Source organism: Pseudoalteromonas sp. S2721, assembly GCF_005887425.1.
Classification (GTDB): domain Bacteria; phylum Pseudomonadota; class Gammaproteobacteria; order Enterobacterales; family Alteromonadaceae; genus Pseudoalteromonas; species Pseudoalteromonas simplex.
Map to the genome: position 1 here is coordinate 1 of NZ_PNCZ01000074.1, position 53,421 is coordinate 53,421.

The 53,421-nt window shown below is 42.7% G+C and carries 44 protein-coding genes, 1 tRNA gene and 1 riboswitch; of the genes, 14 read left to right on the forward strand and 31 right to left on the reverse strand.

Translation table 11 applies throughout. The annotated features are described in order from the left end of the window. Nucleotides 1–115: 115 nt before the first annotated feature. Together CWC02_RS19300 and orn are read right to left on the reverse strand one after the other, a co-directional pair. A tRNA-Gly gene (locus tag CWC02_RS19300) sits at nt 116–191 on the reverse strand. Between the two features lie 177 nt (nt 192–368). Then, the gene (orn, locus tag CWC02_RS19305) at nt 369–914 is read right to left on the reverse strand and encodes an oligoribonuclease (protein ID WP_054554138.1); all 546 of its coding nucleotides are present in this window, start codon (nt 912–914) and stop codon (nt 369–371) included. 122 nt (nt 915–1,036) lie between these two features. Here orn and rsgA point away from each other — a divergent pair, with 122 nt between their 5' ends. Together rsgA and asd are read left to right on the forward strand one after the other, a co-directional pair. Further along, nucleotides 1,037–2,095, forward strand: a complete 1,059-nt coding sequence (gene rsgA / locus CWC02_RS19310) for a small ribosomal subunit biogenesis GTPase RsgA (RefSeq protein WP_054554137.1) — start codon at nt 1,037–1,039, stop codon at nt 2,093–2,095. Nucleotides 2,096–2,113: 18 nt separating this feature from the next. Continuing rightward, complete coding sequence (gene asd, locus CWC02_RS19315; protein ID WP_171043875.1) at nt 2,114–2,980, forward strand: archaetidylserine decarboxylase; 867 nt, start codon at nt 2,114–2,116, stop codon at nt 2,978–2,980. A 51-nt stretch (nt 2,981–3,031) separates the two neighbouring features. On the opposite strand, the gene CWC02_RS19320 is transcribed toward asd, so the two are convergent. The 8 genes from CWC02_RS19320 to CWC02_RS19355 form a co-directional block, all read right to left on the reverse strand. Beyond that, nucleotides 3,032–3,799 (reverse strand): HesA/MoeB/ThiF family protein, encoded by a 768-nt coding sequence (locus CWC02_RS19320; protein ID WP_138619826.1) that lies wholly within the window; start codon nt 3,797–3,799, stop codon nt 3,032–3,034. A gap of 1 nt (nt 3,800) precedes the next feature. Further along, a complete protein-coding gene (gene thiE / locus CWC02_RS19325) occupies nt 3,801–5,324 on the reverse strand; it encodes a thiamine phosphate synthase (RefSeq protein ID WP_138619827.1) in 1,524 nt (507 codons plus the stop codon). A 15-nt stretch (nt 5,325–5,339) separates the two neighbouring features. Continuing rightward, nucleotides 5,340–6,122, reverse strand: coding sequence for a thiazole synthase (locus CWC02_RS19330; protein ID WP_138619828.1), 783 nt, complete (start codon nt 6,120–6,122; stop codon nt 5,340–5,342). A 1-nt stretch (nt 6,123) separates the two neighbouring features. Further along, on the reverse strand, nt 6,124–6,321 hold the full coding sequence (gene thiS, locus CWC02_RS19335; RefSeq protein WP_054554133.1) for a sulfur carrier protein ThiS: 198 nt from the start codon (nt 6,319–6,321) through the stop codon (nt 6,124–6,126). Nucleotides 6,322–6,329: 8 nt separating this feature from the next. Continuing rightward, a complete protein-coding gene (locus CWC02_RS19340; RefSeq protein ID WP_138619829.1) occupies nt 6,330–7,334 on the reverse strand; it encodes an FAD-dependent oxidoreductase in 1,005 nt (334 codons plus the stop codon). 73 nt (nt 7,335–7,407) lie between these two features. After that, nucleotides 7,408–9,360 (reverse strand): phosphomethylpyrimidine synthase ThiC, encoded by a 1,953-nt coding sequence (thiC, locus tag CWC02_RS19345; protein ID WP_138619830.1) that lies wholly within the window; start codon nt 9,358–9,360, stop codon nt 7,408–7,410. A gap of 145 nt (nt 9,361–9,505) precedes the next feature. Then, nucleotides 9,506–9,607, reverse strand: a riboswitch (TPP riboswitch). A gap of 63 nt (nt 9,608–9,670) precedes the next feature. Next, nucleotides 9,671–10,072, reverse strand: coding sequence for an META domain-containing protein (locus tag CWC02_RS19350; RefSeq protein ID WP_054554130.1), 402 nt, complete (start codon nt 10,070–10,072; stop codon nt 9,671–9,673). A 124-nt stretch (nt 10,073–10,196) separates the two neighbouring features. Next, nucleotides 10,197–10,586, reverse strand: coding sequence for an acyl-CoA thioesterase (locus CWC02_RS19355; protein WP_138619831.1), 390 nt, complete (start codon nt 10,584–10,586; stop codon nt 10,197–10,199). Between the two features lie 123 nt (nt 10,587–10,709). On the opposite strand from CWC02_RS19355, the gene CWC02_RS19360 reads away from it, so the two are divergent. Continuing rightward, nucleotides 10,710–12,809: a TonB-dependent receptor gene (locus CWC02_RS19360; protein ID WP_138619832.1), complete on the forward strand. Its 2,100-nt coding sequence runs from the start codon at nt 10,710–10,712 to the stop codon at nt 12,807–12,809. Between the two features lie 68 nt (nt 12,810–12,877). Here the strand turns inward: CWC02_RS19360 and epmA are convergent, their stop codons facing one another. Both epmA and efp read right to left on the reverse strand, forming a co-directional pair. Beyond that, nucleotides 12,878–13,852 (reverse strand): elongation factor P--(R)-beta-lysine ligase, encoded by a 975-nt coding sequence (gene epmA / locus CWC02_RS19365; RefSeq protein WP_138619833.1) that lies wholly within the window; start codon nt 13,850–13,852, stop codon nt 12,878–12,880. A gap of 67 nt (nt 13,853–13,919) precedes the next feature. Then, nucleotides 13,920–14,486, reverse strand: a complete 567-nt coding sequence (efp, locus tag CWC02_RS19370; protein WP_054554126.1) for an elongation factor P — start codon at nt 14,484–14,486, stop codon at nt 13,920–13,922. A gap of 41 nt (nt 14,487–14,527) precedes the next feature. Between efp and epmB the strand changes: the two genes are divergently transcribed. After that, the gene (gene epmB / locus CWC02_RS19375; RefSeq protein WP_138619834.1) at nt 14,528–15,541 is read left to right on the forward strand and encodes an EF-P beta-lysylation protein EpmB; all 1,014 of its coding nucleotides are present in this window, start codon (nt 14,528–14,530) and stop codon (nt 15,539–15,541) included. Here the strand turns inward: epmB and CWC02_RS19380 are convergent, their stop codons facing one another. Continuing rightward, a complete protein-coding gene (locus tag CWC02_RS19380) occupies nt 15,542–15,754 on the reverse strand; it encodes a hypothetical protein (RefSeq protein WP_054554124.1) in 213 nt (70 codons plus the stop codon). A 72-nt stretch (nt 15,755–15,826) separates the two neighbouring features. Between CWC02_RS19380 and CWC02_RS19385 the strand changes: the two genes are divergently transcribed. From CWC02_RS19385 to CWC02_RS19395, 3 genes are all read left to right on the forward strand, one after another. After that, nucleotides 15,827–16,117 (forward strand): hypothetical protein, encoded by a 291-nt coding sequence (locus CWC02_RS19385; protein ID WP_054554123.1) that lies wholly within the window; start codon nt 15,827–15,829, stop codon nt 16,115–16,117. 177 nt (nt 16,118–16,294) lie between these two features. Then, nucleotides 16,295–17,182, forward strand: coding sequence for an NTP transferase domain-containing protein (locus tag CWC02_RS19390; protein WP_054554122.1), 888 nt, complete (start codon nt 16,295–16,297; stop codon nt 17,180–17,182). 37 nt (nt 17,183–17,219) lie between these two features. After that, nucleotides 17,220–18,296 (forward strand): phosphotransferase enzyme family protein, encoded by a 1,077-nt coding sequence (locus CWC02_RS19395; protein ID WP_054554121.1) that lies wholly within the window; start codon nt 17,220–17,222, stop codon nt 18,294–18,296. Nucleotides 18,297–18,438: 142 nt separating this feature from the next. Here CWC02_RS19395 and polA read toward each other — a convergent pair whose 3' ends face one another. Further along, on the reverse strand, nt 18,439–21,174 hold the full coding sequence (gene polA, locus CWC02_RS19400) for a DNA polymerase I (protein WP_138619835.1): 2,736 nt from the start codon (nt 21,172–21,174) through the stop codon (nt 18,439–18,441). Nucleotides 21,175–21,687: 513 nt separating this feature from the next. Between polA and elbB the strand changes: the two genes are divergently transcribed. The 3 genes from elbB (at nt 21,688) to CWC02_RS19415 (ending at nt 25,678) form a co-directional block, all read left to right on the forward strand. After that, a complete protein-coding gene (gene elbB / locus CWC02_RS19405; protein ID WP_054554119.1) occupies nt 21,688–22,338 on the forward strand; it encodes an isoprenoid biosynthesis glyoxalase ElbB in 651 nt (216 codons plus the stop codon). A gap of 184 nt (nt 22,339–22,522) precedes the next feature. Continuing rightward, nucleotides 22,523–22,915 carry a c-type cytochrome gene (locus CWC02_RS19410; protein WP_054554118.1) on the forward strand — a complete coding sequence of 131 codons (393 nt, stop codon included), beginning with the start codon at nt 22,523–22,525 and terminating at the stop codon, nt 22,913–22,915. 183 nt (nt 22,916–23,098) lie between these two features. Further along, nucleotides 23,099–25,678, forward strand: a complete 2,580-nt coding sequence (locus CWC02_RS19415; protein WP_054554117.1) for a bifunctional diguanylate cyclase/phosphodiesterase — start codon at nt 23,099–23,101, stop codon at nt 25,676–25,678. On the opposite strand, the gene rep is transcribed toward CWC02_RS19415, so the two are convergent. Continuing rightward, nucleotides 25,668–27,680: a DNA helicase Rep gene (gene rep, locus CWC02_RS19420; protein WP_054554116.1), complete on the reverse strand. Its 2,013-nt coding sequence runs from the start codon at nt 27,678–27,680 to the stop codon at nt 25,668–25,670. The genes CWC02_RS19415 and rep overlap by 11 nt on opposite strands. Before the next feature lie 111 nt (nt 27,681–27,791). On the opposite strand from rep, the gene ubiK reads away from it, so the two are divergent. Next, on the forward strand, nt 27,792–28,055 hold the full coding sequence (gene ubiK, locus CWC02_RS19425) for a ubiquinone biosynthesis accessory factor UbiK (RefSeq protein WP_054561163.1): 264 nt from the start codon (nt 27,792–27,794) through the stop codon (nt 28,053–28,055). A 50-nt stretch (nt 28,056–28,105) separates the two neighbouring features. Here ubiK and can read toward each other — a convergent pair whose 3' ends face one another. From can to ilvG, 7 genes are all read right to left on the reverse strand, one after another. Further along, nucleotides 28,106–28,768, reverse strand: coding sequence for a carbonate dehydratase (can, locus tag CWC02_RS19430; protein WP_054554114.1), 663 nt, complete (start codon nt 28,766–28,768; stop codon nt 28,106–28,108). An 18-nt stretch (nt 28,769–28,786) separates the two neighbouring features. Further along, nucleotides 28,787–29,965, reverse strand: a complete 1,179-nt coding sequence (locus CWC02_RS19435; RefSeq protein WP_138619836.1) for a methyltransferase — start codon at nt 29,963–29,965, stop codon at nt 28,787–28,789. Between the two features lie 50 nt (nt 29,966–30,015). Then, the gene (locus CWC02_RS19440) at nt 30,016–31,011 is read right to left on the reverse strand and encodes an ABC transporter substrate-binding protein (RefSeq protein ID WP_228482690.1); all 996 of its coding nucleotides are present in this window, start codon (nt 31,009–31,011) and stop codon (nt 30,016–30,018) included. A 141-nt stretch (nt 31,012–31,152) separates the two neighbouring features. Then, nucleotides 31,153–32,703, reverse strand: a complete 1,551-nt coding sequence (gene ilvA / locus CWC02_RS19445) for a threonine ammonia-lyase, biosynthetic (RefSeq protein WP_138619837.1) — start codon at nt 32,701–32,703, stop codon at nt 31,153–31,155. A gap of 2 nt (nt 32,704–32,705) precedes the next feature. Next, complete coding sequence (gene ilvD / locus CWC02_RS19450; protein ID WP_054554111.1) at nt 32,706–34,562, reverse strand: dihydroxy-acid dehydratase; 1,857 nt, start codon at nt 34,560–34,562, stop codon at nt 32,706–32,708. A 104-nt stretch (nt 34,563–34,666) separates the two neighbouring features. Then, entirely contained in the window at nt 34,667–34,912 is a 246-nt protein-coding gene (gene ilvM / locus CWC02_RS19455) for an acetolactate synthase 2 small subunit (protein ID WP_054554110.1), read from the reverse strand. Beyond that, nucleotides 34,909–36,558 carry an acetolactate synthase 2 catalytic subunit gene (ilvG, locus tag CWC02_RS19460; protein WP_054554109.1) on the reverse strand — a complete coding sequence of 550 codons (1,650 nt, stop codon included), beginning with the start codon at nt 36,556–36,558 and terminating at the stop codon, nt 34,909–34,911. Before ilvG ends, ilvM begins: the two co-directional genes overlap by 4 nt. Nucleotides 36,559–37,095: 537 nt before the next feature. Between ilvG and CWC02_RS19465 the strand changes: the two genes are divergently transcribed. Continuing rightward, on the forward strand, nt 37,096–37,974 hold the full coding sequence (locus CWC02_RS19465; RefSeq protein WP_138619838.1) for a TraB/GumN family protein: 879 nt from the start codon (nt 37,096–37,098) through the stop codon (nt 37,972–37,974). Between the two features lie 26 nt (nt 37,975–38,000). Here CWC02_RS19465 and modF read toward each other — a convergent pair whose 3' ends face one another. Continuing rightward, nucleotides 38,001–39,458: a molybdate ABC transporter ATP-binding protein ModF gene (gene modF, locus CWC02_RS19470; RefSeq protein WP_138619839.1), complete on the reverse strand. Its 1,458-nt coding sequence runs from the start codon at nt 39,456–39,458 to the stop codon at nt 38,001–38,003. A 129-nt stretch (nt 39,459–39,587) separates the two neighbouring features. On the opposite strand from modF, the gene CWC02_RS19475 reads away from it, so the two are divergent. Beyond that, nucleotides 39,588–40,211: a toast rack family protein gene (locus CWC02_RS19475; protein ID WP_138619840.1), complete on the forward strand. Its 624-nt coding sequence runs from the start codon at nt 39,588–39,590 to the stop codon at nt 40,209–40,211. Nucleotides 40,212–40,224: 13 nt separating this feature from the next. Here the strand turns inward: CWC02_RS19475 and CWC02_RS19480 are convergent, their stop codons facing one another. The 5 genes from CWC02_RS19480 to CWC02_RS19500 form a co-directional block, all read right to left on the reverse strand. Next, the gene (locus tag CWC02_RS19480; RefSeq protein ID WP_054554105.1) at nt 40,225–41,976 is read right to left on the reverse strand and encodes a hybrid sensor histidine kinase/response regulator; all 1,752 of its coding nucleotides are present in this window, start codon (nt 41,974–41,976) and stop codon (nt 40,225–40,227) included. A gap of 97 nt (nt 41,977–42,073) precedes the next feature. Continuing rightward, nucleotides 42,074–44,410, reverse strand: coding sequence for a fatty acid cis/trans isomerase (locus tag CWC02_RS19485; RefSeq protein ID WP_138619841.1), 2,337 nt, complete (start codon nt 44,408–44,410; stop codon nt 42,074–42,076). Further along, on the reverse strand, nt 44,407–44,787 hold the full coding sequence (locus CWC02_RS19490) for a hypothetical protein (RefSeq protein ID WP_054554103.1): 381 nt from the start codon (nt 44,785–44,787) through the stop codon (nt 44,407–44,409). Before CWC02_RS19490 ends, CWC02_RS19485 begins: the two co-directional genes overlap by 4 nt. 138 nt (nt 44,788–44,925) lie before the next feature. Then, a complete protein-coding gene (locus CWC02_RS19495; RefSeq protein WP_054554102.1) occupies nt 44,926–45,591 on the reverse strand; it encodes an SDR family oxidoreductase in 666 nt (221 codons plus the stop codon). 113 nt (nt 45,592–45,704) lie between these two features. Beyond that, nucleotides 45,705–46,499: a VOC family protein gene (locus CWC02_RS19500; RefSeq protein WP_138601202.1), complete on the reverse strand. Its 795-nt coding sequence runs from the start codon at nt 46,497–46,499 to the stop codon at nt 45,705–45,707. Between the two features lie 231 nt (nt 46,500–46,730). On the opposite strand from CWC02_RS19500, the gene CWC02_RS19505 reads away from it, so the two are divergent. Beyond that, entirely contained in the window at nt 46,731–48,797 is a 2,067-nt protein-coding gene (locus tag CWC02_RS19505; protein ID WP_138619842.1) for a TonB-dependent receptor, read from the forward strand. Nucleotides 48,798–48,850: 53 nt separating this feature from the next. On the opposite strand, the gene CWC02_RS19510 is transcribed toward CWC02_RS19505, so the two are convergent. From CWC02_RS19510 to CWC02_RS19520, 3 genes are all read right to left on the reverse strand, one after another. After that, entirely contained in the window at nt 48,851–49,567 is a 717-nt protein-coding gene (locus CWC02_RS19510) for a hypothetical protein (protein ID WP_138619843.1), read from the reverse strand. A gap of 72 nt (nt 49,568–49,639) precedes the next feature. Further along, nucleotides 49,640–51,436, reverse strand: coding sequence for an alkaline phosphatase family protein (locus CWC02_RS19515; protein WP_138619844.1), 1,797 nt, complete (start codon nt 51,434–51,436; stop codon nt 49,640–49,642). Between the two features lie 11 nt (nt 51,437–51,447). Next, nucleotides 51,448–53,037, reverse strand: coding sequence for an alkaline phosphatase (locus CWC02_RS19520; RefSeq protein WP_138619845.1), 1,590 nt, complete (start codon nt 53,035–53,037; stop codon nt 51,448–51,450). Nucleotides 53,038–53,421 lie beyond the last annotated feature (384 nt).

The window sequence follows — 53,421 nt, forward strand, 5'->3', positions numbered from 1 at the left end:
CCGCCCCCCCCCCCCCCCCCCCCCGCCCCCGCCCCGCCCGGTGTTGTCTCAACCAGCACCCCGCATACGCCATGGCATCCCGTGACTGGAGGTCAGAACTCTGCTCTTCCGATATTGGAGCGGCACACGAGGCTCGAACTCGTGACCTCAACCTTGGCAAGGTTGCGCTCTACCAACTGAGCTAGTGCCGCATTCAAAAGTAGTCAGTAATTTGTCCGTTGGTGCACAACCTTGAAGGTTGCGGTAAAACGTCCTGGCAACTGAGCTAGTGCCGCATTCAATTACTTAGAGACATGCCAACCCCGCGGGGGTTAACGTCTTAAGCGGGGCAGGATTCTACAATAATCCGATGTGTTTGCAAATGTTTTTTACAAATTAAAGAATTTTTCTTGGTAAACCTTTAATTCCATGATCGAATCTTTGATATCGTCGAGGGCTAGATGTGAACCTTTTTTGTTCACTTGCGCTAATACGTCAGGTTTCCAACGACGTGCAAGTTCTTTAACTGTACTCACATCAAGGTTACGGTAGTGAAAGTAGTCTTCCAATTCAGGCATGTACTTATTCATAAAACGGCGGTCTTGGCCGATAGAATTACCACACATAGGTGAAGCACCCGCAGGTACCCATTGCTTTAGAAATGCCAATGTTTGATCAATAGCATCTTGTTCAGTGAATGTGCTTGCTTTACAACGAGCTGTTAAACCAGATTGACCGTGCTGAGTTGTGCACCACTCGTCCATGCCATCAAGCAGTTCATCGCTTTGATGAATAGCAATAACAGGGCCTTCAGCCAAGATGTTTAAATCACTGTCGGTGACAACAGTGGCAATTTCGAGTATTTTATCTGTTGCTGGTTCGAGGCCTGTCATTTCTAGGTCGAGCCAGATAAGATTTGATTTATGAAAAGACATAGTTACCTTAGCGGTGCTTTCCTTTAGATCCAACGCATTTAGATATATCATATTAGTATCATCAGTCGACCTAAAGCTTTTTTTTCAAAAAGCCCGACATTTACTCAAGTTATAGGCCAAAAGTGGCAAAACAAAAGAAATTAAGTAAAGGCCAATCGCGTCGAATTAAGGCCAATCATCAAAAACGCCTCTCTAATGCAGACAAAAAGCAACAGAAAGGGGCAACTGTGCAATGGCAAAATGACAATTTAGGCCCTGCCGAAAATGCGGTTGTGATCAGTCGATTTGGCCAACATGCCGATATCGAAACCGAGTCAGGCGAAGTATTGCGCTGTAATATACGCAGAACAGTATCGAGCCTTGTTTGTGGTGATGAAGTTATTTTTCGCCGTGCAAAAGTTAGCGAAGGCGACTTAGCTGGCGTTATTGAAGCAACCCATGAGCGTCGCTCACAACTAACGCGCCCTGATTTTTATGACGGGGTGAAAGTCGTCGCTGCCAATATCGACCAAATTTTAATGGTCTCTGCGGTATTGCCTGAGTTTACACCAAACATTATCGACCGCTATTTAGTTGCCTGTGAAGACATGGGGATTGAGCCAATTTTAGTGCTTAATAAAATAGATTTGATTGACGATGAAGGCCTTGCTTTTATTGATGAAATTCTCGATATCTATCGTGAGCTAGGTTATCAAGTACTATTAGTCAGTAATAAAACGGGTCAAGGCATTGATGAGCTTAAACAAAAACTGGTCGATAAAAACAGCATTTTTGTTGGTCAAAGTGGTGTGGGTAAATCAACCTTAGTGAACACTGTACTGCCAGATGCTGACATCTTAACCCAAGAAGTATCTGAGAACAGCGGCCTTGGTCAACACACAACAACCGTATCGCGATTACACCATTTACCAAGTGGTGGTAACCTAATTGACTCACCGGGAATTCGTGAGTTTGGCTTATGGCATTTAGATGTTGAGCGCGTTACGTGGTGCTTTAAAGAGTTCCGTGACTTTATTGGTGGCTGTCGTTTTCGCGATTGTAAACATTTAAACGATCCTGGCTGTATAATTCGCCAAGCTGTTGATGATGGTGAAATTTCAGAACTTCGTTTTGACAGTTACCACCGAATTTTAGAAACTATGGCCGACGGCCGTGCTGGTGCACGCGCTCCTCGCGTATAACTATTTAGGAAATAACAAGTGAGTTTAGATAAATTCAAAATTGCTATGCAATATGCCATGCCAAAACATTTCATTTCGCGCATGGTTGGCAAATTAGCAGCAGCAAAAGCGGGTGGCTTAACAACGGCCTTAATTAAATTGTTTATCAAACAATACAAAATTGATATGAGTGAGGCTAAATACCCAGATCCAGCTCATTACAAAACTTTTAATGAGTTTTTTACTCGCCCATTAAAAGAAGGTATTCGTCCACTTGCTGAAGATAGCGACATTATTGCTCACCCAGTTGATGGTGCAATTAGCCAATTAGGCGATGTAGTCGACGGTCAAATCATCCAAGCAAAAGGCCATGACTACAGCTTACAAGCACTCCTTGGTGGCAAAGAAGAAGACACAGCGCCGTTTTTAGGCGGTAAATTTGCCACTATTTATTTAGCGCCTAAAGATTACCACCGTATTCACATGCCTGTTGATGGAACGCTGAGCAAAATGATTTACGTACCAGGTGATTTATTTTCGGTAAACCCGTTAACAGCACAAAATGTACCTAACCTATTTGCTCGTAACGAGCGTGTTGTGGCTATCTTTGAAACTGAAATTGGCCCGCTAGCCATGGTGCTTGTAGGTGCAACAATTGTTGCTAGCATCGAGACTATTTGGGCAGGCACAGTAACGCCACCAGCAGGTAAAGATGTATTTAGTTGGAATTACCCAACCACAGGTGACAACGCGATTACTCTGAAGAAAGGTGAAGAAATGGGTCGCTTTAAATTAGGCTCTACCGTTATTTTAGCCTGGGGTGCAAATCAGGCTGAGTTCTTATCAGATCAACACCCAGAAACAGTAACCCGCATGGGCACACCATTTGCGAAAATTAACGACTAATAAGTTCAATTAAGCAAACCACTTGAGCAAAAGTGGTTTGCTTAAAATTCACTATAAACCGCGCCTACCCCCACGATTACACTCCGAGCACTCACTGTCTTTTTGAATATTAAAGCGCTGCTGCATTAGTGTTAGCCCATCAAATTGAATAAACTCGCTGCCCGTTTTATGGCCAAGCAATATATTGATAGCCAATAAACTTTGCATGCTCCCCATAACACCCAGCAATGGGCTCAATACCCCTGCATTGTCACAATTAAGCGCTGTTTGCTCCTCCGTTTGCGGGAATATACAGCCATAACAAGGACTCTGTTCATCACGAAAATCAAAACTCATCACCTGCCCCTGCGTTGCAATAGCGGCAGCTGATACAAGTGGGATAGATTTAGCTAGACAATAGCGATTAACCAAATACCGGGTAGCAAAGTTATCACTGCAATCGAGGATGATGTCAGCACCTTCAAGTAGCTCAGCACAGTTACTTTCATCAAGCTTTTGGCATAGAGGTTTAACCGTTATTTGATTATTTAAACTGCTTAACACCTTGGCAGCCGCCTGTGTTTTTGCCTGCCCCATGTGGTTTACTTTATAGAGTATTTGTCGCTGTAGATTTGAAAGCTCAACTTTATCGTCGTCAATCAAAGTGAGCGTACCGATTCCTGCAGCCGCTAAATAAAAAAGTGCTGGGGAGCCAAGTCCACCCGCTCCGACAACCACAATATGAGCAGCCTTTAACTTTTGCTGACCCGCAAGCCCCACCTCTTTTAATAGCAAATGTCGGCTATAACGAATTTGCTCTTTGTCGCTTAGCGCGCTCATATTATGGCTGACCTTCGACCAGCTGTTTTAACGTGGCAATGGCGGCTTGGTAGTCTTCGGCTTCAGTAATCGCACGTACTACGGCAACACTGCCAACACCTGTGCTCGCAACTTGCTCAGCACGCGATAAGTCAATGCCTCCAATCGCAACCGTTGGATAATCGGCCATTAACGGCACAAATTTTTCGAGCTTTTCTAAGCCTTGAATCTGCCCTGTCATGTCTTTGGTGGTGGTTGGATAAATAGCGCCAAACGCCATATAACTTGGTCTGTAATTATGTGCACGTAGCATTTCATAAAAGCCATGAGTCGACACACCTAAGCGTAACCCTGCCTCTTTTATGGCAATTAAATTAGCGGTTTGTAAGTCTTCTTGTCCTAAATGCACACCATAAGCGCCGTGCTTAATCGCCAATTGCCAATAATCATTAATATATACCTGTGCATCGTACTTCTGCCCCAGCAAAACCGCACTTGCAATCGACTCTTCAAGTGCTGCATCGTCTGCATTTTTCATTCTTAATTGAACGGTTTTAACCCCTTCGGCTAAACACTTCTCTAACCAATCAACCGTATCTACAACGGCATATAGACCAAGCTGTTTAGAGTCGCACTCGGCAAAACCTGCTGCCATGGTAAAATCAACCGGGCAATCAAAGTCGAGCTCATCACCCAGCCAACTTCCCGCCTCGATGACTTGTGGGTAATCTGCTAAATTTGTTGGAAAGCAAGTATGTGCAACGGGGCCAATCCCTTCACCATAACGAACGGCTGCTTTTAATCCTTGGTTGATATAGGCTTTCGCTAAAATAAAGGCATCTTTGAGAGGATACTGTTTGGTTAAACACGCAGCAATCACAGAGGCCATACTGCATCCAGTACCGTGACTATGCGGAGTTTGAATTTTTTCGTTACCAAGCCAATATTCCTGCTCACCTTGCACGCAGTAATCAATGCAATAGCCACTTGGGTAATCCCAGTGCCCCCCTTTGATAATCACCGCTTTTGCACCATAGCCTTTTAACTTCTCTGCGGCCTCTTTCACTGCGCTTGGGCCAATCAAATAAACACCGGTTAAGAGCTGCGTTTCGTGGGTATTCGGTGTTACTACATCGACTAATGGTAATAAACACTCTTTAATGGCACTAACGGTATCTTCTTCTGTTAATAAATCACCACTTGAAGCAATGGCAACCGGATCATAAACAACCAAAGGCGGCTCTACCCAGGTTGCTTTGTAATGTTTTAAATGCTCACTAATAAGCTGTATTTGCTGCACATTGGCAAGCATGCCAATTTTAATCACGCTGGCAGGCATATCACTGGCTAAGGCTAATAGTTGCGACTCAATCACTTCTGTTGAAATCGGGTTAAGTGCTTCTACACCTAAACTATTTTGTGCCGTTAAAGCAGTAATAACCGTACAGCCATGTACATTAAAACTTTGCATTGCCTTGATGTCGGCTTGAATTCCTGCACCGCCGCCCGAATCTGAGCCAGCTATGGTCCATACAACCTGATTCATGTTATTCCTCACATTTTATTCTTGATGCCAAAATGGCATTCCAAGCGTCGGCGTTGATGGGCTTGCTACGTCTTTCTCTGGCATCGCTTTAGCCACATAGCTATATCGCCCCGCCTCAACAGCACTTTTAAACGCTTTACTCATCGTTACTGGGCAACCTGCACCTGCAATTGCCGAATTTAATAATACGGCATCATACCCTAATTCAAGCGCTTGGCAGGCATGGGATGGTAAACCTAAACCCGCATCAACAATTAACGTATGGTTTGGCAAGCGCTCACGGATCATTTTTAGGTTGTAAGGATTCAGCAAGCCTTTACCCGTGCCAATCGGTGCCCCCCAAGGCATTAATACTTCGCAGCCTAAATCAGCGAGGCGCTGACACAGCACTAAATCATCTGTGCAATAAGGCAAAACTTTAAAGCCATCGGCCAATAAAATTTTAGTGGCTTCGAGCAGTGCGAATGGATCTGGCTGTAAATTATATTCGTCACCAATCAACTCTAACTTGATCCAATCAGTGGCAAACACTTCGCGGCACATTTGTGCCAAGGTCACTGCTTCTTTCACACTATGGCAACCCGCCGTATTTGGAAGCACCTTTAGCCCAGTGTTTTTTATCAATTGCCAAAAATCATCACCCGCAGCAACGCTTTGCTGACGTCTCAATGAAACGGTGACAATTTCAGCCTGTGAGGCCACTATCGACTCTGTCATAACACGCGGCGAAGGGTACAGTGCTGAGCCAATCAGTAAACGACTCGTAAATTGCTCACCATAAACCGAAAAACTATCCATCTTAGCCTCCTTGAATTGGCGACAATAACTCAATGCTGTCGCCTTCATTGAGGGGTTTAGCATCGCATTGGCTGCGCGGTACAAAGTCACCATTAACGGCAACGGCAAATGGAGGTCTTGCGCCAAACTGGCTCAACGCCTGAGTGAGCGATGTATTGTCATTCACTGTAACTGACTGACCATTAATTAAAATATTCATTTTTATCCTTAAGCAATTAAGCTCACTGCATCATCAACCACTTTAGGCGCAAGTAAATAGCCATGGCGGTACAAGCCATTAATACTGATCACTCGACCTTGCTTAGTGACTTTCGGGCGGTTGTCTGCAAACGCAGGACGAAGCCCCGATTGCAAACTTTCGATACGCCCTTCAGCAAATCCGCTATGCACCGTATAAGCAGCAGACAATAGCTCCAGCGCCGAGCGCACGGTGACTTTACCGCGGTCTTGCGATTCGATTTCAGTCGCACCAATCACAAATTGATGGTTTGGCTTAGGAGCAATATAAATTGGGTAACGCGGATGCATCAGCCGTATTGGTCTGGTTAAGTTCACCTCTGGTGCATATAAACGCGCCACCTCCCCTCTTACTCCACGCAATAAAGGTTCAGCCTGTTTTGCACCTAAGCCGCGACAATCAAATACATAATCAAAGCTTTGGCCATTCACTTTATGGGCGTTCAATTCAACTTTACAGCTAAAGTTAAATTGCACTCCTTGCGAGGTAAGCTTTTTAAAACTAGCACTATAAAATGCCTGATTATCGAGTTGCCCTTCACAAGGTAAATACACACCTTGATGGAAACGCCCAGCTAGTTCTGGCTCAAGATCAGCAATTTGAGTACCAACCAATGCCTGTGCCTGATAGCTTTCAAGCGGTTTTAAGCGGCTCACAAAACTTTGTAAATCGCCCTTATCTTGCTGATGAGCAACCACTAAGCTGCCTGTTTGTTGAAAATACACAGCGTCATCGAGCTCACTTAAAATTTGCTGCCAACGAGTGATGCTATTAAGCCCTTGTAGGGCTAAATCCTGTTCACACAAGACTGATTCTGCAAGGGGGGCTAACATCGCTGCAGCAACGCTGCCTGCACTGTTGCTAGCATGTTCATCATCTTGCTCAAACACACTTAACTGATGCTCTTTAGCAAGTGCCAATGCAGTTAAACGGCCAGTTAAACCAAAGCCCAGTATCGCTATCTTTAAAGACATAAACTTTCTAGGCGCTAGGCTCTAGGCCCTAAGTAAAAACCCAAAGCCCATCGCTGATGCCTAGCTCCATCAATTAAACTGCTTTGTGGTAAATCTCAGAGCCCGTTTTTTTGAACTCGTCTGATTTCGCTTTCATTTCAGCTTCAACATCGACCATTTTGATTTCGATAGTATCGCCTACGTTATTTGGATCAATGCCTCTAGCTTCAAGATCTTTGGCGTAATCACGTACTTCTTGAGTGATCTTCATCGAGCAGAACTTAGGGCCACACATAGAGCAGAAGTGTGCAATCTTGCCTGATTCTTGTGGCAGTGTTTCATCGTGATATTCGCGGGCGCGTTCTGGGTCTAAACCTAGGTTAAATTGGTCGTGCCAACGGAACTCAAAGCGTGCTTTTGATAATGCGTTGTCACGCTCTTGCGCACCCGGGTGGCCTTTTGCCAAATCGGCAGCATGAGCAGCAATTTTGTAAGTGATTAAACCTTCTTTAACGTCTTCTTTGTTTGGTAAGCCTAAATGCTCTTTAGGGGTTACATAACAAAGCATAGCGCAGCCGTACCAAGCAATTTGCGCAGCGCCAATACCTGATGTGAAATGATCGTACCCCGGTGCAATATCCGTGGTTAATGGACCAAGAGTATAAAACGGTGCTTCTTCACAGTGTTTTAGCTGCTCTTCCATGTTCTCTTTGATCATATGCATTGGCACATGGCCTGGGCCTTCGATGAACACTTGCACATCATGTTTCCAAGCAAGTTTTGTCAGCTCACCTAGAGTGCGTAATTCGCTGAACTGGGCTTCGTCATTAGCATCAGCAATAGAGCCTGGGCGCAGACCATCACCTAATGAAAAACACACATCATACTGTTTTAAAATTTCACAAATTTCTTCAAAGTGCGTGTATAAGAAGTTTTCTTTATGGTGCGCTAAACACCATTTCGCCATGATTGAGCCACCACGGGAAACAATACCGGTAACACGCTTTGCCGTCATTGGCACGTAACGCAGCAATACCCCAGCATGAATAGTAAAGTAATCAACACCTTGTTCTGCTTGTTCAATCAAGGTATCGCGGAAAATCTCCCACGTTAGGTCTTCAGCCACACCGTTTACTTTTTCAAGCGCTTGATAGATTGGTACGGTACCAATTGGCACTGGCGAGTTACGTACCACCCACTCACGGGTTTCGTGAATGTAGCGACCCGTTGATAAGTCCATTACCGTGTCGGCGCCCCAACGAGTCGACCACACCATTTTTTCTACTTCTTCTTCGATTGATGAAGTCACCGACGAATTACCAATATTCGCGTTCACCTTAACTAAGAAATTTCGGCCGATGATCATCGGCTCAGTTTCCGGGTGGTTGATGTTGTTAGGAAGTACAGCGCGACCACGGGCAATTTCATCACGCACAAATTCAGGGGTAATAAAATCAGGAATACTAGCGCCAAACGATTCGCCTTTGTGCTGGGCTGCAAGTAACTCTTCACGAATTTTAGCGCGTCCCATGTTTTCACGAATTGCCACATATTCCATTTCAGGCGTCACAATACCTTGTCGCGCATAATGCATTTGCGTTACGTTTTTGCCTGCTTTTGCACGGCGGATCTTTGGTAGGTGTTCAAAGCGGATATGATCTAACCCTTCATCTGCCATTCGTTGTTGAGAAAATTGCGAAGTCACTGAGTCTAAAATTTCAGTGTCGCCGCGGCTTTCAATCCACTTTTCACGGTATTTCTCAAGGCCCTTGCGCACATCAAGTTGAAAATCTGGGTCAGTGTATGGGCCCGAGGTATCGTAAACACGAATTGGTGCGTTAGATTCAAATACAGGGTTCTCTTCAGTGCCTCCGATGAAGGTATCGCTGAGAGTGATTTCACGCATCCCTACTCGTACATTGTCTTGTGTACCTTCTACATAAACTTTATGAGAATTAGGAAAGGGTTGACCCGTTAAGTTATAAATATAATCTGATGCTGCCGCACGAACTTCGCGGCGAGATGGTTTAGTTGTTGTGTTTGACATGACTTACCTCATTGCTTTAAGGGTTGTCTTGTCAGATATTGCAAATGCAATAGAGAGTGGCAAACGCCATTGGATCGTTAATAAGCTAAATGCTTACTAGTGCAGCCTGCGCCGCTTATGCCCCATAAATTTGGCGCACAAGCGCCCAGTGAGGCAGCTTGTTCCCTACGCAGGTGTTAGCCTGATCAGGTTCACGGATCCCGCTTTCGCGATCTCAGCCTTGTTAAAGGCACTCCGACAAGTATAAATTCGTTTCTTTAAAACGCCCTGAGTGTACGCCAGTTAAAAAATTGCTGCAAGCTAAGCCACTTTAGTTTTTTGCAATGAAGGTAAAGTGATGCTCGCCTTGCAGAGTTAGTTTCTCACCTGTTAGCGTAATTGCCGCACCTTCTTTTAGCGCTGACAATAATTGCTGCTCAAGCTCATTAACTTGCTCGCCACATGATTTACGAGTCATACCTAACTTATTTACCGTTAGCGTATCTTCGCTGAGCGCACCTTCACCAAAAAATTTATTACAGCCAGCAAAGCCGTTAACCTGCATCGCTTCGATAAAGCGTATAGAGGCTTTTTGAGATACAGGAATAGCTAAACCATTCACTTTTGATAATTGCCACTGTGTATATTTTAATTGCTCACTAGTGACTGTCCCTGTCGATGAGCAGCCCATGCAAAACAATACAAAAAGAAGAGGCAAGGCTACTAACTTCATATTTTTTAACTATTCAAATTTCAATGTAGTAATAATAACAACATTTAACGCAATTGATCGTTAAAAAAACATGTTTTATCTGTAAAAAATTGTTCTAAGTTAGCTTATCAAAGAACAACGCAGACTATTTGAATAAGTTATCGACTTCTTCTGGTAAAAAAGGACGACCTTTTTTATTTACTGACGTGCCAATCACCAAAGCTTGCAACATCACTTTATGATCATGTTTGCGATACACTGTTTGCCTAAAAGCAAACTTTAATCGGCTGATACGCTCAGGCTCAACGGCAACGTAAAATTCATCACCCGGCATAAGTGATGCCTTGTAATCCATTTCGCTACGCAGTACGACAAGGTTTACTTTTTCTCTTGCGAGCTTTGCAAAATCGATACCTTGGGCATGTAAAAACTCATGGCGTGCATGTTCTAAATAATTAAAATAAACACTGTTGTTTACAATTCCTTGCAAATCACACTCATAATCACGCACTTTAAAGTCTACTTTAAAGGTCATAGTCGTATTCCTAATCAATTTACGTATAATTGCCTGCGTTTATATCATAAAAATTGATTTTATAGCCATTTGGCTAGCTAGGTTGCTAGAATAGCAGTCCCGAAAATGGAGTTAAGAATCCGCATGAAACGACGTTTATCATTATTATCTGCTGCCATCCTGCCTTTATTCGCAGCATCTTCGATTGCTTACGCTGAAGACGGTGAGCTTGAAAAAATTGAAGTTACCGGTGATTTCAAAAGAGAAAGCATTCAAACCCTTAGTGCCAGCGCAAGCTTGTTTTCAGACCATGAAATCAATCAACGCGGTGCAAAGTTTTTAGATGAGATGCTTGCTAGTGCAGCGAATGTAAACTTTACCTCAGGGGCATCTCGTGGTCGTTTCGTGCAAATTCGTGGTGTTGGTTTACGCTCACAGTTTGTTGACCCTATTAATCCTTCGGTTGGCTTAGTGATCGACGGTATTAACTACTCTGGTTTAGGCGGCAGTTCACTGTTATTTGATATCGACCAAGTTGAAATTTATCGCGGCCCACAAGGAACTCGCTTTGGTGCAGATGCCTTAGCTGGCATGATTCAAATGGAATCTGCAACACCCACTCTTGACCCAAGTGTGAAAATACAATTAGGTGCGGGCAACTACAACAGCTATGAAGCAGGTATAGCCGCAGGTACGGGTATTACCGACGACACAGCAGTACGCGCCAGCATTTATCAACGTGAGTCTGATGGGTATGTAGAAAACCGTTATTTAGGTGAAGATACCCAGCAACAAGACGAGCTTGTCTCTCGCTTTAAGTTACACAGCCAATTGACCGAGCATTTACGTACTGAACTGAATGTACATTACATCGATATAAATAACGGCTATGACGCATTCACATTAGATAACAGCCGTTACAGTGTTGCTGATGAACCAGGCCAAGACAACCAAGAAAGCATTGCGGTTGGCCTAGCAAACATATACACCGGCTTTGACTTTTTTGATGTTAGCCTAAACCTATCTGGTATCGACAGCGAGCTGTTATACAGCTATGACGAAGACTGGGTGTGTAATGATGAAGCCCAACCTGAGTTATGTGCTGCTGGCTTGCATGATTGGGGCTATAGCTCAACAGATGCTTACTTTCGCGATCGCCAAGATCAAGCGGCTGAGCTGCAATTTAGTGGTAAATCTGGCGAGTGGGTCGCAGGCATTTACTATCAAGGCCGCGAAGTTGACTTAGAACGTCAATACACTTGGCTGGCACAACCATTTGCATCTAATTATGAAACCAGCAATATTGCTGCATATGGTCAATTAGCAACACCTATCGGCCCAAAAACAACCTTAATTACGGGTTTGCGTGTTGAGCAGTATCAGGGCGACTACACCGACAACAACGGTTTTATTGAAGAAACGGATGATGTCATGGTGGGCGGTAAACTTGCACTTGAATACCAAGTGATAGATCGCACTATGATCTACACCAGCATTACTCGTGGCTATAAAGCTGGCGGTATTAACTCTGAAGCTTTAGCAAAAGCAAAAGACGAAGGCTTAAACCTAGATGCTGATTTCTTTGCTAATCACACATCATTTGCCCCTGAATACCTATGGAGCGGTGAGTTTGGTGTTAAAGGCAGCTCACTAGACGATAAGTTTGTGTTACGTCTTGCCGCTTTCTACATGTACCGTGAAGATATGCAGCTAAAATCGTGGCAAGTTGAAGGCCAAAAATTCACAGGCTATATCGATAACGCCAGCTCTGGTGAAAACTACGGTTTAGAAATTGAAGGCAGCTTCCAAGCAACTGACAATTTACTACTAACAGGTAGTGCTGGTTATCTAAATACAGAAATCAATGACTTTGTTGCGCAATCAGGCCTAGATCAAGATGGTCGAGATCAAGCACAAGCACCTAAATACCAATACGCATTCACTGCGCGTTATAACTTTACGCCAGCACTTTATGCATCAATTGGAGTAGAAGGCAAAGACGATTACTACTTCTCTGATAGCCATAACTCAAAAGCATCAAGCACTAATTTAGTGAATGCTTCATTTGGTTATGAAAGTGATAATTGGAGCATTAATGCGTGGGCACGTAACTTATTTGATGAAGACGTACCAACCCGTGGTTTTGAGTTTGGTAACGACCCATTAGATGGTTACACCACTCATACATACACACAACTTGGCGAACCTATGGTTGCCGGTGTGACATTTATTTACGAGCTATAAGCAATTAGGTGCTAGGTTTTTTACCTAGCACCCAAACACCTAGAGCCTAGAGCCTAGAGCCAAATAAGTTAAGCCCTTTCAACATCAAAGGCGAGTACGTCTTTAATCTTTTGCTTATTCGTTGCCAGCATAATGAGTCGATCTATACCCAGTGCGACACCCGCACATTGTGGTAAGCCATGCTCTAGTGCAGCTATTAAACGCTCATCCATTGGCACTTGCTTTAAGCCATTTGCTTCACGGTACTGATTATCTTCACTAAAACGAGCTGCTTGCTCTTTGCCATTGGTCAGTTCATTAAAGCCGTTTGCCAGTTCCATATTTTTAAAATATAACTCAAAGCGCCCAGCTACTCGCTCATCGTGCTGGCAAATTTGGGCAAGAGCGGCTTGCGATGCAGGAAAATGATAAACGAAACAAGGCTTTTCTTGGCCAATCGTTGGTTCAACCTTCATACAAAATAATAGCTGCAACAAGGTATCGCGATGCGTTTCATTCGCGGCAATATCGGCAAAGCCCTGCGCTGTTGCTAGTTGCTGTAATGTGCTAATATCAGCAGTTAAAGGGTCTACACCTAAGGCGTTCATAAAGGCTTGCTGATAAGTGAGTCGCTCAGCGCTTTCTACGCCAAGCACCAATTGCATAAGCTCATCCATTTCATCCATAAGCGCAAATTCATCAAAACCCGGACGATACCACTCAAGCATTGTAAATTCAGGATTATGATGACTACCCGCCTCTTCATTACGAAAAGCTTTGCATAGCTGGAAAATAGCCCCAGAGCCTGCAGCAAGTAAACGCTTCATGGCAAACTCAGGTGACGTTTGCAAATAAAGTGGTAAGCCACCAGCATGACCTGGGCCAACAAACTCGGTACTAAATGTCGCTAAATGCACATCGGTTACACTGGCCGCGCTTAAGCTTGGCGTTTCAACCTCCATAACATCACGTGCATAAAAGAACTCGCGAATACGACGGATGATAGCGGCACGCTCTCGTAAAGTTTCAATATCGGCGCTTGGTTGCCAAAGGCCATTAGACATAAAGTGTTTCCCAAAAAAAATCCCAGCAGAAGCTGGGATTTTATAATAAATTGCTTAACAATGCCTATTACTTAACACGGCTCACGTATTCACCGCTACGAGTATCAACTTTGATCACTTCGCCGATTTGTACGAATAGAGGAACACGAACAACAGCACCTGTGCTTAATGTTGCTGGTTTACCGCCAGTACCCGCTGTATCACCTTTTAGACCTGGATCTGTTTCAGTGATTTCTAATTCAACGAAGTTTGGTGGAGTCACGGCGATTGGGCTACCGTTCCAAAGCGTGATAGTACAAACGTCATTTTCAACTAACCATTTTGCATTGTCGCCAAGCGCTTTTTCGTCAGCAGCGATTTGCTCAAATGTTTCGTTGTTCATGAAGTGCCAGAACTCACCGTCAGTGTATAGATACGCTAAATCTGTATCCATTACGTCTGCACCTTCAACTGATTCACCTGACTTGAATGTTTTTTCTAGTACTTTACCTGTGATAAGTTTACGAATACGAACACGGTTAAACGCCTGGCCTTTACCTGGTTTTACCATTTCATTTTCTAAGATGCTGCAAGGTTCGCCGTCTAACATAATTTTTAGGCCGCCCTTGAACTCATTGGTGCTATAATTCGCCATCGTTTCCTCTGTCTAAATAATTTCGAGTAATCTACGTGTCAATGATACAAAGAAATGAAGTAAATTTGCATAAAAACTGGCAAAAAGAATTGGCAAATGTTGTCACTTGTCCTGAACGCTTGCTAGAAATGCTAGGATTATCAAGCAAAGTAGACGAAAAAGACCTCAAAGCACGCAGTCTTTTTCCTGTCCGCGTGCCGCAGCCTTTTATCAAAAAAATGCGTTATGGCGACATAAACGACCCTCTTTTGCTGCAAGTGATGCCCAGGCACCAAGAGTTTTTAGCAAAAACAGGTTACGACAAAGACCCTCTAAAAGAGCAAGATAACAACCAACCTGGCTTGTTACACAAGTATCGCTCTCGCGTTTTAGTTATGTTTAAAACCGGTTGTGCCGTAAATTGCCGTTATTGTTTTAGACGCCACTTTCCTTATCAAGAAAACCAATTAAACAAACGCAGCTTGATTGACGCACTGGCTTACATAAAAGCCGACAGCAACATCAACGAAGTCATTTTAAGTGGTGGCGATCCATTGATGGCCAAAGACGATGCTGTGAGTTGGTTTATGGATGAGTTAGAGCAGCTTCCGCAAATTAAACGCATGCGTATTCACAGCCGCTTACCTGTGGTGATCCCTGCAAGAATTACCGATGAGCTATGTACACGCTTTGCTGCATCGCCCTTAAAGGTGGTGTTTATAAATCATATCAATCACGCTAACGAAATTGATGATGACTTTAAAGCGGCCATGCAAAAGTTAAAAGCTGCAGGGGTGACGTTACTAAATCAGGCGGTGTTACTAAAAGATGTGAATGATTCTGTCGAGTCGCAAGTTGCATTAAGTGAAGCGCTTTTTGAGGCAGATATACTTCCTTACTACTTACATCTACTAGATAAAGTTGAGGGTGCTAGCCATTTTGATATAGCTGAGAGTCAGGCACGAGAAATCGTAACGGCTATGCTGGCAGCATTGCCGGGTTTTTTGGTTCCTAAGCTGGTGCGTGAGATCGGCGGCGAAAAAAGTAAAACGCCTATCGATCTCAATATACTGTAGTTAAACGTATACGTTTACGTTGTTACCTAGTGTCGCAGTTACCGACTTAGCAGGTGTTTGTGCAGCACTGGTATTCATTGCTGCGCCTTCGATAAGTGCAAGTGCCGCAGCACCATCAGCCTTTTGCTGTTTTTTAGCAAGTGATGCGCTGTAAACTTCTGCGCTTTCGCCACCGCCACTCATCGCTGGTAAGCTTGATCCTGATATATTCATAGTTCATTACCTGACTTTTTATGACAATCCACGTACTATATCGGCATTGCAGTCTAAAGCTTTAGGAAAAAAATGGATTCAATTATTGAACAACTCAATGCTAACCTAAAAATCGTTTATCGTCAGGCACTTGATGCTGATAAAAAATTAGATGATTTACAGCAGCAAGGCCATGGCAAATTCAAAGCCTTATTTGCAAAAGATGCTGGCTTTGATTTTGAAGCGAAACGCTTTAAACCTTACGTTCTCGATGTTGCAGCTGATGTAGAAAGCTTAAGCAACGACGGTATGGACGAAGAAAAGCTGAAAAAAACCGTTATTAAACTGCAACAGTTATTACAGTTGCTAGCAACCTTCAAATAAACACTTAATCACTACAACGTGCTGATGATTTTTGAGGAGCACTGAGCTCTACTTTGTGCCCTCTTAAATCTCTCTTAACATAGTGCTTTTTAATACTTACAATCCTTATTAACAGCCGTTGCTCGAATATCAAAGGTTCTGGTACACTTTTCCTTTGTTCATCTTATTACTCGCGCAATGACTCATCATTCTCTAACCTTAATCGTATTAGCTGGCGGACTCGGTAGTCGCTTTGGTGGAAACAAACAAATTGCTGATATTCCAGGCCTTAACAGTACTATTATGGAACTAAGTATTCGAGATGCTGTTCAAGTAGGTGTAACTCAAGCTGTTATCATCATAAATGCTAATATTCGAGCCGAATTTGAAGCAAGAATTTTACCCCGTTTACCTAAATCACTTGAAGTTATCTTAGTTAATCAAGAAATCACTGCAATTCCAGAAAAGTATCTTTCTTTAGCTAAAGAGCGGCAAAAGCCTTGGGGAACAGGCCACGCTCTTTTATGTGCAAAACCCTATGTAAAGAACCCTGCAATTGTAATTACAGCCGATGATTATTATGGGGCCTCTTCGTTTAAAATTATCGCCGAACATTTTAAGCGTAGTAATGATTGGGCTATGGTTGGTTACCCTGTAGTTGATACTTTATCGACTCAAGGAGGGGTCAATCGCGGAGTGTGTAGCATCGATGAGCAACAACATTTAATCGATGTTGTTGAATATCTTGATATCAAGCTAGAGCAAGATATTTTGTTAGGTAATAACTCTCTAGGTGAGCGTCAGAGTATTGCTAAGGAAGCTCTTGGTTCAATGAGTTTTTGGGGGATTACAGATGATTTATTCATGGTTCTAGAAAAGGGCTTTGTACAGTTTTTAGAAAATACTGACAACGGTGTCACGAAAGAGTATTATTTACCAAATCAGATACAACTTGCGATTAAAGATTACAATCAAACTGTCGCCGTTTATACCGCACAAGAGCCATGGTACGGCGTAACCTACAAAGCTGAATTGGATGCAATAGCAAGTACATTACGTCAGTTACGCCTCGGGCTTAATGAATAAATCTACACCTCTTCTTACAAAAAGTAATGGAAAATTAATGAAGTCGAATCCTGTTGCAACTTATCTTTCTGAGCATTTTGGCTTAAGTTCAGATCACGTGACACTGAAACCTATTGGCAACGGCCATATAAACACAACGATGCTTCTTAAGTCACAAGATAATGCTGTCGTTGTGCAAAAACTAAATACTGATGTATTTCCTAACCCTGAGCAGCTTGTAGAGAATGCAAGGCTTATCGAAAAGCACCTAAACGACAAACATGTGAAAGGAGAATATAGTCTCGAGATTATTCGTCATGTTCCGACAATAAAAAATGATTTTTTGGTGGAATGTGACCAAGGCGTGTGGCGTGCACTCGAATTTATTGGCGGCAGTTACAGTGAGGATGTTGTAGCAAACATCTCTCAAGCACAAACTGCGGCCAATGCATTTGGTCAATTTGCGCTTGCTTTACAAGACTTTCAGGCTGAGCAACTACATCATGTTATCCCAGATTTTCATAATTTAGCAATGCGTTTTGATGCTTTCAGAAAAGCAATCGAAAATGACCCTGTAAATCGTATCGAGCTTTGCCAACCAGATATCGAGTTCTGTTTAAATCAGCAATCGCTAATTGATGAACTACAGAAACTGGAAGGTAAGATCCCATTAAGACCCTGTCATAATGATACAAAAATCAATAACATGCTTTTTTGTAAAGATTCTGATGATGCAAAAGCAGTTATCGATTTAGATACCTGTATGCCTGGCTATTGGTTATTTGATTTTGGTGACATGGTGCGCACTTTCTGTTCACCTGAGCAAGAGGACTCAACTAACCTGAAAAATGTAACAGTTCGCGAAGAAATTTTTGCAGCTATTGTTAAGGGCTATGTAGAACCATTAAAAAATGTAATCACTGATGCAGAAAAAGAGAGCTTTTGGCTTGGCACAAAAGTAATGACATTTATGATTGGCTTGCGCTTTCTTACTGATTTTATTGATGGTGACAATTACTTTGCGACTAAACATGCTCACCATAATCTCGAACGAGCCCGAAACCAGTTCGCACTGTATCGCGATATTCTTGAAAAAGAGAATACCCTAAAAGCTATTTTAGAAATAAATAAGTAACGAGCTTACAATTAAAGTTTGGGGTTAAACTTTTGGAGCAATTTCACGTCAAGCTATGGGGATGATAGGAGCTACCGACCACTCCTTAACTAATCAGACCGAGCCACTCGAATTGTTATATCGGTGGCTCTTAGTTTAGATATTAGTGAGCTTGTTGCCAGTTGTCACCACTGTCGGCTTCAACAATCAGAGGCACATCAAGAGTCGCGGCTTCTGACATTAGCTTACAAATTTCAGCTTTGTAGTCGTCAACACACTCTTCTTTAATTTCGAACACTAATTCATCGTGCACTTGCATTAGCAGCTTCACTGAACCTGCAGCTTGCGCGTTCACCCACTGATGAACTTTTAGCATCGCTTTTTTGATGATATCAGCAGCAGTCCCTTGCATTGGTGCGTTGATCGCAGCACGTTCAGCGGCTTTACGACGAGCACCGTTACGGGCATTGATTTCTGGTAAATGTAAGCGGCGACCAAAAATCGTTTCTACATACCCTTTATCAGCAGCTTTTTCACGAGTTGTTTCCATGTACTCAAGTACGCCAGGGAAACGCTCGAAGTATTTATCAATATAATGCTGTGCTTCATGGCGTGGTACATCTAACTGACGCGATAAACCAAACGCCGACATGCCATAAATTAAACCGAAGTTAACCGCTTTCGCTTTACGACGCATATCGCTGGTAACCTCTTCAAGGCTAACCCCAAAGACTTCTGCAGCGGTTGCGCTGTGCACATCTAAACCATTCGCAAACGCAGTGAGTAGGCCTTTATCTTGTGATAAATGCGCCATGATACGTAATTCAATTTGGCTGTAATCGGCAGCCACAATTTTATGGCCAGGTGCAGCAATAAAGGCTTCACGAATTCGACGGCCTTCTTCTGAACGAATTGGAATATTCTGTAAGTTAGGATCCGTTGAGCTTAAACGCCCTGTTGCTGTTACAGCTTGATGATAAGAGGTATGCACTCGCTTCGTGCGCTCATTAACCATTAGCGGAAGTTTATCTGTGTAGGTTGATTTTAGTTTAGATAAACCTCGATGCTCAATAATCACTTTTGGTAATGGATAATCATGAGCAAGTTCTTGCAATACTTCTTCTGCTGTCGAAGGTGCACCCTTAGGTGTTTTCTTGATAACAGGCAGCTCAAGTTTTTCAAACAAAATAGCTTGCAGTTGCTTAGGTGAGCCTAAGTTAAATTTTTCACCTGCAATATCATAAGCTTCTTGCTCAAGCTCTAACAGGCGTTCACCTAAACGTTGGCTGTGAGCTGCCAGCATGTTGCTATCAATTGCAACACCAGTACGCTCAATATCAGAAAGCACTGTGACAAGTGGTAACTCAATATCTTCGAATACTGACTTCAATTGGCTATCGGCATCAATTTTTGGCCATAACACCTGGTGAAGACGTAGCGTTATATCGGCATCTTCAGCAGCATAAGGCGCCGCTTTTTCTAGCTCAATTTGGTTAAACGTTAACTGCTTTTTACCTTTACCGGCAATATCTTCAAAGCTGATATTTTTGTGACCAAGGTATTTCAGTGCCAACGAGTCCATATCATGGCGGCTGCCTACACTATTAAATACATACGACTCCAGCATGGTGTCGTATTTAATGCCTTTTAATTCAAAACCTGCGTTAGCTAACACGCTTTTATCGTACTTCAGGTTTTGCCCCACTTTCGCTTTGTTTTCGTCAGCTAAGATTGGGCCAATTTTTGCCATTACGGTTTCTAAGCTTAATTGCTCAGGCGCATCTGGGTAATCGTGACCAACCGGAAGGTAAGCCGCTTCACCGGCTTTAACCGCAAAGCTCATACCAACCAATTGCGCTTGCATATAATCAAGGCTGGTTGTTTCAGTATCAAAAGCAAACAATTCGGCGTCATTTAACTGCGCCACTAAGGTATCAAGTTGCTCTTCAGTTAAGATTGTTTCGTAGTGTGCATCAGCAACTTTTGGTAGTTCGTTAGCTTCAGTTGGCACATCTAAATGCGTGTCAGCGTCTTTAGGGTTATCAAGTAGCTCAGCTAACCAACGGCGGAACTCACACTCACCATAAAGTGCAATCAATTCGTCACGATTAGGCTCTTGCAGCTTAAAGCTTTCAAGATCTGACTCAACCTCAACATCACACTTAATTGTTGCTAACTCATAGCTAAGTGGCAAATGATCAAGTGCTGTAGCAAGCTTTTCACCAATCTTGCCTTTTATTTCACCTGCATGATCAATGACACCTTGTAATGATCCATATTTTTGCAGCCACTTCACCGCTGTTTTTGGACCACAGCCATCAACACCTGGGATGTTATCGACTTTGTCACCCATTAGGGCAAGGTAATCAATGATCAATTCAGGACCAACGCCAAACTTCTCAACCACGGTTTCTGGATCTGAAATGCTATCTGTCATGGTATTGATCAGCGTAACATGCTCATTAACAAGCTGCGCCATATCTTTATCGCCAGTCGAGATCAGCACATGACGCTGCTGCTCTGAGGCTATTCGCGCAAACGTACCGATAACATCGTCAGCTTCAACACCTTCAATACTAATCAGTGGAAAACCCATTGCTTTAATAATGTTATGCAGTGGTGCGATCTGTGTGCGTAAGTCATCCGGCATTGGCGGACGATTCGCTTTATATTCGCTGTACATATCATTTCTGAAGGTTTTACCCTTGGCATCAAATACCACCACCATGTGCGACGGATCATATTGCTTGATCAAACTCTTAAGCATATTAACTACGCCATAGATTGCGCCTGTCGCTTCACCTTTTGAGTTAGTAAGGTGCGGTGGCGAATGGTATGCACGGAATAAATAAGAAGAACCATCTACAAGAATAAGTGGATTTTCAGGGATCTGAGCCATGGTGAAATTGGATCCTAATTGAATAACATTAAATTGTTTGTAAGCATGCCATAAGGTCATGAAGAAAACGACTGTGAATTATTAACCAATAAAGCTTTATGACAGAGCAAGCTGTGGATAACTTTGTAGATAACAGACACAGTTAATTCTCCCAAAATGAAAAAACATTTAGGAAAAATTAGATAAGCTTATGTTTTTATTTAAAAAAGATATTACGGCGTTCTTTTTTTATTATTTTTGTCCGATGTGGAAAACGGTTTTAGTAGCGATAACCTTTTGCTTATTCGATACCGAATTAACATCCCTTTTCATAACCGGAGGAGTATTCTAGCATAATGGATCAAAGATCATAGCGATCCTTTATACTTTTTTTTTCGTTAGTAATTTATAAAAAGGCATAAACAGCTATTCATCATGCTTTGCGAGTTATCAAGCGACGAAAATTTTTTATTTTGTCGCCATGCTCGTATCCTTGTTAAACTTAAGCTAGTCGCATTAAGGAGAGTTCAAAAAATGAAAAAAGTTGCTGTAATTTTAGCTGGTTGCGGTGTTTACGACGGCGCAGAAATCAATGAAGCCGTGTTAACCTTATTACATATCGCTAAAGCAGGCGCGAGCTATGAATGCTTCGCACCCGATATCGAACAAATGCACACCGTTAATCACCTAACAGGTGAAGAAATGACACCTAATCGTAATGTGCTAGTTGAAGCTGCACGTATTGCCCGCGGTGAAATTAAAGCGCTCACTGAGCTAAATGTAGATGAGTTCGATGCCTTGATCGTACCAGGTGGCTTTGGGGCCGCGAAAAACCTATCTGACTTTGCAGTAAAAGGTGCAGATGCCCAAGTTCAAGGTGATGTACTGACAACAGCGAAGGCTTTTGTCGATGCCAACAAAGCAGCAGGTTATATATGTATTGCGCCTGCCATGCTGCCGCTTATTTATGGTAAAGGTGTAAAAACAACCATTGGGAGCGATGCAGAGACCGCCGCAGCTATAGAACAACTTGGTGGAGCACACCAAAGCTGTGCTGTGAACGATATCGTTGTTGATCAACAACATAAAGTGGTCACTACCCCAGCCTATATGTTGGCCCAAAGTATTTTAGATGCAGATGCGGGTATCGAAAAATTAGTTAACAAAGTATTAGAGCTTGCTTAAGCATCAAGCTAAGAGCCAGTATTTTATGCTGGCTTTTCTTGCGCTAACGCAAAAAAATGACGGTTTTTCTCAAGAAAAAGCCTTTTAGATCATTTTATAAATTGTGGCTTAGCGTTATAATCGTTCTAATTTCCGTCATATATATCGTGATTGATCACGTTCAAATCGAAGTGAGCAAGGCAAAATGAAAAAACTATCAGCTGCATTATTACTGCTAGCAACAACGGCATATGCACAAGCGTATGACAACTCTTTGACTGAAGATGCTATCAAAAAGCGTCTAGCGCCAATTGGTTCTGTCTATCTAGAAGGTGATAAAGCTGCAGTCGCTGCTGAACCTACAGGCCCTCGTTCTGGTGAACAAGTTTACCAAGCAGCATGCTTTGCTTGTCACGGCACTGGTGCACTAGGCGCACCTAAATCAGCTGATGATTGGGCTCCTCGTATTGCTAAAGGCATGGACACTTTACTTGACCATGCAATCAATGGTTTCAACGCGATGCCTCCTAAAGGTACGTGTATGGACTGTTCTGATGAAGAGATCAGCGCTGCTATCGATTTCATGACTAGCAAGTAACAGTTTCAAATCTAATACTAAGGGCTTATTTTTATAAGCCCTTTTTTTATGCCTTTATCAGGGCGCGAGGCTAGCTCTGTAGCCAAATATGACCATAATAAATTACTATTTTGTTAACAGCTGTTACTTGACGATCTAATGAAAAAGTGGAACTATTAAGGACGATATTTAAACAATAATAAAATGAGTTCTAAATCATTGGAAGATTCAGCAACACACTTTGATAAGCTTGCACGTAAAAATGTTCGCTTAAAATCGCTTTTACAAAAGTATAAGCAATCACATCACTTGCAACATGCTCTTTTACAATTATCAGAGCAAGCGAGTACTGTTGCCGAATTAACCTTGCTTTACCCTGCTATCCACAACATCCTGCAAGACTATATTCCAAGTAAAAACTTCTTCGTGGTTTTGCATAACCCTGTTTACGATAACCTTGAGTTATCTTATTTTGCCGACGAAAAAGATGGCCTCTCTGTGCCATTGAAGTATGAACAGTACTTTAAAGAAGGCCTGACAGGTTACGTATTTAAGCAAGGTAAAACCAGCTACTTTACCAAACAACAAACAGAGCTAGCGGTTGAACAAGGCTTACTCAAATGCTTTGGCACACCTGCCGAGCATTGGGTTGGAGTTCCTGTATACCGCGATAAGTCAATAATTGGAGTGATGGTCGCGCAAAGCTATGAAAAAGACCTGAGTTATTCTGAGCAACAAATTGAGTTGCTAGAAGTAATGTCACTTTATTTGGCAACGGCCATCGAACGAGTTAAGAAACGTGAACTGCTCGAATCAGAAGTTAAAATTCGTACTCGTGCACTGACACAAAGTAATCAAGCTCTCAATGAAGAAATACAGCAACGTAAAAAAGCGTTAGAGCGTCAACAGATCCTTTTTAAAATATCAGAGCTGGCAACCTTAAGTGAAAATCTTGACGACGTTTATAAACATGTTCACGAAATTATTAAAACCATTACCTATGCAGACAACCTATATATTGCCCTTTATGATGAGCAAACTCACTGGTTAAGTTTTCCGTACTGTGTCGATGAATACAATGACACAGGCAGGCCGAGACCTTTTGCAAAAGGTTTTAGTGAACTTGTTTTAAGCTCCGAAGAATGCCAAGTCATCGATATTGATAAAGCAAATAATCTAATTAAGTTAGGCGTTGTTGAAAGGCCCGTAGACGTCCCGGCTGAACGAACAGCAACTAGCTGGTTAGGTGCACCACTTAAAACATCGCAAGGTGTCATTGGTCTAATAGTTTGCCAAGCGTATAATAATAAACACGAATTCACGCAAGATGACTGTGAGTTAATTACCTTTGTATCGCATCAAATAGCCAACGTCATTCAAACCCATTTAGCAAATCAAGAGTTAAAGCTAAATCATCAAAAGCTGGAAAACAGAGTTGCAGAGAAAACGAAAGAGTTACGCCAAGCAAACCTGCACTTACAGATGCAAATTGAAGAGCGTAAAAAAATAGAACAACAGCTGTACCACGATGCACACCATGACTCATTAACCAGTTTACCTAATCGCAGTTTATTCCTAACACAGTTAGAAAAAACATTGCAGCATTATCAGCGCTATCCAGAGCAGCAGTTTGCAGTGTTATTTATTGACCTTGATAAATTTAAAGACATCAACGATCACCTTGGTCACCAAGCAGGCGATCAATTTTTAATTGGTGTTGCTGAATCTTTCTCGCATTGTATCCGTGAGCATGATTTACTTGCACGTTTAGGTGGTGATGAGTTTGTGGTATTGCTCACTCACTTAACTGAGCAACAGCAAGCTCAAGATGTTGCCAAACGTATCATCGAAATAATGAGAAAACCTTTCTGTATGAAGGGTCAATGCATTCAAAGTGGTGCCAGTATTGGTATTACTTACTCAAAACCAAGCTACAAGCACACCGATGAAATTATACGTGATGCCGACGCCGCCATGTATTACGCTAAAAATGCAGGCCGTAATCGCTTTGAATGTTTCCATCCGCTGCTTAATGCCAGTAATGTGCAACATGATGCTGACAATATGCATCACTTAGATGACTTGCCTATGCACTTTAGAAGTGCCGAAATCATTACCTTGGATGAGCAAACTCGCGCAGAGTCTTTACTCGAAGCATTTGGTGAACACCCAGTACTTGGCAGCACCAGCTTTGAAGTACTTAAGAAGTTTGCGACCGATAGAGTACAGCACTTTGAGGTTGAACTTAACTTACTAAAACAAGCATTCAGCTTAGTAAGTGACAGTAAGAAAGAAAAAGTATTGTTCCCTTGCTCTGGCTTAGTCCTTGAACGTATTAATTTTCAAGCACTATGTAAGCTATTAAAAGCCCACGATGCGAATAGAATGTGTCTGTTATTCAACGAACAAGAAATTCGTTACGCATCAGCGGTACAAATTGAAAATTTAAAAAACTTGGTCGCACAAGGATTTTCGATTGGGTTGAATGAATTTGCTAAAGATCGCTGTGAGTTAAACTTACTGACTGAGTTTCAATTCGATTACTTGTTATTAAGTTCAACATTTAGCAAGCGCGTATTACAGCAAGAAAACTATCACTTACAACTGCAAGGTGTACTGGCGATCACTAAGCTGCAAAATATCAAAGTAATCGCGAAAGGACCGTCGATTTTTAACTACCGCACGTTACTCGATAAGCACGGGTTGTCGTTGTTTATTGGTAAACAGCATGCGCTGGCGCCCTTCGAATACGAAACACCAAGCGCACAAATAATTACTTCTTAAGCATCGCTCTTAGATTAGCTACACGGGCTTGGCCTTTTTCCATACGCTCAGCCTGTGAAGACGGTGGCTTTTTCGCTTCAAAGGCTAAGTCATCTTGTGGTAACTCCTGCACAAAGCGACTGAGCTCAGTATCTGACGTTTCACCAAATTGACGACGTAACTTAGCATAAGTCATTACCAACTCTTGTTGAGCACGGGTTATACCTACATAAGCAAGACGACGCTCTTCTTCAACGTTATCTTCATCGATACTTACTTGGTGTGGTAGTAACCCCTCTTCCATGCCAACCATGAACACATACGGATACTCCAAACCTTTTGAAGCATGCAGTGTCAGTAATTGTACCGCATCAGATTCGTCTTCTTCTTCGTTACGTTCAAGCATGTCACGTAAAGTCAGTTTACTAACCACCTCAGCAAGGTTCAGCGGCGGGTTGTCTGCGTCCCCTGTTAGCATGTCGGTGATCCAACGATAAAGCTCTGAAACGTTCTTCATGCGCATTTCAGCAGCTTTTGCACTTGGTGATGACTCATAAAGGTATGCTTCGTAGTTAATTTGTCTAACTAACTCTTTCACAGCCTCAAGGGTATCGCCGCGTACCGCATTATCAGAAAGCTCAACCACCCAGCGGGCAAAACCAGCTAAGGCATTAAAACCACGGCCTTTTAAGCGGTGTGCAAGTTCAGGTTCAAAACAGGCTGCAAATAAGCTGATATGCTTTTCATTAGCAAGGGTGCCAAGTTTTTCGAGTGTGACCGTACCAATCTCACGGCGTGGCGTATTTACAATACGTAAAAAGGCATTGTCATCATCTTGGTTCACCAATAAGCGTAAATACGCCATGATATCTTTAATCTCTGAACGCGAGAAAAACGACATGCCGCCACTTATCTTATAGGGAATGCGGTTGCTCATAAGTGCTTTTTCAAACACGCGCGCTTGATGGTTACCACGGTATAAAATCGCGTAATCTTTATAGCTGGTACGCTTCATGAATTTATGAGAAATGATTTCTGCTACCACTCGCTCTGATTCATGCTCTTCATCACGACAACCAATCACTTTGATTGGCTCACCATAACCAAGTTCACTGAATAGCTTTTTATCAAACTCGTGAGGGTTGTTGGCAATCAAAATATTCGCCGCTTTTAGAATTCGCCCTGCGCTTCGGTAGTTTTGTTCAAGCTTAATTAAACGTAAGCCCGGAAAATCTTTACTCAATAGTACAAGGTTTTGAGGCTTAGCACCGCGCCATGAGTAAATTGATTGGTCATCATCGCCTACCACTGTAAAACGAGCTCGTTCACCCACCAATAACTTAACCAACTGATACTGGCTGGTATTAGTATCTTGGTACTCATCCACAAGCAAGTAACGAAAACGCTGTTGCCAACGCTCACGCGCAGTAGCATTTTGGCCTAACAATAAAGTAGGGATCATGATCAGATCATCAAAATCAAGGGCATTATAAGCACGTAGTTGATTTTGATAACGCGCATACAGCTGAGCAAATAAGGCTTTTTGTGGCTCACGGGCTTCGCGAACAGCACGCTCTGGCAGAATCAATTCGTTCTTCCAGTTACCTATTTGCATTTTTAGTAGGTTGAGTAAGTCTTTGTCTTTTTTTAGTTCTTCTTCGGTCAGCTCGGCTAGTAACTGGTTGGTATCTTGATCATCAAACAACGAAAAACCGGGTTTAAACCCTAGCGTCGTTAACTCTTTTTTGATGATCTCAAGCCCAAGAGTATGAAACGTTGAAACCCATAAGCCTTTCGACTCTTGTTTACCCAGTGTTTGCGTTACACGCTCGCGCATTTCTTTTGCCGCTTTATTGGTAAAAGTTACCGCCGCAATATTGCGCGCTTGATACTCACACTTTTGCACCAAGTAAGCGATTTTATTAGTAATAACACGCGTTTTACCAGAGCCCGCACCGGCTAATACCAGACACGGTCCACTGATATACTTTACCGCTTCATCTTGTTTTGGGTTGAGTTTCATAAGCCCCTAAAGAAATTATCCAAAGACAGGACGGGCAATTTTACCGTAATCACTACACTACGCCTAGCCAATAAGGTAAGATTGTTTTTTTACGTGACTCAAGGGACGAAGATGATCAACCCAGCAAAACTTGAAGAAATCGCTAAGCAAATTACTGACAACATGCCGCAAGGCGTGAAAAACCTTGCCGAAACAGTTGAAGGCAAAACAAAGCAAGCTATTCAAAACAAACTTGCTGAGATGGACTTTGTAAGCCGTGATGAGTTTGATATTCAAAGCCAAGTACTTATTCGTACTCGTGAAAAACTCACTGAGCTTGAAGAGAAAGTTGCATTACTCGAGCAGCAACTTGCTAGCAAACAAGACGAACAATAAAAAAGGAGAGCGAATTAGCTCTCCTTTTTTCTACCTAACTAGTTTAGGTTTTAGCTTTTTTCTGCCACGCGTTCGAATACACGCTTAACGGCGATACCGTAGGTATCACTAGCTTCTTCAGCACAGGTCACAACCGACTCAAGATCATTAAGGTGACCATTCGCTAAGCCATACACCCAACCATGAATTGTTAAATCTTGGCCTTTCGCCCAAGCATCTTGCACAATGTTAGTACGGCACACGTTACGTACTTGTTCGATAACGTTTAGTTCAATTAAGCTATTTAAACGCTCTTGCTCAGGTAATGCATTGAGTTGTTCGATGTGTTTTTCTTTTACATCACCTACATGGCGTAGCCAGTTATCAATTAAGCCAAAACGCGCTTCGTTTAATACTGCTTGAACACCACCACAGCCATAGTGACCAACGACCATGATGTGCTTCACTTTCAGCACTTCAACAGCGTATTGCATTACCGAAAGACAGTTATGGTCAGTATGCACAACGACATTTGCTACGTTACGGTGAACAAATAGCTCACCCGGTAATAAGTCTACAATTTCGTTTGCAGGTACACGCGAGTCAGAACAACCGATCCACAAATACTCTGGATTTTGCTGCATTGATAGAATTTTAAAAAACTCAGGATCATTTTCACTCGTACGCGCTGCCCAACGTCTATTATTTTCGAATAAATTTTTTAACTTTCTCATTGCGCCTCTTTACGGTTTTTAATAATTAGCTTGGATCAAGATATTCCTTGGTGTCAGCTGCTTTTCGCAAAACGTACTAACTGTTACTTGATACCCTTGTTGTTGCAAATATAAAGCACGATCGAGCACGAGCCAAACTTCAATTGCCCTTCTGAACACATGTCGGACGAGTTCAACTCGCTCGGTGACCCTTTTGCGCTTTTTACCTATCTCTAAAAACTTATTGTAATCAATGCCTTCAGGTAAATGTAATGATTTTTTCTCAGCAGCCCATAAACAAAATGAGTTAAACGAATCAGAGAAGATCGCTTTGTTCACTGACGGTACACTCACATAGTGCATTTCACCGGTCAGTGATTTACGTAACGCATCAAATCCAAGACGCCATTCAACCTCTGTTTTTCTGACCTTATCAACTCGGCTCGGTGCGGTTACCGTTTCTTGCAGCGCCAGTTTTAAATCGCGATGAGTAAGCGCAAGTTGGCTTTTTTTTACGGGCTCGCTCATTGCTTGATAAGCGTTATCAGTGAATAAATGATAACAGCACGGTGAAAAACTAATTTGCTGGGTTTTCGCTTTACTTGCTTGCTGCATAAATGTTTGATGCAAACGACCACAGGCATGCAATGCAACTGCATGCTGCTGGCTTTCAAAAAAGCCATCTGTGTCATCGGTTAATACATCAGCTTGTGAAAACTGCATCGCCAATTGCTGTTGCTTAGCACTGTGTTGACCTTGATCGCACAAGTGTTGTTGTAGCTCAATGCTATGGACACGTGGTGCCCCATTAAATGCCAACATACGACCTAAATGCCCTTTACCTGCACACCATTCTAAAACAGGCTGGTTTAATGACTGCTGACTAATGGCCGCGACAAAGTCTTGTAGTTGTTCAAACTTACGGCCCTTAATGCCATTACTTACCCAAAATGGAAATTCATTACGGGCAGCACTTATAGCAGGCAAATTACACAACTCAGCCAACTGGTCGATACCCTCTATTGCCTCAGTAAAATAACGATATAAAGCTTGCTGATCGGCATCAAGTTCACTCACTTGTTGGTCATCAAGCGCCCATAATAAGTTGGCTAATTCAGGCCAAGGAAGATCATCAAAATCAAATGCGGTACATTGCCAGTATTGGCGGGTTGAAAATAGCAGTGCATCTAAAGCTGCAAAGTGCTCGGCAAGTGTCATAACTACTTAGCGACAAGAAATAAAGAGCAGTATAACAGCTTTTATCTTATTTAACGTCGGTTACTGCTGATCAAGCGACTGTACAATGGCACACACGCAATACTTAAAATGATGGCGAGGATCAACATCCACGACAGCTCAATAGCTTCAGCTTGCTGCTGATCATACATAAAGCCATCAAAAGCCTGATCAAAATCAGCTTGCTCGATGCCATATAGATCTGCAATTAAACGCCATTTTGCCATCGACATATTGCCTAACTTAATCCCTGGAGGTTGAATATAGCTTGCCAAAACATGTGCTTCATAAGCCAGCTCCTGTACGCTTTTATGTTTAGCATAGTGTTGCTTGGTCACATCGATGCTTTCTTCTAAGTGCAATAAAGCATATCGCCACCCTTTTAGGCTCGCGCGGTAAAAACGCTCTACAACCTCAGGCTTCTTCGCTAAAAACTGCTCAGAGGTATATAAAATATCACCATACACATTCAAGCCGAACTTTTGAGGGCAAATGAGTCGATAGCCAACCCCTCTAAGAGTCATGCTGTAAGGCTCATTGGTCACATAAACTTGCACCGCATCTAAATCACCGGCAAGCCACTCTTTAACGCCGCCTTCATGGCTAGCTGCCATCAAGCTTTCTTGGCTCAATCCAGCACGCTGTAACATGACCAAGAGTTCTGCATTTTCTAGTGAGCTAACTTTGCTGAGTTTCTTTCCAACAAAGTCTCTGGGCTGAAAAATATCTGAGTTATTCTTTACCATCCAGCAGTAAGGCGAAAACTGCAGAATGGCTCCAAGGGCAACAACCGATGCGCCTTGCTGGCGTTTTTGTAATATGCCTGAGTGAGTAATGGCAAAGTCGGCTTGGCCGTTTAACACTTTAGGAAAGGTATCAGGGTCATTTGGGTCGGCAGGTATAATAGCAACATTAAGGCCCGCTTCCTTGTAAAAGCCTTTTTCTGCAGCCATATAATAACCTGCAAATTGAAACTGGTGAGTCCATTTTAATTGTAAGCTAACGTTATCAACGCTCTGTGCGCTCATAGAGAGCATTAGACAGATTAACCCTAGTAGACTTTTCATTCCTTGCACGCATCATCCTTGATTGAGAACCGTGCAATAACTATAGGAAAAATAGACAAAAAAACAAGGCTACTAATTAGCAGCCTTATTCTGATTTTATAACTAATTAGCCACTTTCACTGCGCTCAACTCCTGACCTTGGCTGGTTAGGAACTGGGTGAAACATGGATTGTTCGTTTCATCTTGAACGTTGTATCCCAAACGGTTCAAATGCTCATTGAATACCTCATAATCACTCGGTTCAATAGCAAAGGCCGCCAGCACATTACCAATCGCTCCACCATGATTACGATAATGGAATAAAGTGATATTCCAATTACTACCAAGGGTATCTAAGAATCGCGCCAGTGCGCCTGGGTATTCAGGAAACTCAAAGCGTAGTAAACGCTCATGAAGTTGAGCAGGCGCTTTACCACCCACCATATAACGAATATGCAATTTAGCCAGCTCGTTATCTGATAGATCGCAAAACGTGTAGTCGTTTTCTGTCAGTGCGGCTTTTAATTCATCAAGCTCTTGCTGCCCTTGCCTTAATGCAATACCAACAAAAATTTGTGCTTCGCCGGGGCCTGCGTAACGGTAATTAAACTCGGTGATAGCTCTGCCACCTAGTGAGTTACAAAACTGCTTAAAGCTACCCTTTTCTTCTTTTATGGTCACAGCAAGGAGTGCTTCGTTCTTTTCACCAAGAGCAGTCCGCTCTGCAACATAACGTAAGCGGTCAAAGTTTAAGTTTGCACCCGATAAAATTGCAGCAACGTTTAAGCCTTTAACACCATTTTGTTGGCACCATTTTTTCAGCCCTGCTGTTGATAGCGCCCCTGAAGGTTCTGCTATCGCACGAGTCGAAACAAAGATATCTTGCATTGCGGCGCAGATTTCATCGCCCGTTACAGTGACCACTTCATCACAAAACTTTTGCGCTAAACGAAATGTTTCTGTGCCGATGACTTTTACGGCTACACCATCTGCAAAGCTGCCAACACGGTCAAGCTCAACGGGCTTGCCCGCTTCAAGCGCTGCTTTTAGGCAAGCACTCTCGTCAGCTTCAACACCAATGACTTTGATATCAGGACGTAACGACTTAATGTACACCGCCATGCCTGCAAGTAAACCACCACCGCCAACAGGAATAAAAACAGCATCGAGGTCGTTCAATTGCTGCATTAATTCACGGGCAACGGTACCTTGGCCAACAATCACATCAGGATCATCAAACGGTGGCACAAACACCCCGTTACGCTGCTCTGTCAGTTCTAAAGCATGGGCTTTTGCCGCATCAAAATGATGGCCGTGTAATACCACTTCACCACCGAGTGAACGTACTGCATTCACTTTAATTTCTGGTGTTGTAACTGGCATCACAATCGTTGCGTTATGCCCTAAAAATGAGGCACTGAGTGCAACCCCTTGCGCATGGTTACCCGCTGAGGCTGTGATCACATCAGACCCTTTTGGCAACTTGCTCAGTTTATGAAAAGCACCACGAAGCTTAAATGAATAAACCGGTTGTTGGTCTTCACGCTTTAACCACACATGGTTGCCTAACCGTGCACTAAGATCAGCCATTTCGCTGACCTCAGTGACTTTTGCAAGCGGCTCCATGTTCGCTTGGATGATAGCGCGAAAATAATCGAGCTCTTGAGAAACCATAATTAACTAAGCTCCTCAAGTTTTGCTAAATCGCGAACAGCTCCTTTGTCTGCACTGGTTGCAAGTAATGCATAGGCTTTAAGTGCAGATGAAACATAGCGGTCACGATCAAGTGGTTTATAAGCGTCTTTACCACGTGCAAGTTGCTTTTGTTTACGTGCTTCAAGCTCTTCATCTGACAGCGCTAAAGTGATTTCGCGGGTTGCAATATCAATTACTATTTTATCGCCATTTTCAACATAGGCGATTGCACCACCACTTGCTGCTTCTGGTGAAACGTGACCTATTGATAAACCCGATGTACCACCCGAGAAACGACCATCGGTGATAAGCGCACACTTTTCACCTAAGCCCATTGATTTTAAGTAACTCGTTGGATACAGCATTTCTTGCATGCCAGGGCCGCCTTTTGGCCCTTCGTAACGAATTACAACAACATCGCCTGCTTTTACTTCACCATTAAGGATGCCTTCAACCGAATCATCTTGTGATTCGTATACAACAGCAGGGCCTTCAAAGTGCAGCATTTCTTCAACTACGCCAGCACTTTTAACAATACAGCCATCAAGGGCTAAGTTACCTGAAAGTACAGCTAGGCCACCATCTTGACGAAAGGCATTTTCAACACTGCGGATACAGCCGTTTTCACGGTCATTATCAAGTTCTGGCCAGCGACATTCTTGGCTCATTGCTTTTGTAGTACGGATTCCGGCAGGACCTGCTTTATAGAATTTTTGCGCCACTTCATTATTAGGATCGGTGGCATCCCATTTAGCCACCATTTCAGCCATACTGTGGCCTGCCACGTGATCAACAGATAAATCAACTAGGCCAGCCTTACCTAACTCACGGATAATTGCCATCATGCCACCAGCGCGGTGCACATCTTCAATGTGATATTTATTGGTTGCGGGTGCCACTTTACAAAGGAAAGGTGTTTTGCGAGAAAGCTCATCGATGTGCGACATATCAAAATCAACACCCGCTTCTTGCGCTGCAGCTAATAAGTGTAAAACCGTATTTGATGAACCACCCATAGCAATATCAACGACCATTGCATTCATAAAAGCAGTGCGATTAGCAATCGCACGAGGTAACACTGCTGCATTGTCTTTTTGATAATACTCTCGGCATAAATCAACAATGCGCGCACCTGCTTCAACGTAAAGTTGTTTACGGTCTTTGTGCGTAGCAAGTGTGGTACCGTTACCCGGCAGTGCTAAACCAATCGCTTCTAATAAGCAGTTCATTGAGTTGGCAGTGAACATACCTGAGCATGAACCACACGTAGGACACGCAGAACGCTCGACTTTTTCAGAGTCTTCATCGCTTACTGTGGTATCAGCGCCTTTCACCATGGCATCCACTAAATCAAGTTTAATGTCGATATCAGCAAGGCGTGTTTTACCCGCTTCCATTGGACCACCTGATACGAAAATAACCGGAATATTTAAACGCAGTGCAGCTAGCATCATCCCTGGGGTGATTTTGTCGCAGTTAGAAATACAGATCATGGCATCAGCACAGTGTGCATTAACCATGTATTCCACTGAGTCAGCAATTAAGTCACGCGATGGTAGTGAATACAGCATGCCGCCGTGACCCATTGCGATACCATCGTCGATCGCAATAGTATTAAATTCTTTTGGTACACCACCGGCTTCGGTGATGGTTTCAGCCATCAGCTCACTAAGTTGGTTAAGGTGAACATGACCCGGTACAAACTGAGTATATGAGTTAACAACAGCGATAATTGGCTTACCGAAGTCTTTATCTGTCATCCCTGTTGCACGCCACAAAGCACGCGCCCCTGCACGTTTGCGACCTTCTGTTGTTGTTGCACTTCTTAATTTAGCCATAATTACCTCAGTTGTTGCAGTGGCATGCCACTGACTTCCTCATTCCTAATTTATTTCTCACTAAAGCATCACTCTGACTGCTCTAGTTACCTGTTGATTTTTTACTAGATTGCTTGTTGTTGAAATTGGTTTTCAACATTAACGTGTTTAACATCAACCAATTTATTTAACTGTGATGTTAGTAGATAAATTGGCTTATCGCTGTCTACCGTCATGGTGACGTGAAACGCTTCATCAGCCATTTCTAAATTCATGGTTGTTAGGTCAAAGCCGCGATGACGTGCAACGCGTAAAAAGCGCTCTACAGCGACACTTTGATTCTTTAGTGCAATCGTTAGGGTGTGTTTCATTTTACTGTCTCCGTCATCATTTCATCATTAGCTGCACCCGGTGGTACAAGCGGCCATACATTTTCTTTATCATCAATACAGGCATGAAGAATGTATGGACCTTCACTATTTACTAACGCATCAACCGCAGCATCGACTTCATCTGCTTTAGTGATGGTTTGACCTGGAATGCCAAACACCGCTGCTAACTGCACAAAATCAGGATTATCTGAAAGGTTTGTTTCAGAATAACGACCTTCAAAAAATAGCTGCTGCCATTGACGTACCATGCCTAAGCGCTGGTTATCTAGGATTAGAATTTTAACTGGCAGATTGTTACGGCGAATTGTTGCCAGTTCTTGAATATTCATCATGATTGAGCCATCACCCGACACCGTGATCACAAAGTCATTTGGACGAGCAACTTGAGCGCCGATAGCGGCCGGTAAACCAAAGCCCATGGTACCTGCACCACCACTACTTAAATGATTGCTTGGGTGGCTAAACTTCATGTGCTGCGCCACCCACATTTGGTGCTGACCCACATCACAGCACACAACACCCGTTGCTGGCATTTTTTGGCTTAGTTGGTTTAATAAATATGGGGCAAATACTTTCTCGCCTGGATAGTCATAACGCCATGCATGCTCTTTCATCATGCTTTCGATATGCGTTAACCATTCATCAGGCGTTACAAAACAATCAAGTTGCGGTAATGACGTTTTTAAATCTGCGACTAATGACGCTTTTGCAGGCTTACGCTTACCAACCTCTGCTGCGTCGATATCAAGGTGTATCACTTTTGCTTTTGCGGCAAACTTGCTTAAATTGCCAGTAACACGGTCGTCAAAACGGGCACCGATACAAACCAAAACATCACACTCTTGCACTGCTAAGTTAGCTGCTTTACCGCCATGCATACCTAGCATACCCAAATCATATTCATAATCAGGTAATACACTGCCTAACGCTTTCAACGTTGATACCGCAGGCATATGTGTTTTTTCTAAAAACTGCATAAGCTCGTTTTGTGCATCAGCAGCTTGTACACCACCACCGATATACGCCACAGGGCGCTGCGCTTCACTTAAGATTTGATTAGCTATTGCAACTTGGTTCGGGTCTAATTTTGGTAAATGATCTTCGGCAGCTAACCAAGGGTGGAATGGCACTTGTGCCATTTGGATGTCTTTCGGGATATCAACTAACACAGGACCTGGGCGGCCGCTTTGCGCTAAGTGGATGGCTTCTTGTAGGATTTCGGCTAAATCTTCTGCTCTTTCAACCATGTAACTATGTTTAGTACATGATAACGACATACCTAACACGTCCACTTCCTGAAAGGCGTCGGAGCCTATTGCGGCGGTAGGTACTTGCCCTGTGATGGCAAGTAACGGCACTGAATCCATCATTGCATCAGCAAGAGCGGTTATTAAGTTGGTTGCACCAGGGCCTGATGTTGCAAAACACACACCTAACTTACCTGTGCTGCGGGCAAACCCCACTGCTGCAAAACCCGCTCCTTGTTCATGACGCGTCAAATAATGTTTGACTGGCGCACCGTACAAGGCGTCGTAAATAGGCATGATGGCACCGCCTGGGTAACCAAAAACATCCTTAACGCCATGTTTGGCTAATAAATCGATTGTTAACTCTGCGCCTGTCATCGTAAATCCTCATTCCTCAGTGACATTGTGTATTTGCTGCGACTCAAACCTTAAAACAAAAAAGCCCCCCGGACTGTTAAGTGCGGGGGGCTTTTTAAATGCTTCACTTTTCTCTAAGCACTAACTAGCCCCCGCGGTAATAATAATCACCACGACGTTAATTAGAATTAGAGAAAGTTTGTTTGTAAGCATTTATCTGTAACCAAATTCTGTTCATTTGTAGCGGAAATCTAGCCATCCCGCTGTCTTTTTCTATTAGTACCGCGCTGGGGGCGTTAAGTCAACATAAAATTCAATTCAAAAAACAAGCAAAAAAACGACTTTATAGAAATAAATATCTAAACTTCACCATTAATAAGATTTATTTTTCGCCATTTGCTTAATATTGAAATTTCATACCTCTTTATCTGCCATTCTATGATTGATTAATTTTTGGCAATTAAATGTAATTTTTTCTGCTTAAAGCCGATTTAATTTAACGCATCAAAGAAGAATTAGTTTAGTATTGAAAATAACCACGTAATGAAAAGGAAAGTTATGAAATTCGTCCAACGTATAAATGCCCTGTTTTTTATGGTGCTACTGCTTGGTTTTAGCCAACATGCACTTGCCGAGCCGGGATTATGGAAAGTAGAAAAAAACGGCGTTGCTTCATATTTATTTGGTACCGTACATGTTGGCGATGACAGCATGAAAGGCTTACCGAGCAAGGTAAAAAAAGCACTCGATAACTCAGATAAAGTCATTGTTGAGGTGGATATCAGCGCTATTTCACCGATGGAAATGCAGCGTCGCTCATTACCATTTATGATGCTGAAAAATGGCAAAACCTTACAATCAGAATTATCACCAGAAAACTATGCAAAACTGCAAAAGTACTTTGCGGATAAATCAATTGATATTGCGATGTTTAAGAACTTAGCACCGTGGGCGGTGATGGTCACCATGATGCAAATGGAGTTCCAAAGCGTTGGTTTTTCAGATCAATACGGCATAGACAAGCAAGTACTTGCTTATGCTCAAGAACATAAAATTTCTGTTGGTGAGCTAGAAACTCTTGAACGACAAATGGAAATGTTTGAGCACTTAGCAATCATGAATGACAAAATGATCGAAGAAACGTTCGACCAACTTGCAGATGTAGACACCTACTTTTTTGGCCTGATCAAGGCTTGGAAATCAGGTGACATGAAAACACTTACACAGTTTTATAACGAAAGCTTTGATGACTCTCAGTATGGCCAGCTAAGCGAGCAAGTGATGTTGATAGACCGTAACAACGATTGGGTTAATCAACTATCTACTCGCATCGGTAAAGAAAAGCTGTTCATTGCAGTGGGCGCTTTGCACTTACCAGAGCAACACGGCTTATTGAAGCAATTAACAGATAAGGGTTTTACCGTTACCCGTATTTAAATGATTTCAATCGTTTAAAAAGCGCCTTATGGCGCTTTTTTTGTGAAATCAGCCATCTCTAAATAATTGTTGATACCGACTATTTTGTCACTCGCGTGGTGATTAACATACACCACGGTGCCGGTGCCTGCAGCACAGATTTTTTCTATTAGTAATAACACGCGCTGCCTATTCGCTTCATCAAGACCTAAGCAAGGCTCATCAAGAATCAATAAGTTAGGGTGTTTAACCATAGCCCGAGCAATCAACAATAAGCGCTGATCACCAAAAGACAGTTGGCTAAATGAACTGCTTTGTTTATCACTTAAACCTAATAACGCTAACCACTTTTTGGCAATGGCAAGTTGCTTATCAGTGGCTTTTTGGTAAAGACCAATGCTGTCATAAAAGCCCGAAACAACCGTATTGAGCGCAGTGATACTCACTCGATAATCCATATGTAGCGCGTTAGAAATATAACCAATGTGCTGTTTAATTTGCCAAATACTCTCACCACTGCCGCGCTGATAGCCAAACACCTTGATATCGTTGTTGTAACACTGCGGGTTATCACCAGTGATAAGGTTCAGCAAACAGGTTTTACCTGAGCCATTTTTACCTGTTAACTGCCAATGTTCGCCTTGGTTAATTTGCCAGTTTAGTTTTTCAAAGATAGCCTCGCCGCCATAACTTACCGATGCGTTGTTTAATCTTACCAGCATAGAATCGGTGAGCGGAGGCGCTTGATGGTCAATATCTGCCTCAGGTATTTGTAACTGGGTATGCGTGAGATGCAACAGCTTTAGTAAATCATCGCGCTGCTCGGCTGTAGGCTTTGCTAATTGCTCTGTGACATGACCCTCTTTAACATAGGCGTAGTGATCAACAAAGTCAGGGATCTCAGTTAAGCGATTAAGCACAAAAATAAGGGTCGTTGTTTTGCTAAGCTCTGCGAGTAGCTGATTAAGCCCAGCCATTGCCGTGACATCTAAGCCATCAAAAGGCTCATCTAGCACAAGTAAATCTGGTCGACCTATTATGGCTTGAATCAACATTAGTTTGCGGGTTTCGCCGGTCGATAAATCGCGAAATGCCTTGCTAAGTTTGTCACTAAAATCAAATAGGCTTATTAGTTGCTGTAGCATATCACTATCAAGCTGTTGCTCGTCTCGACCTGCAATAATCAGCTCATAAACTGTACTCGTAGCCGTAACACCCTCAATAATATCATCTTGATCTTTAGTTAACTCGACCGCGAGGAGCTGCTTTTGGCTATCTGGCGATACCAATGCTATACGCTCAAAGCTATTCTCATAGTGGCCTTGCTCTATTTTCGCAAAACCAGCAATGGCAGCGGCCACAGCCGATTTACCCGCCCCATTAGCGCCAAGTAAAACCCATTGCTGCAATGGCGATACATTGATATTGAGCTCATCTAAATAATAAACGTCATTGCCTTGGCCCTTCAGGCTGGCTCGAACATTAACCAACTGCACTTGTTGCACTTTGAATCCTCATTCTAAGTTACCGCTAGCTTGACGTTACCGCATTCGATAAAAAATTAAAAATCGTTTAAACCTTTTTTGAACACGGCTGCGACTAAGGTATAAAAGGTCATTAACAGGAATCAGACAATGAAAAAATTACTTTGTGTAGCAGCAATAGGCCTAGCACTTACAACAACATACGCAATGGCAAAAGACTCACGTGAGCTAAGTCATAACTTTACAGTGAATGGCGCAAGCCAGCTTGATATTGATTTTCCGGTGGGCAGCTTAGAAGTCGAAAGTTATGACGGCAGTGAAGTCGTGGTTACGGTTCGCATTAAACCAAAAAATGACAATAGCTGGTTCAGCTCTGATGTTGATTTATCAAATATTGAATTAAGCCACTCGCAAAGTGCCAGCTCACTTAGCTTAAAATTAGATAACGATGACATTCAACAAAACTGGCATGTAAAAATGCCTAAATCAATGGCAATTGATGTTGAGCTAGGTGTAGGTGATATTGAGATTAACGACGCAAGTAATTCAGTTGAGATTGAACTTGGTGTGGGCGCAGTAAGAATTGATAGTGCGCTTGACGATTACAGACGCATCGAACTAGATACCGGTGTGGGCGACACCAAGATTCGCGGCTTGAAAAAAGAGGCTAACACCAGCCGCAAAGTCGTTAGCTCTCACTCAAGCTACCGAGGCAATGGGCTGCATGATATTGACGTTGAAGTAGGTGTTGGCGACATCAAAGTAACAAACTAATTTAACGCTTTGGTTATCCCTGTGAGCTCTCGGTAAATAAAATACTGAGAGCTTTTTGCACTGAATCTAGCGAGATCGGTTTGTATACATGTAGGTTAGCCCCAAGTTCATACACACGTTGTAAATCATCATTTGATGTATTGGCCGTCACCACCAAAATTGGCACCTGTTGCCCCTGCTCATTACGAATAATATCAATCGCTTTAAAGCCATCCATAACTGGCATATTCAAATCCATAAAGATTAAATCATACTGCTTATCTGACGCTTTATCTGTGGCGATTAAGCCATTTTCAGCGATATCAAAGCTGTAATTTAACTGCCCTAAAATACGACCTAATATAGTGGCATTCAACTGATTATCTTCCACAATTAAGCAGTGTAACTTATTGGGTAATAAAACCTCTGCGTCATCACCAGCGGCATTACTTAACTCTAAGCTAAGCACCACTTTAACACCTTGCGGTTGAGCACTTAAAAACTCAATATTCCCCTGCAAAGCTTTAACAATATGCACCACCCTCAACAAACCAGTTTTAAGGCCTTGAAAATGCTGCTCGCTATCATTTTCCAAGCTGAGTATATCGGTCGGTGGCTTTTCAAACCCTTTGCCGTTATCTTGCACTTCAATAATATAGTTTTGTTCGCCTTGGCTTCTTGCTGTGATCGCAATTCGACCTTGTTCAGCAGTAAACTTTACTGCATTGTTGATGAGTTCAGCCAAAACTTGCTGTAAACGAGCATGATCAGTGAGTACATCTTTGTTAAGAGATTCTGGAATATCGATACTAAGCAGAATATTCTTTTCGTCGCAAACATATTCAAATGGGGTGATCGCGTGTTTTAGAGTCGACTTTAAATTTCCACGACTCGGGTTTAATTGCCAATTTCCTGTTGTGAGCTGTTGTAAATCAACAAGTTCATCTAACATTGCGACTAATCTATTCACACAATAAACAGCTTGTTTTTTAGTTGCGAGCTGTTGTTCATTGATATCAAGCGCTTCAATAGAGGCTGTAAGGCCTTGTATTGGTGTTCGAAATTCATGACTTGCGCGAGCTATAAAGCGCTCTTTATTTTTGCTTATTTGCTCCGCATATTCTTTTTGAGTTTGATACTTATTAATTGTTTTAGCGATTAATGATTCCATTGGCTTAAAGACAAAAAATAGTTCAATCAATAACAACAGCAAAGCCGTTAACCAAAATATTAATTCAACTGTTGCAATAAATGTGACTTTTTTTACAGACTCTTGCTCAAGCAACTCAACAGCTACATCTAATTCATTTAATAAGACTTCAACTTGTTGAGTTTCGAAAACTGGCCCGTCAAAATCTGTGTAGTCGTCACGGCTATTTAATAGCTTCTGTGCTTTACTTACATAGCGCTTAACACGCGCATCAAGCTTATTTGGAGCAGCAAAGTAATGTGCCTCTAACTCCTGATTTAAATGACGAAACGTATTTGGACCATCGCGAGCAACCAAAAACTGGTGACCTGCAATAAACTGCTCAACGGTGTCTTGTAGCAGCTTGCGATGCTGTTGCTTTACAGGCAGAGACTTGTCATAAATTAATGCGTTACCATGCAAAGCAATCTTTTGAGAGAGCATTCGTTGCTTGCCGGCAATATTGATCACCTCGGCATCACCCTTTTGGATATACAACAAAGATTGAATCAAGGCCGCTGAAAAGGATATTAGAAGCGCTATCGCTAATAACCCCCAGCGATATCTTTTACGGATATCAATAACTAGGTTTAACATGCATTTCTCTGATCTTTTTATTTTATTCTAGTCTAAATTAAGCAGTAAAGCCCACTATTAAGTGGGCTTTATCAACAAACAAAGCAGTACTTAAAGGCTACCTATTTTCGAGGCGGTTATAATCAAATAACCCAAATTCGACACCTCGGTATTCTTTAGCTACACGATGCAAAATATCGCTGTATTGCCAAAACTGAGGATGCGTTCGACGAATCGCAAATTCGCTTTTCAGGTCTCTATATGCCGACTCATCAGTCACTTTAGCAAGCCCAGCTGCAAATGCAGCAACCTGTTGTTCGTTATGTAGATACCAAATTGCTTCTGGGTAATCACCAATAAACCCCGGTACAATTGTTACAGTATCTTCGTCATAAGCTCGCTGCCCTTCTTCATTCAATAAACTCGAAATATTGTAATGAGCATTGTGATGAATAAGAGTATAGGCTTTGTGCTGTTCATCGCCCTCTTTGACTAACACAAACGAAATTTGCGGCAGTAGATTAATTGCTTTGACAGGCAAATCATTTATTTGTGCAAGCGGTTCTGGCACTTTGGTGTAGTCATAACGAGGACTCAAAATTGGTTTGAGCTTCTCTTTAAGCATGTTATACAGCTCAGACTGCTGATCTGCTGTTTTGAATTCAATGCCAGTAGGTTGACTAAATGACAGTTCATCTTCAAAGAAACTGGTTAAACTAGGTGGTGATTTACGATACCACTGAGCTTTAACTTCTTTACGTTTAGCTTCTGGTAATAACGCCAAATAATTCGCTTCGCCTTCTAAGCGTAAAAAGTCCATATACAAACGAGTTAAAAGCTGGTGACCTATATTGCCGTACACATCAAACCCCGCCACCAGCAGGTAATGAATACGCTCAAATAAGGCATAATCGAGTATCCAAGCAGTCTTTGGTTGCTGGCCTATCCAACCTTTTACAACCGTTGCACTATCGAAATGACGGAACACCGTCAGCGCTGCATTTTGGTTATGACCATCACCTTGCCAAAGTAAATCGGTGGTAAGGTGCTGACCGTTCTCAAACATCTTATTTGCCAGTGCAACTTTTGCTGATAAGTATTTGTTTTGGCGTTTTGAGTACTTTACCCAACTAGAAATCGGTAAAGCGTTACTTTCTTCTTCTGCAGGTAAAGCTAGCGCATCTTCATGTTGTAACAACATTTCACCGACTTTAGGTGTCGCCGCCATTTCTGGTTTAGCAAAACCAACCCAAAACTGATCGTTAATCACGTTTAACGCGATTTGACCACGACAAACAGGACCTTTAATAAAGCCCATGATTATAAGCTCTGCTTCATCAAGCATAAATTGATAACGCGAGTTTACTGGAATTGCTGCAAAAGCTTTAAACGGATTTGATGCAACTTCAGGCTTATAGCTTGGCAATTTATTTACTTGATAATCAGCTTCAATAAATTGCGAATGTAAGCGGGCAAGTTTTTCATCATTTAATGCTAAAGGTAAATGTGTTTTAGCTAAAATAGTCGAGCGGTCATGCATTAAACGATAGTAAACTCGTTCAACTTTAGGGTCTTCATAAGGGCGACGCGTGCTAATATGCTTGATCTCTTCTCCCGGCGGAGTCGAAGAGCGAACTAGTTTAAAGTAGCTGTGTTTATCGCCATGCTCAGGAAAATAAATATGCGCTAAGTACCAGTGCTCGTAAATATAACGAGCAGCTAGTTGATGCTTTAAACCATCTTGATTTAAGAAAGCTTCCCAGCGCTCCACTTGCTTAAGTACGCCTTTTTCAGGGGGCTCAATATGAGCAAGATATCCGCCTTTTCTGAGCCATTTAGCAAGGTGCTGAAACTCTTCGCTTGAGATCCCCGGTAAACCATATGGCATACCACTGTGTGGATTATCTTTAGCAAATGAATCAAACTCATTCATTGTGGTGCATGTTTGTTCACGATCGAGTGAAAAATCAAACTCATCGCCTAAAATAGCTTGCTTAGGCAGAGGGCTGCTTTGCTTAAGCACCAAAGAGTTATAAAGCACGCTACCCGCTAGGTTCGCTTCTTCGGTTTGTACTCGCTCGTTAAGCACTGGCGTAAAGCCTTTTTCACGCCACTGAGCTGTGGTTGTAGCATCAAATAGTAAACGACTTGGCTCTTGTGCAAGCAAACGTGTGCCATCATAGACACGCTCTTTACTTAAACCTCGGTCAATTCCTTCCACAGAAGATAACTTAAGCTGACAAGGTGCATCATAACAGCCGTGACAAACCACACAACGAGTGTCAAGAACAGGTTTTACGTCACTTAAAAACTCGGCGCCTTCAAGTGTTGATGCAGCAACAACACGCTCTCTAGGTTGCTCTTCACCAAACAATTCATCGTAATGAGCAGCGCCTAAATATGCACAGCCACTTAAAAGAATAAGGCCGAATACGGTCGTGAGGGTTTTTCTCATCCTTCCTCCTCGATATCTTCAACGTCATCACCTAAATCGAAGGTTGGCATCATATCTACTTGCGGCGACACAAAAGTTTGATCATTGTCACAGCTAAGCATTGCGCTCAATAATGGCCCGCGAACTAAAGTTAACTGCGCGTCGTGCTCACTATTAATCAATACTTGATAATCATCATTTAACGCTTCAAGACGATATTCATTAATAGCAATAGCGACACTGCTATCAGCAGCTGGGTTTTGGCAAAGCTGCGCGAGTAACTCTTCGCTTAACGTTACATGTAATAATAGATCTGGAGATTCAATATCGCGGCTATGAAGGTTTTCATCGAAATAAAAAAGAGGAAGGGTTAATTCGCTATTTTGCTCTAATTCCATGTGCTGTTCTCTACATCAAAATGACTTTTAATTGTACGAGTATAGCAAACTATAAGTTCAAAAATTAGCGAAACTTATCAGCAGTTAGCAGCTTTTTAGCTACTAACTAACCGAGTTATAAAAACAGTGAAAAAAGTATTACCAAGGTAGCGTTTCACCATTTGAATGCCAAAACCCACCTGTGTTGCTAAGGTTTAGTTCATCAATACGTTTGATGAGACGCTCTGCTGCAGTTTCAGGGCTGATATCGCCAGCAAAATTAACCATTTGCGTTTGTACAAAGCCTGGGTGAAATAAGCCAACAGCAATTTTTTTATCTTTTAACTCATAGGCTAAACTAACACTCGCAGCATTAAGGGCCGCCTTTGACATGCGATAACCAATGTAACCGCCCGAGCCGTTATCAGCAATTGAGCCCATGCGCGATGTGATCATCGCCACTTTAGCATCAATGCCTAAACTTTGCTGTAATGCATGCGTAATACGAATAGGCGCGATACTGTTCACGCTAATTTGCTTTTCGATGGCAGCAAAGTCCATATCAGCGAATGTTTCGTTGTGAAAAATACCGGCGTTATTAACCAAAATATCAATTTTGTCGCCGTGTAAGTAATTGGCAAGTGTTGCAACATCATCGGCGTTAGATACATCAATGTCGCTAATAATCTTCACATCGAGTGCTTGAAGTTCTTCGCTTGGGGTGCGAACCACCGCGGTAACACGGTAACCTTTGGCTGAATATTGTTTACATAAATTAAGACCAATACCTTTATTGGCCCCTGTAACCACCACATGCTTAGTCATCAATCTGCTCCTTAGTTGGGGGATTTATACCTAAACCACCTCAAGGTGCGAGTTTCTGCATCTTGATGAGGCTTAGGTGTATACTTTGGGACAGATTGGCAAAAACCAAGAGCTTAAGTTAATTCATCAATGGTTGACTTAAGAATAGAAAAAACGGCCCCTTGTGGGTCGGTAATCACACTAAAACGTCCAACATCTGGAATGTCTGTTGCTGGCACACAAATAGCGCCATTAAGCTGCGTTGCTTTGGCAACCGCCTGATCGCAATCTGCTACCGCAAAATACGGCATCCAATGCGGTGGAATATCATCTGGCCATTCATCGGTCATTTCGAGCATGCCTGCTATCGGTTGCTCATCAATAGTGAATAAGGTGTAGTCCATACCTTCCATGGGTTTCACCTCAAACTGCCATCCGAATAACTGACAATAAAAGTCGCGACTTTTTTGCATGTCTTTCGACACAAGCTCAAACCAATAAGGTAGGTTAAGCTCTTGCACTCTTTTAGCCCCGATATGCTCACCCGCTTGCCACAAGGCAAATGTTGCGCCGCCAGGCTCTTGCAGCATCACCATTCGACCTGCCGTCATGACATCATGTGGCCCTGCCAAAACCGTTGCCCCCAATGATTTTGCCAGCTCAGTGCTTTGGTCAACATCATCAACAGCAATATATAATAACCAATGGGTTGGCATCTCACTCATACTTGCAGGCAGTTGATACATAGCGGCAATATCATCACCTTGCTTTTGCAGCATGGTGTAATACATGTCTTCACCTATTGGCTGATCATCAAAACCCCAGTCAAAAAGTTGCGTGTAAAATTGCTTTGCAGCTTGCCAGTCTTTTGCGCATAACTCGGCCCAACAGAAAGTACCCGCAGGGTGTTTTGTATTTATTTTTGTCATGACTGTTCCTCCTTCATTAACGGTAATCAACAAGCGGCTTTTTTACCAATTATTTTTTAAATTAATTAAACAACCGTTTAGAAAAATTAGATAATCATTATCAGTCACTTACAGAAAAACCAAAGTAAACCAAGTTTTTATAGCCATTACACAATATTGATTGCAGCAATAAACACATGTATAAATACGAACAATTTTTAATAAAAATTATATAGCGATTTAACGATGTCAATGAAATTTGCGCTTCCTTTTTTACTTACTCCTATCGCTGCGTTAGCAAATCAGGCTCAAGATATTGAGCGTATTACTGTTTCTACAACGCGTAGTACGGCACCTGTTAGTACTGTACCTGCAACTATCAGCGTTATTACCAGTGAAGACATTGCTGAGCAACTTGCTCACACTCAAGATCTATCGCAAATTTTAGGTAATTTATTACCGAGCTTTTCACCAAGTCGTCAAAAAATGACCAGTGCAGGTGAAACACTACGTGGCCGTGAACCGCTATACATGATTGATGGTGTACCTCAGTCGAACCCGTTGCGTAATGGTTCTCGTGACGGCAATACAATTGATCCTGCCATGATCGAACGCATCGAAGTGATCAGTGGTGCTAATGCAATCCAAGGCATGGGCGCAAGCGGCGGTATTATTAATATCATCACAAAATCAGCAGGCGATTTTAATCACCAAATGAGCGCAGGGTTTAGCACTCCGACAGACGGTGGCAGCGACAGCCAAAGCTATAAAGCCAGCTACTTATTCAGCCAACAGCTAGATGATATTAGTTTTATTGGCGGTGTATCGGCACGTAGTACTGGTATGTATCGCGATGGTAACGGAGACTTTGTTGGGTTAGATGGCACACAAGGTGATACGCAAGACTCAACCAGCCTAGACCTATTTTTAAAAGTTAAATATCAGCTTGATAATGAACAAAGTATTCAAGCGATGCTGAACCACTACAAAATTGAGGGTAATGGAGATTTTGTTGCTATTAGTGGTGACCCAACAACAGGCCTTGCCACATCAGCTGAAAAAGGCGATATAGAAGGTGATGCACCACGCAACCGTGTAACAACCTTCACCCTTGATTACAACCACACGAATATCGCTGGCGGCAACCTTGCAGTTCAGTTATTCACGCAAGATTTTGCGGCAATGTATGGCGGCGGTACATTTGGCACTTTCCAAGATCCTGAATTTGGTGAAAACCTTTACGACCAATCTCAAAACAAGTCACAAAAGTTTGGAAGTCGCGTTACTTATAATAAAGATAACCTATTAAGCAGCCAGTTTGATATTGCGACCGGTATCGATTTACTTTCTGACGAAACATACCAAGAGCTTGCGCAAACAGGTCGTCATTGGGTGCCAAAAACCAAGTTTAATAACATCGCACCATTCGCTCAGCTACGTTATGACGGCTTAGAAGATTGGACTTTCAATGCCGGTGTTCGTTACGAGTACGGCAAATTAAAAGTAGATGACTTTACTACCCTAGCATCTTACAACAGCAGCTTTGTAGAAGGCGGTGAGCCAAGCTTTAACGAATTATTAGAGAACTTAGGTGTTGTCTACCAAGTGACTGATTACCTTCGTTTCTACGCAAGCTACAGCGAAGGCTTTAGCATGGCCGATGTGGGGCGTGTACTGCGTGGTATAAACCAAGCTGGCTTATCGGTTGAAAGTTTCTTAAACCTAGAACCTGTGATTTCTGATAACCGCGAATTAGGTTTTGAATATGCAAGCGATAGCTTCAATATTAAAGCCAGCTACTTTGAATCTGACTCAGACTTAGGCTCTCGTTTACAAGCTGATGCTGATGGTATTTACAGTGTAAAACGTGAACGCACAGAGATCTCAGGTTTTGAAGCCAATGCACAGTATTACCTAACTAACAGCACAACATTCGGTGCAAGTTACGCTGATACAGAAGGCCAATATGACGGTGATGGCGACAATAAAGTAGAGAGCGACTTAGGCGGCAGCAATATTTCACCGACACGGTTAAACCTTTACTGGCAGCAACAATGGCCAGCAAGTTTGTCTAGCCGCTTACAAGTTAATAAAGTGTTTGATCGCGACTTTAATACTGGTGAAGAATTTGACGGCTACACAACCGTTGATTTATCAGTGCAATATCAAAGTGCTGAGTATGGTGCATTTAGCCTAGGTATCGATAACCTGCTAGATAAGTACTACATCACTTATTATGGGCAAACAAACCCATCGGCAACTCGCTATTTTGCAGGCACTGGCCGTACTGTAAATCTAACTTGGAACTATGCATTTTAGATTTAAGCTAAAGTAATTAAACAACAAAAAAGGCACCAAGGTGCCTTTTTTAATTAGTGATGATGACCGTGCTCACCTTTGAGCTGATTACCTTGCGCATCATAAAATCCACTTGCACCATGCTCAACAAACCCTAAGTTGATCATTTTAGCTAAAAATGGATCGCTTTCATTATCACCGATATCTGCGTAATCGGTCGTTTGATAGTTATCCCATTTCGCAAATTCTGCCTGAATCTTTTGCTGGTTGTAATGACTGGCTGTTAAAGCAATTTCACGGCTATAAGTTGGTGTTGAAATACGAATTGCTTTGAGTAACTTTTGATTGGCAAGCCAGCTTAGCTCTATTTTGCTCTCACCCTGCTGCTGTGTGTAATACTCTGTTAACTCACAGCCTTCACCGGTGCTTTTCTGGTGCGTCATTGAGGCTAAAAACTTATCGCTTACTAGCTGATATTTGCTACTCCAATCTTGTTCACCTTGCACTTCCGATGGTTGATACTCAATACCACGCTGGGCATGCTGAAAATAACGAATTGGGCGAATTTGTTGATTGCGCAACTGTTGCCATAATTCAATAAATTCTGGATTCTGCTTAGCCACCTGGTGAGGCGTACGCCAAAGGGTAAAAGTGTTTTCAGTATGCTGCTTATTAGCAACGATTTCTGTGGTGACCGTATAGTCTGCTTGCGTAAAACCGGTGTTCATATCGCATTGCCCTGCAACAGCAAGTGGACTAAGTAATGAGGCAAGTAAGATGGCTGCTTTCACGGGATTCTCTTTTGTCTTGGTTTACTTTATAACTAATTGAGTAAGGGAGGCATGGAGCCTCCCAAACACTCATTATTGTGCTAATTTAGCATCGGCTTGTTTAACAAGGTCAGCGGCATAATCCATAACATGGAAGATAAGGCTTTGCTCATTAGTGCCTGTTACTAAATGTGCACCTGGACCTACTGCATACACCCCCACATCTTCTGCTGCGTGTGTTTCAGAGCCTAGTGGTACAACAGCTTCTTGGTGGAAACCTGGCGTTGTTGTGTCAACATCTGTTAAATCAACACGACCCGTTACCGGTGCAAAGTTATAACCTGCATCAGCATCAGTCTCATCACCTAAGTCGCGGAAACCGCCACCATTGGTATAACCAACCGTTGTGTATGGCATGTTATCTGCTGCAAGTGATGGTTCATCACTACCCACAGGTACCACTTTACCTAAAATTGGGTTACCGCGTTTTGGGTAGCCTGCAATGGTAAATACGTGGCTGTGGTCAGCTGTTACTATGATTAGCGTGTCTTCAATGCTGGTTTTATCAAGAGCAACTTGTACTGCTTTTGAAAGCTCAACTGTGTCGCTTAGTGCATTGTAAGCATTACCAGCGTGGTGACCGTGGTCAATACGACCGGCTTCAACTGTTAGCATGAAACCATTGGCGTTGTTATCTAACACATCAATTGCTTTTGCTGTCATTTCAGCAAGTGAAGGCTCGCCTGCTACATCGTTTGCACGGTCTGCTTCGTATTGCATATGTGATTCATTGAATAAACCAAATACGCGCTCAGTTGACTCTGCATCAATTGCATCAAAACCAGCTTGGTCCATCACATATTGACCTGCAGGATATTTAGCTTTCCACTCGGCTGTTAGGTCACGACCATCTGTACGGTCACCTTCTACTGAGCTCACAGCATCAGCAGAGTTAAACGCTGCGTCTTTCGGCAAGAAATGACGACGACCACCGCCCATCACAACTTCTAAACCATCAACATCTAAGCCTTCGTAGCGTGCCTCTAGGTTTGCTTCAAAGTTAACTAACTGCGATGCAATATCTTCACAGCCAGCGGTAACTGCCGCTTCTGGCATATCTGATACGTCTTCCCAGTTACGGTCAGCCGATTTTGCATACGTTGCTGCAGGCGTTGCGTGAGTGATACGTGCTGTCGAAACAATACCCGTCGACTTACCGGCAATCTCAGCAAGCTCAGTGGCTGTAACTAGTTCATTACCTGCAACCGTTGCACAGTTACCACGTTCGATGTCTTCATCAACACCGATAACGCCAGCATCCGTTTTTACGCCCGATGCCATTGCTGTCATCGTACCCGCAGAATCAGGTGTTTGCGCATCAACGTTATAGGTTTTAGCAAACCCTGAGAATGGTAGTGTTTCAAAGCTTAGTTGATGTTCTTCTCCTAGCTTACCCTCTAGTTGACCGGCCATAATACGTGCTGCTGTGACAGTTGAAATACCCATGCCGTCACCAACAAACAGAATCACGTTTTTCGCTTTACCTGACTCTTTTACAACGGCAGCAATGTTTTCTTCGCTGCTAGCGACTTTAACTTGTGCTGACTTGAACCACTCGTTATTAGTCAACGGCGCTAATTGCGATGCCGTTAACGACGTTGCTGGTGCATTACATGCAACGCTTGTATCCGTTACTTCTGCTGAGTCTAGCTCACCGTTATCGTTGCTATCTTCACCGGTAAGGGTTTCTGTACCACCGTTTACGCACTGCTCAGAGCCAACAGCTAATGTATTTTCAATGGTTAATGTTTTTGGTGAGTTGTCATCGTCATCAGAACAACCCGCTAATGCCACTACTACAGCAAGAGAAATTAAATTTAGTTTTTTCATCGTCGTCGCCATTATTCTTCAATTAGTTCTAGAGCTTGGTTAATGATGTGGAAAATTACGTTTTGCTCCACAACGCCTTGTGCTAGTTGCGCACCTGGACCTTTTGCATGCAGTGAAATATCTTCACCTGCATGAGTCTCTGAACTTAGTGGCACAGTGGCTTCTTGGTGATAACCAGGAGTAGTCGTATCAACACCCGCTAAATCAACACGGCCTGCAAATGCCGCTTCGCTATAAGATGCATCAGCGTCGGTTTCATCGCCTAAATCGCGAAAACCTAAACCATTAGCATAACCAACTGTGGTGTAAGGCATACCATCTGCCGCAAGGCTTGGCTCTTCGCTACCAATAGCAACTACTTGACCTAAGATTGGATTACCACGCTTTGGGTAGCCCGCGATAGTGAATACGTGGCTGTGGTCGGCAGTAACAAGAATAAGAGTTTCTTCTGGGTTGGTGTTCTCAACTGCTGTTTGCACTGCTTTGGCAAATTCAACGGTATCGTTTAACGCGTTATAAGCATTGCCCGCATGGTGGCCATGGTCGATACGGCCTGATTCAACCGTTAAGAAAAAGCCTTTTTCATTGCTCTTTAAGATATCAATTGCTTTACCTGTCATTTCAGATAATGACGGTTCACCCGCTACATCGTTAGCGCGATCTGCTTCGTATTGCATGTGTGATTCGTTAAATAATGCAAATACACGTTTGCTGTCAGCATTTAGTGTATCGAAGCCTGCTTGGTCCATGACGTACTTACCATCAGGGTACATTTCTTGCCACTCAGCCGTTAGGTCACGCTCATCCGTACGGTCACCTTCTACTTCGCTCACTGCATCAGTTGAGTTAAACGTTGCGTCTTTTGGTAAGAAGTGACGACGACCACCGCCCATCACAACTTCAAGACCATCTACGTCAGTACCTACAAAGCGTGCTTCTAGGTTCTTCTCAAAATTTACAAGTTGTGAGGCAATATCTTCACAACCCGCTTCTACAGCATCAGCCGGCATGTCTGATACGTCTTCCCAGTTACGGTCAGCTGATTTTGCATAGGTTGCAGCCGGTGTTGCGTGAGTAATACGCGCCGTAGAGATAACACCTGTTGCTAGACCTTTGATTTCTGCCAGTTCTGTTGCGGTAATTAACTCGTTACCAGCAACAGTTGCACACTCGCCACGCTCGATATTTTCGTTTACACCAATTACACCTACATCGGTTTTAACACCTGAAATAATTGCTGTCATTGTGCCCGCAGAGTCAGGTGTTTGCGCATCAACGTTATAGGTTTTGATTTGCGCTGAGTATGGAAATTCTTCAAAGCTTAGTAAGCCTTCTTCGCCTGACTTGCCTTCCATTTGTCCCGCCATGATACGAGATGCAGTCAGCGTTGAGATACCCATACCATCGCCAACAAATAAAATGACATTTTTCGCTTTAAACGTTTGCTCAGCCTGAGCCGCCGCCTCTTTTTCTGTTAATTTTGTTTCAGCGGCACTATACCAATCATTTTGTTTTTGACTGTCTGGTAACACACCTGCATTGGCTGTCGCTGACAATGCCAACGTTAAACCAATTGCAGTAGCAATTTTATTAATTTTCATCGTTACGTTCCGTTAGTACGTTATTTTAAGAATTTGAGTGCTAACTAAACTGCACTTGGATAATTAGCGCAGCCATACTAAGAAGGCATTGTTACTAAAAAAGTGGTTTTTCATGACGAAATGATGAAACCAAAAACAACTTTAGCTATAGGTAAGTAATTAGTTTTAGTAGAAATAACAGAGTTGGTTGCTAGGTGTGAGTTGCGAGGGTAAAAGTTCTAGCTTCTAGGTCAAGCATAACCTTGGGAGTGCTTTAATGTGGTTTGGCTTTACCAAAGAAAAGGTTTACATGGATTGTGTTGGGTTTCGCTGCGCTCAAACCAACCTACCCGAAGAATGAACAGGCAGAATGCTGAGTGAGATACCACACAAAACAACTCCCCC

Excerpts from the sequence above, each read along its gene's own strand:
- orn (WP_054554138.1), bottom strand. The coding sequence starts at position 914 with ATGTCTTTTCATAAATCAAATCTTATCTGGCTCGACCTAGAAATGACA.
- CWC02_RS19320 (WP_138619826.1), bottom strand. The coding sequence starts at position 3,799 with ATGAGCGCGCTAAGCGACAAAGAGCAAATTCGTTATAGCCGACATTTG.
- thiE (WP_138619827.1), bottom strand. The coding sequence starts at position 5,324 with ATGAATCAGGTTGTATGGACCATAGCTGGCTCAGATTCGGGCGGCGGT.
- CWC02_RS19330 (WP_138619828.1), bottom strand. The coding sequence starts at position 6,122 with ATGGATAGTTTTTCGGTTTATGGTGAGCAATTTACGAGTCGTTTACTG.
- thiS (WP_054554133.1), bottom strand. The coding sequence starts at position 6,321 with ATGAATATTTTAATTAATGGTCAGTCAGTTACAGTGAATGACAATACA.
- CWC02_RS19340 (WP_138619829.1), bottom strand. The coding sequence starts at position 7,334 with ATGTCTTTAAAGATAGCGATACTGGGCTTTGGTTTAACTGGCCGTTTA.
- thiC (WP_138619830.1), bottom strand. The coding sequence starts at position 9,360 with ATGTCAAACACAACAACTAAACCATCTCGCCGCGAAGTTCGTGCGGCA.
- CWC02_RS19350 (WP_054554130.1), bottom strand. The coding sequence starts at position 10,072 with ATGAAGTTAGTAGCCTTGCCTCTTCTTTTTGTATTGTTTTGCATGGGC.
- CWC02_RS19355 (WP_138619831.1), bottom strand. The coding sequence starts at position 10,586 with ATGACCTTTAAAGTAGACTTTAAAGTGCGTGATTATGAGTGTGATTTG.
- CWC02_RS19360 (WP_138619832.1), top strand. The coding sequence starts at position 10,710 with ATGAAACGACGTTTATCATTATTATCTGCTGCCATCCTGCCTTTATTC.
- epmA (WP_138619833.1), bottom strand. The coding sequence starts at position 13,852 with ATGTCTAATGGCCTTTGGCAACCAAGCGCCGATATTGAAACTTTACGA.
- efp (WP_054554126.1), bottom strand. The coding sequence starts at position 14,486 with ATGGCGAATTATAGCACCAATGAGTTCAAGGGCGGCCTAAAAATTATG.
- epmB (WP_138619834.1), top strand. The coding sequence starts at position 14,528 with ATGATACAAAGAAATGAAGTAAATTTGCATAAAAACTGGCAAAAAGAA.
- CWC02_RS19380 (WP_054554124.1), bottom strand. The coding sequence starts at position 15,754 with ATGAATATATCAGGATCAAGCTTACCAGCGATGAGTGGCGGTGGCGAA.
- CWC02_RS19385 (WP_054554123.1), top strand. The coding sequence starts at position 15,827 with ATGGATTCAATTATTGAACAACTCAATGCTAACCTAAAAATCGTTTAT.
- CWC02_RS19390 (WP_054554122.1), top strand. The coding sequence starts at position 16,295 with ATGACTCATCATTCTCTAACCTTAATCGTATTAGCTGGCGGACTCGGT.
- CWC02_RS19395 (WP_054554121.1), top strand. The coding sequence starts at position 17,220 with ATGAAGTCGAATCCTGTTGCAACTTATCTTTCTGAGCATTTTGGCTTA.
- polA (WP_138619835.1), bottom strand. The coding sequence starts at position 21,174 with ATGGCTCAGATCCCTGAAAATCCACTTATTCTTGTAGATGGTTCTTCT.
- elbB (WP_054554119.1), top strand. The coding sequence starts at position 21,688 with ATGAAAAAAGTTGCTGTAATTTTAGCTGGTTGCGGTGTTTACGACGGC.
- CWC02_RS19410 (WP_054554118.1), top strand. The coding sequence starts at position 22,523 with ATGAAAAAACTATCAGCTGCATTATTACTGCTAGCAACAACGGCATAT.
- CWC02_RS19415 (WP_054554117.1), top strand. The coding sequence starts at position 23,099 with ATGAGTTCTAAATCATTGGAAGATTCAGCAACACACTTTGATAAGCTT.
- rep (WP_054554116.1), bottom strand. The coding sequence starts at position 27,680 with ATGAAACTCAACCCAAAACAAGATGAAGCGGTAAAGTATATCAGTGGA.
- ubiK (WP_054561163.1), top strand. The coding sequence starts at position 27,792 with ATGATCAACCCAGCAAAACTTGAAGAAATCGCTAAGCAAATTACTGAC.
- can (WP_054554114.1), bottom strand. The coding sequence starts at position 28,768 with ATGAGAAAGTTAAAAAATTTATTCGAAAATAATAGACGTTGGGCAGCG.
- CWC02_RS19435 (WP_138619836.1), bottom strand. The coding sequence starts at position 29,965 with ATGACACTTGCCGAGCACTTTGCAGCTTTAGATGCACTGCTATTTTCA.
- CWC02_RS19440 (WP_228482690.1), bottom strand. The coding sequence starts at position 31,011 with ATGAGCGCACAGAGCGTTGATAACGTTAGCTTACAATTAAAATGGACT.
- ilvA (WP_138619837.1), bottom strand. The coding sequence starts at position 32,703 with ATGGTTTCTCAAGAGCTCGATTATTTTCGCGCTATCATCCAAGCGAAC.
- ilvD (WP_054554111.1), bottom strand. The coding sequence starts at position 34,562 with ATGGCTAAATTAAGAAGTGCAACAACAACAGAAGGTCGCAAACGTGCA.
- ilvM (WP_054554110.1), bottom strand. The coding sequence starts at position 34,912 with ATGAAACACACCCTAACGATTGCACTAAAGAATCAAAGTGTCGCTGTA.
- ilvG (WP_054554109.1), bottom strand. The coding sequence starts at position 36,558 with ATGACAGGCGCAGAGTTAACAATCGATTTATTAGCCAAACATGGCGTT.
- CWC02_RS19465 (WP_138619838.1), top strand. The coding sequence starts at position 37,096 with ATGAAATTCGTCCAACGTATAAATGCCCTGTTTTTTATGGTGCTACTG.
- CWC02_RS19475 (WP_138619840.1), top strand. The coding sequence starts at position 39,588 with ATGAAAAAATTACTTTGTGTAGCAGCAATAGGCCTAGCACTTACAACA.
- CWC02_RS19480 (WP_054554105.1), bottom strand. The coding sequence starts at position 41,976 with ATGTTAAACCTAGTTATTGATATCCGTAAAAGATATCGCTGGGGGTTA.
- CWC02_RS19485 (WP_138619841.1), bottom strand. The coding sequence starts at position 44,410 with ATGAGAAAAACCCTCACGACCGTATTCGGCCTTATTCTTTTAAGTGGC.
- CWC02_RS19490 (WP_054554103.1), bottom strand. The coding sequence starts at position 44,787 with ATGGAATTAGAGCAAAATAGCGAATTAACCCTTCCTCTTTTTTATTTC.
- CWC02_RS19495 (WP_054554102.1), bottom strand. The coding sequence starts at position 45,591 with ATGACTAAGCATGTGGTGGTTACAGGGGCCAATAAAGGTATTGGTCTT.
- CWC02_RS19500 (WP_138601202.1), bottom strand. The coding sequence starts at position 46,499 with ATGACAAAAATAAATACAAAACACCCTGCGGGTACTTTCTGTTGGGCC.
- CWC02_RS19505 (WP_138619842.1), top strand. The coding sequence starts at position 46,731 with ATGAAATTTGCGCTTCCTTTTTTACTTACTCCTATCGCTGCGTTAGCA.
- CWC02_RS19515 (WP_138619844.1), bottom strand. The coding sequence starts at position 51,436 with ATGAAAAAACTAAATTTAATTTCTCTTGCTGTAGTAGTGGCATTAGCG.
- CWC02_RS19520 (WP_138619845.1), bottom strand. The coding sequence starts at position 53,037 with ATGAAAATTAATAAAATTGCTACTGCAATTGGTTTAACGTTGGCATTG.